The 57,671-nt window shown below is 61.9% G+C and carries 45 protein-coding genes (2 of these 45 cut by a window edge); 33 read left to right on the forward strand and 12 right to left on the reverse strand.

Annotated elements, in window-relative coordinates:
• The 11 genes from R1T44_RS06965 to R1T44_RS07015 all read left to right on the forward strand — a co-directional run.
• Positions 1-3,454: the 3' portion of a coiled-coil domain-containing protein gene (locus R1T44_RS06965; protein ID WP_317292806.1), read on the forward strand. Its footprint begins 350 nt before the window's first position; only the last 3,454 of its 3,804 coding nucleotides appear in the window; the start codon falls outside the window, past its left edge; it ends in the stop codon at positions 3,452-3,454.
• 46 nt (positions 3,455-3,500) lie between these two features.
• Positions 3,501-3,899 carry a hypothetical protein gene (locus tag R1T44_RS06970; RefSeq protein WP_317292807.1) on the forward strand — a complete coding sequence of 133 codons (399 nt, stop codon included), beginning with the start codon at positions 3,501-3,503 and terminating at the stop codon, positions 3,897-3,899.
• Positions 3,900-4,002: 103 nt separating this feature from the next.
• Complete coding sequence (locus R1T44_RS06975) at positions 4,003-5,199, forward strand: nucleoid-associated protein (protein WP_317292808.1); 1,197 nt, start codon at positions 4,003-4,005, stop codon at positions 5,197-5,199.
• 4 nt (positions 5,200-5,203) lie between these two features.
• Positions 5,204-6,454, forward strand: a complete 1,251-nt coding sequence (locus R1T44_RS06980) for a hypothetical protein (protein WP_317292809.1) — start codon at positions 5,204-5,206, stop codon at positions 6,452-6,454.
• 72 nt (positions 6,455-6,526) lie between these two features.
• Positions 6,527-9,904, forward strand: coding sequence for a hypothetical protein (locus R1T44_RS06985; protein ID WP_317292810.1), 3,378 nt, complete (start codon positions 6,527-6,529; stop codon positions 9,902-9,904).
• An 86-nt stretch (positions 9,905-9,990) separates the two neighbouring features.
• Positions 9,991-11,166, forward strand: coding sequence for a hypothetical protein (locus R1T44_RS06990; protein WP_317292811.1), 1,176 nt, complete (start codon positions 9,991-9,993; stop codon positions 11,164-11,166).
• On the forward strand, positions 11,166-11,660 hold the full coding sequence (locus tag R1T44_RS06995; protein WP_317292812.1) for a hypothetical protein: 495 nt from the start codon (positions 11,166-11,168) through the stop codon (positions 11,658-11,660). The genes R1T44_RS06990 and R1T44_RS06995 overlap by 1 nt, the downstream gene beginning before the upstream one ends.
• 45 nt (positions 11,661-11,705) lie before the next feature.
• Positions 11,706-12,404: a carboxypeptidase-like regulatory domain-containing protein gene (locus tag R1T44_RS07000; RefSeq protein ID WP_317292813.1), complete on the forward strand. Its 699-nt coding sequence runs from the start codon at positions 11,706-11,708 to the stop codon at positions 12,402-12,404.
• Positions 12,401-12,802: a hypothetical protein gene (locus R1T44_RS07005; RefSeq protein WP_317292814.1), complete on the forward strand. Its 402-nt coding sequence runs from the start codon at positions 12,401-12,403 to the stop codon at positions 12,800-12,802. The genes R1T44_RS07000 and R1T44_RS07005 overlap by 4 nt, the downstream gene beginning before the upstream one ends.
• A gap of 8 nt (positions 12,803-12,810) precedes the next feature.
• A complete protein-coding gene (locus tag R1T44_RS07010; protein WP_317292815.1) occupies positions 12,811-14,895 on the forward strand; it encodes a hypothetical protein in 2,085 nt (694 codons plus the stop codon).
• A 42-nt stretch (positions 14,896-14,937) separates the two neighbouring features.
• Positions 14,938-15,159, forward strand: a complete 222-nt coding sequence (locus tag R1T44_RS07015) for a hypothetical protein (protein WP_317292816.1) — start codon at positions 14,938-14,940, stop codon at positions 15,157-15,159.
• Positions 15,160-15,173: 14 nt separating this feature from the next.
• On the opposite strand, the gene R1T44_RS07020 is transcribed toward R1T44_RS07015, so the two are convergent.
• On the reverse strand, positions 15,174-16,358 hold the full coding sequence (locus R1T44_RS07020) for an EAL domain-containing protein (RefSeq protein WP_317292817.1): 1,185 nt from the start codon (positions 16,356-16,358) through the stop codon (positions 15,174-15,176).
• 1,155 nt (positions 16,359-17,513) lie between these two features.
• Positions 17,514-18,683: a glycosyltransferase gene (locus R1T44_RS07025; protein WP_107335246.1), complete on the reverse strand. Its 1,170-nt coding sequence runs from the start codon at positions 18,681-18,683 to the stop codon at positions 17,514-17,516.
• Positions 18,684-18,995: 312 nt separating this feature from the next.
• On the opposite strand from R1T44_RS07025, the gene R1T44_RS07030 reads away from it, so the two are divergent.
• Complete coding sequence (locus R1T44_RS07030; protein WP_225347765.1) at positions 18,996-19,937, forward strand: methyltransferase domain-containing protein; 942 nt, start codon at positions 18,996-18,998, stop codon at positions 19,935-19,937.
• 81 nt (positions 19,938-20,018) lie between these two features.
• The gene (locus R1T44_RS07035; RefSeq protein WP_153635339.1) at positions 20,019-21,074 is read left to right on the forward strand and encodes a methyltransferase; all 1,056 of its coding nucleotides are present in this window, start codon (positions 20,019-20,021) and stop codon (positions 21,072-21,074) included.
• 45 nt (positions 21,075-21,119) lie between these two features.
• Here R1T44_RS07035 and R1T44_RS07040 read toward each other — a convergent pair whose 3' ends face one another.
• Positions 21,120-21,659: a GreA/GreB family elongation factor gene (locus R1T44_RS07040; protein ID WP_153635340.1), complete on the reverse strand. Its 540-nt coding sequence runs from the start codon at positions 21,657-21,659 to the stop codon at positions 21,120-21,122.
• A 196-nt stretch (positions 21,660-21,855) separates the two neighbouring features.
• Here R1T44_RS07040 and R1T44_RS07045 point away from each other — a divergent pair, with 196 nt between their 5' ends.
• The 6 genes from R1T44_RS07045 to cysN all read left to right on the forward strand — a co-directional run bounded on the left by R1T44_RS07045 (position 21,856) and on the right by cysN (position 28,005).
• Positions 21,856-22,539 (forward strand): tetratricopeptide repeat protein, encoded by a 684-nt coding sequence (locus R1T44_RS07045; protein WP_153635341.1) that lies wholly within the window; start codon positions 21,856-21,858, stop codon positions 22,537-22,539.
• Positions 22,540-22,896: 357 nt separating this feature from the next.
• Positions 22,897-23,535 carry an NUDIX domain-containing protein gene (locus R1T44_RS07050; protein WP_043337028.1) on the forward strand — a complete coding sequence of 213 codons (639 nt, stop codon included), beginning with the start codon at positions 22,897-22,899 and terminating at the stop codon, positions 23,533-23,535.
• A gap of 325 nt (positions 23,536-23,860) precedes the next feature.
• Positions 23,861-24,307 carry a DUF1249 domain-containing protein gene (locus R1T44_RS07055; protein WP_043337025.1) on the forward strand — a complete coding sequence of 149 codons (447 nt, stop codon included), beginning with the start codon at positions 23,861-23,863 and terminating at the stop codon, positions 24,305-24,307.
• Between the two features lie 120 nt (positions 24,308-24,427).
• Positions 24,428-25,174, forward strand: coding sequence for a metallophosphoesterase (locus R1T44_RS07060; RefSeq protein WP_192838500.1), 747 nt, complete (start codon positions 24,428-24,430; stop codon positions 25,172-25,174).
• Positions 25,175-25,483: 309 nt separating this feature from the next.
• Positions 25,484-26,395, forward strand: coding sequence for a sulfate adenylyltransferase subunit CysD (gene cysD / locus R1T44_RS07065; protein ID WP_054557074.1), 912 nt, complete (start codon positions 25,484-25,486; stop codon positions 26,393-26,395).
• Between the two features lie 158 nt (positions 26,396-26,553).
• Positions 26,554-28,005, forward strand: coding sequence for a sulfate adenylyltransferase subunit CysN (gene cysN / locus R1T44_RS07070; RefSeq protein WP_153635343.1), 1,452 nt, complete (start codon positions 26,554-26,556; stop codon positions 28,003-28,005).
• Between the two features lie 165 nt (positions 28,006-28,170).
• On the opposite strand, the gene R1T44_RS07075 is transcribed toward cysN, so the two are convergent.
• On the reverse strand, positions 28,171-29,388 hold the full coding sequence (locus R1T44_RS07075; protein WP_153635344.1) for a globin domain-containing protein: 1,218 nt from the start codon (positions 29,386-29,388) through the stop codon (positions 28,171-28,173).
• 193 nt (positions 29,389-29,581) lie between these two features.
• Between R1T44_RS07075 and norR the strand changes: the two genes are divergently transcribed.
• Positions 29,582-31,345 carry a nitric oxide reductase transcriptional regulator NorR gene (norR, locus tag R1T44_RS07080; protein ID WP_172978628.1) on the forward strand — a complete coding sequence of 588 codons (1,764 nt, stop codon included), beginning with the start codon at positions 29,582-29,584 and terminating at the stop codon, positions 31,343-31,345.
• A gap of 183 nt (positions 31,346-31,528) precedes the next feature.
• Here norR and cmoB read toward each other — a convergent pair whose 3' ends face one another.
• Complete coding sequence (cmoB, locus tag R1T44_RS07085; protein ID WP_153635346.1) at positions 31,529-32,557, reverse strand: tRNA 5-methoxyuridine(34)/uridine 5-oxyacetic acid(34) synthase CmoB; 1,029 nt, start codon at positions 32,555-32,557, stop codon at positions 31,529-31,531.
• A 31-nt stretch (positions 32,558-32,588) separates the two neighbouring features.
• Positions 32,589-33,335, reverse strand: a complete 747-nt coding sequence (gene cmoA / locus R1T44_RS07090) for a carboxy-S-adenosyl-L-methionine synthase CmoA (protein ID WP_043335167.1) — start codon at positions 33,333-33,335, stop codon at positions 32,589-32,591.
• 204 nt (positions 33,336-33,539) lie between these two features.
• Here cmoA and pgi point away from each other — a divergent pair, with 204 nt between their 5' ends.
• The 6 genes from pgi (at position 33,540) to R1T44_RS07120 (ending at position 42,585) form a co-directional block, all read left to right on the forward strand.
• The gene (pgi, locus tag R1T44_RS07095; protein WP_153635347.1) at positions 33,540-35,243 is read left to right on the forward strand and encodes a glucose-6-phosphate isomerase; all 1,704 of its coding nucleotides are present in this window, start codon (positions 33,540-33,542) and stop codon (positions 35,241-35,243) included.
• A 269-nt stretch (positions 35,244-35,512) separates the two neighbouring features.
• A complete protein-coding gene (locus R1T44_RS07100; RefSeq protein ID WP_242007750.1) occupies positions 35,513-36,265 on the forward strand; it encodes a YqiA/YcfP family alpha/beta fold hydrolase in 753 nt (250 codons plus the stop codon).
• Positions 36,266-36,479: 214 nt separating this feature from the next.
• The gene (gene parE, locus R1T44_RS07105; RefSeq protein WP_043335172.1) at positions 36,480-38,360 is read left to right on the forward strand and encodes a DNA topoisomerase IV subunit B; all 1,881 of its coding nucleotides are present in this window, start codon (positions 36,480-36,482) and stop codon (positions 38,358-38,360) included.
• 142 nt (positions 38,361-38,502) lie between these two features.
• Positions 38,503-40,779, forward strand: a complete 2,277-nt coding sequence (gene parC / locus R1T44_RS07110) for a DNA topoisomerase IV subunit A (RefSeq protein WP_317292818.1) — start codon at positions 38,503-38,505, stop codon at positions 40,777-40,779.
• A 106-nt stretch (positions 40,780-40,885) separates the two neighbouring features.
• Positions 40,886-42,097: a phosphoserine phosphatase SerB gene (gene serB, locus R1T44_RS07115; protein WP_153635349.1), complete on the forward strand. Its 1,212-nt coding sequence runs from the start codon at positions 40,886-40,888 to the stop codon at positions 42,095-42,097.
• Between the two features lie 239 nt (positions 42,098-42,336).
• On the forward strand, positions 42,337-42,585 hold the full coding sequence (locus R1T44_RS07120) for a TIGR02647 family protein (RefSeq protein WP_043335179.1): 249 nt from the start codon (positions 42,337-42,339) through the stop codon (positions 42,583-42,585).
• 109 nt (positions 42,586-42,694) lie between these two features.
• Here R1T44_RS07120 and R1T44_RS07125 read toward each other — a convergent pair whose 3' ends face one another.
• Positions 42,695-43,054 (reverse strand): 5-carboxymethyl-2-hydroxymuconate Delta-isomerase, encoded by a 360-nt coding sequence (locus tag R1T44_RS07125; protein WP_043335180.1) that lies wholly within the window; start codon positions 43,052-43,054, stop codon positions 42,695-42,697.
• Positions 43,055-43,179: 125 nt separating this feature from the next.
• Positions 43,180-44,415, reverse strand: coding sequence for an EF-P beta-lysylation protein EpmB (epmB, locus tag R1T44_RS07130; RefSeq protein ID WP_153635350.1), 1,236 nt, complete (start codon positions 44,413-44,415; stop codon positions 43,180-43,182).
• A 91-nt stretch (positions 44,416-44,506) separates the two neighbouring features.
• Here epmB and efp point away from each other — a divergent pair, with 91 nt between their 5' ends.
• On the forward strand, positions 44,507-45,073 hold the full coding sequence (efp, locus tag R1T44_RS07135; protein ID WP_043335182.1) for an elongation factor P: 567 nt from the start codon (positions 44,507-44,509) through the stop codon (positions 45,071-45,073).
• Between the two features lie 226 nt (positions 45,074-45,299).
• Positions 45,300-46,400, forward strand: a complete 1,101-nt coding sequence (locus tag R1T44_RS07140) for an EF-P lysine aminoacylase GenX (RefSeq protein WP_153636800.1) — start codon at positions 45,300-45,302, stop codon at positions 46,398-46,400.
• Between the two features lie 487 nt (positions 46,401-46,887).
• On the opposite strand, the gene asd is transcribed toward R1T44_RS07140, so the two are convergent.
• Positions 46,888-47,805: an archaetidylserine decarboxylase gene (gene asd / locus R1T44_RS07145; RefSeq protein WP_153635351.1), complete on the reverse strand. Its 918-nt coding sequence runs from the start codon at positions 47,803-47,805 to the stop codon at positions 46,888-46,890.
• Between the two features lie 252 nt (positions 47,806-48,057).
• Positions 48,058-48,921 carry a sulfurtransferase gene (locus tag R1T44_RS07150; RefSeq protein ID WP_153635352.1) on the reverse strand — a complete coding sequence of 288 codons (864 nt, stop codon included), beginning with the start codon at positions 48,919-48,921 and terminating at the stop codon, positions 48,058-48,060.
• Between the two features lie 616 nt (positions 48,922-49,537).
• On the opposite strand from R1T44_RS07150, the gene R1T44_RS07155 reads away from it, so the two are divergent.
• The gene (locus R1T44_RS07155) at positions 49,538-50,872 is read left to right on the forward strand and encodes an NCS2 family permease (RefSeq protein WP_153635353.1); all 1,335 of its coding nucleotides are present in this window, start codon (positions 49,538-49,540) and stop codon (positions 50,870-50,872) included.
• 129 nt (positions 50,873-51,001) lie between these two features.
• On the opposite strand, the gene rsgA is transcribed toward R1T44_RS07155, so the two are convergent.
• On the reverse strand, positions 51,002-52,012 hold the full coding sequence (gene rsgA / locus R1T44_RS07160; RefSeq protein WP_153635354.1) for a small ribosomal subunit biogenesis GTPase RsgA: 1,011 nt from the start codon (positions 52,010-52,012) through the stop codon (positions 51,002-51,004).
• 183 nt (positions 52,013-52,195) lie between these two features.
• Here rsgA and orn point away from each other — a divergent pair, with 183 nt between their 5' ends.
• Positions 52,196-52,768, forward strand: coding sequence for an oligoribonuclease (gene orn / locus R1T44_RS07165; RefSeq protein ID WP_107335235.1), 573 nt, complete (start codon positions 52,196-52,198; stop codon positions 52,766-52,768).
• Positions 52,769-52,813: 45 nt separating this feature from the next.
• Here the strand turns inward: orn and queG are convergent, their stop codons facing one another.
• The gene (queG, locus tag R1T44_RS07170) at positions 52,814-53,884 is read right to left on the reverse strand and encodes a tRNA epoxyqueuosine(34) reductase QueG (protein WP_317292930.1); all 1,071 of its coding nucleotides are present in this window, start codon (positions 53,882-53,884) and stop codon (positions 52,814-52,816) included.
• A gap of 307 nt (positions 53,885-54,191) precedes the next feature.
• Here queG and R1T44_RS07175 point away from each other — a divergent pair, with 307 nt between their 5' ends.
• The 3 genes from R1T44_RS07175 to R1T44_RS07185 form a co-directional block, all read left to right on the forward strand.
• Positions 54,192-55,997 carry an NAD(P)H-hydrate dehydratase gene (locus R1T44_RS07175; protein ID WP_317292819.1) on the forward strand — a complete coding sequence of 602 codons (1,806 nt, stop codon included), beginning with the start codon at positions 54,192-54,194 and terminating at the stop codon, positions 55,995-55,997.
• Positions 55,978-56,463 (forward strand): tRNA (adenosine(37)-N6)-threonylcarbamoyltransferase complex ATPase subunit type 1 TsaE, encoded by a 486-nt coding sequence (gene tsaE / locus R1T44_RS07180; protein ID WP_043335197.1) that lies wholly within the window; start codon positions 55,978-55,980, stop codon positions 56,461-56,463. The genes R1T44_RS07175 and tsaE overlap by 20 nt, the downstream gene beginning before the upstream one ends.
• A gap of 121 nt (positions 56,464-56,584) precedes the next feature.
• Positions 56,585-57,671: the 5' portion of an N-acetylmuramoyl-L-alanine amidase gene (locus R1T44_RS07185; protein ID WP_043335201.1), read on the forward strand. The gene runs 368 nt beyond the window's last position; the window shows 1,087 of its 1,455 coding nt (coding positions 1-1,087); its start codon is at positions 56,585-56,587; its stop codon lies beyond the right edge, outside the window.

Below are 57,671 nucleotides of genomic sequence, written 5' to 3' on the forward strand. Positions count from 1 at the left end.
GCATGTCGCCCAGGCCCAGACGCTGACCCAGCTGCAGACCAGCTACAAGGGCGCCCAGACCGCCACCACTGCCGCCCGTCAGGCATGGCGTGATGCCGCACAGCGTGTGCGTGACCTCAAGTCCGAGATCGGCCGGAGCGCCAACGCCACCGACGAGCAGCGCCAGGCATTGTCGCGGGCCAGTGGTGCCGTGGAGCAGGCGAAGGATGCCTACGATGCCCAGGCACAAAGCCTCAGCAGTCTGCGTGATGAGCTGCAGCAGCAGCGTGAAGCGACGGATGAGGCCAAGGAGGAGTGGCAGAGCGCCAGCGCCAGTGCGGCCCAGCTGACGGCCGAGCTCAAGCCGGTCGAGCGTGAACTGAAGCAGCAGGAAAAGGCCCTCAACAAGGCCCGCGCGGCAGCCGACAAGGCGACCGCCGGTCATGAGGCTCAGGCCCAGAAGCTCACGCGCCTGCAGCAGGATGCCCACGCCGCGGGTGTGGACATCGACAACCTGGCCGATGAAGAACAGCGCCTGGCCCGCCAATCCCGCGAGCTGGAAGACGACGTGACCTCGCTGGCATCCGGCTTACGTGAGACCGCCGCGGCCGCCCGCGAATCCGGTGAGGCAGCCGAGCGCAGCGAAAGCCGCTTCAAGAAAGCGGGTGCCTCACTCAAACAGTGGGCTGCCGGTGCTGCCGCCGCCACGGTGGCAGGGGCAGGGCTGGCCGTCGGCTGGGCCACGCGCTACACCGCTCAGCAGGCTGAGATGGCCCAGCAGCTGGATATCACGTCGCGCTCGCTGGGTATCTCCACTCAGGCGCTGCAGGGCTATCAGTACGCCTTTCAGCGTGCCGGTATCGATGCCGACAAGACTGCCAATATCTTCAAGGACACGGCCGACAAGATCGGTGACGCCTACCAGAACGGCGGCGGTGAGGCGCAGGACGCCCTCGATGCTCTGGGCATCAAGGCCGAGGAGCTGATCGAGCTGGCGCCAGACGAGATGATGTTGCGCCTGGCCGATGCCATGAAGGATCTGCCCCAGGCAGCTCAGGTCAACCTGCTGGAATCGCTGGCAGACGATGCCACACGCCTGCAGCCACTGCTTGCCAATAATGCCGCTGAACTCCGAGCCCTGATGGAAGAGGCCAGCGAGGTGGGGCTGATCATGTCCCCCGAGCAGATCGCTAATCTGCAAGCGACCGATGACGCCATCACCCGCCTGCAAGGCCGGCTACAAGGGTTGAGCAATCGCCTGATGGGCGAGCTGTCACCGGCGGTCAATCAGGTGTCCGCTGACTTCGAGAAGGCTCTGGCGGAAAACCCCGGGCTGCTGGACGACCTCGCCACGGCCATCGGGGGTGTGATTCGCACCGGCGGTGAGTGGGCTCGGAGCTTCATAGAGCATCGCGATCAGATTGGCGGTGCCATGCAGTCGGTCGTCGATACCGGCCAGTTTATGGGCAATTCTCTGCTGGCCGTATTCCGGTTGGTGCAGTCAGCGGCCGCCGGATTGACGGCCGGCATCGCAAGCGTCAGCACCGGTGTGCTGCAGCTCAACGCCAAGTCGCTCGAGTTGCTGAACAAGGTTGGCGCTGCTACCGATGAAGAAGTCGCCAGGGCGCAGGCCAAGGCCAAGGCGGCAGAACAGACGCTCTATGACCTCAACAAGGATGCCGCGCGTTACTTCAAACAGGCTGCCGAGGCAGGGAAGGACGCGGCCAACGCCTTCGACAACAGCGATACGGCCGCGCAGAAAGCCGCCAAGTCTGCTGCCAAGCAGGCCGCTGCCTCTGAGGCTGCGGCCATTGCCGCCAAGAAGCAGGCCGAGGAGGAAGAGAAGGCCGCCAAGCAGGCAGCGGATGCGGCCGCCAAACGCCAGAAGGCACTGGAAAACGCCGCCACTTCTCTCGGTACCTCGCTGGGCGAGCTGTCCAGTGGTATTGCAGACAGCGAGCAGGAAGCCCTCGATGCCTTCGCCACGCTGGCGGCCAGTGGTGAATTGAGTGCGGCGCAGCTGGCGACGGCCTTCGAGAAGGCGCAGGACAAGATCAAATCTGACAAGGGGATCGCCGCCCTCAAGGATCAGGTCGATGGGCTGGTGAATGACGGCGTGACCGGCGCGGATGCCCTCGCGACCAAGTGGAAGTCTGCTGGTGCCCGCCTGGCCAAGGACATGGGCACCACCCTGGAAGAGATTCGCACCGGTGTGACCGAGGCGGAACGCTCAGCCATTGATGCCTTCACCAAGATCGCCTCTACCGGCGAGCTGTCCGCCAAGGAGCTGAGCCGTGCCTATGTCGGCGCCAAGGAGCAGATCAGCTCGAAGGAAGGCATCAAGGCCTTCGGCGCGGTTCTCGATGGGCTGGTCAAGGATGGCGTGACCGGGGCTCGCACGCTCAAGGCGCAGTGGATCGAGGCGCAGGAAGCCACGGCCAAGGCAGCCCGGGACACGGGAGACAAAGCGCAGCAGGCCTCTGCCGACACGGCCAAGACGGTGGAGGCCTCTGTCACGCGCAGTGCCCAGACCATTGCCCAGCTGATGAGCAATGCCCTGCACGAGACGGAAGAGCAGATGCGGTCACTCAGTGACGCCGCCTATCAGGCCTTCGCGACTGACTGGGGCATCGACACCCAGGCCGAAGGCATCGAGGGCATGCAGGACCGCATTGCCGAGTTGGATCATGAAATCGGTGATCTTCGCGACAACCTCGCCACCCGTCTCGACTCCACCGGCTTCACGGCCTGGATGACGGACCTCGCCACCACGTCACGTCAGACCGAGATCACCTTCCTCGAGCAGAAGATCGCCGTGGAATCGCTGATCGACCAGATCGAGGCAGGGCGGGCGCCAGCCAGCGCACTCTCGCAGGACATGGATGATCTCTCACGCCGCTTCGACCTGCTCGATGAGTCGGACCTCTCCGGCCTCGAAAGCTCCATTCAGTCGGTGCGCAGTCAGGTTGAGTCGCTGTCAGACAGCGTGAGTGACACCTTGGCCAGTCTGCGCTCGGAGCTCGCCAGCCTCCAGGGCGATAGCGCCCAGGTGGAGGCACTGCGCTATCAGCAGCAACAGACCGAGCTTCAGGAGGCACTTAACGCCGCCCGGGCATTGGGCGATGCTCAGACTATCAGCGCGGCGCAGGAGTCGCTGCGTCTGGCGGAACGCGCCCACGACCTGCGCCTTGAGGATATCCGCGCCCAGTCCGAGCAGGAGAAGCAGCAGGCTTTGGCTGATGAGGCTGAGCGTCAGCGCAACGTGCAGGAGGCCGAAGTCATCCAGCGCGAGAACAACCGTGACGCCCAGAACCGTACTAGCCAGCTCACCCAGTCGGTGCAGGCCCAGCGCCGCGTGGCGGTAGACCTCAACATCGGTAACGAGACCGTAACCCTCAACGGGGTGGACGAGCGCGAGGCCGATGCCTTCCTTGATCGATTGACCCAAGCCTCACGCACGACGGCCCGCCGCTGATGGCGGGCGCTTCATTTCCATCGCGAGAAAGTCACGAGAACACACCATGGCGATCACCCTTGAGGGCATTGTGCTGCCCGATGACATACAGTGGACCGATGAGCTGGTGTCCCACAGCGTCGGCCAGGTGCAGACGCCCACGCTGACCGGGGCACTCATCATCGAGGAATCCGCGCAGGCGGCAGGGCGGCCCATCACCCTCGCCAGCGGCAACGGGGCTTGGGTAACCCGCGCCACCGCGTTGGCCCTCACTGAGTTGGCGGCCACGCCGCGGCCTGACGGTACGCCCATGACGCTCACCTGGGGTGATGGGCGTACCTTCGAATGCGTGTTCGACCACGCCATTGGTGAGGCGGTTACGGCCACCGAGGTCTATCGCCTCGCTGCTGGCGGCCAGGGCGCAGACCACCCCTATACAATAGTTCTACGTATGATTGCGAGATAAATTTCGCTTAGCTGAAGACGATAGATAAAAAATACGATATTATTCTCATGTTTAGCTGCCACTTATAATCCTCACTATAACTTATTGAAGTCATGGATGATTAATGGATACTTTATCTACAGCACATAGTGATAACTTTGTAGTTGACGAGAGTAATAGCGTTGAAGGCGTTGAAGGCGTTGAAGGCGTTGAAGGCGTTGAAGGCGTTGAAGGCGTTGAAGGCGTTGAAGGCGTTGAAGAAGATGATGGATATAAGCCTCTCACTAAACTTAATAATATAATTACTCACCAGTTGTATAAAGAACAATACAAGATCGGTGGTGCTAAAGCTAAGTTGAAAGACGCAGCCATACCCTACAGTACGCTAGCTCAAAAGCTTGTGGATCAATTATTTGGTGTGTATTCGTCTAAGGCTATCAAATCCTATGGGGAATTTAACGACGATCTTGTTAATTCACCCTCACAGGTGTTAATACGTGATTTTTACTCTGCTGAAAAAGAGAGTAAAGATTTCGTGTCTTTTAGTAAAGACTTGGTGGGTATATTAGTTCATCGTGCTGGGCAGTCGTCGGGTGCTACTGGCGGACATGTATTCATAGCTGATTTTTCATCTGGTGATGATGAATATCTGTTAGTAGCTGTTATTAATGATGAATATGCGATTGCTCTCGAGGAAAAAGAAGACGTTTCTAACGACCTTAAAGAGGTTGAGTATTTAAATTTAAAAGGACTACGTTTTGCTGGACAGGTTCATGTTTCCTCGTGGCAGTCTGGTGAAGATAGATATATTAGCTTCCTCAATGGCGCTGGGGATGTGTCTAGTTATTTCAAAGAGTTCTTGGCTTGCTCAGGGACTACATCTAACCTTAAAGAAACACAGGCTTTTTGTGAGATAGTTGAAAACTTCGCAAAGAATGTATTAGTTGATGGGAATAAATTAGACGATAATGGACGCAACAGCTTCATCGTTTTAGTAGAAGATTTTTGTAGAGAGAAAGCCAAAGCTAAACAAGAGCTACGATTTCAAGAGCTTGCGAATGCTGTTTGGCCTAAGAACCCTGATGAGTTTTTAAGTGTAATTGCTGCGTCGGCAGATAAAGTTTCTGATGGATTCGTTCCAGTAACGAAAGGGTTAAATAGTTTAGTTAAATTCCAAGGAAAGACTAAGCACTGGAACCTTGTCTTTGATAGAGCTGCTATAATCTCGGGTCAAGTAGATCTAATGGATGATGATAGTATAAGAATTAGAGACGTTCCTAGTGAGCTCTTGAAAAAATTAAAAGATGAGAAAACTGAGTAGGACCATGATACCACTTGTGTTTAGCCATCTTGTTACTATCTATAAGCATGTTGGCTTTAGCTCACTTGACGAGCTAAGCCTGCAGCGGATAGATATTACTATCTCGTCTCAAGAGCTCTTAGATGCATTGTTAATAGCTTTGGATGATAGTAATATATCAAAATCAGGAGTTTCAATTCGTAGGGGAGATCCCGAGTGTTTGTCTTTGGGAGACAAGGTTGTTATAAGTCTTAGTCAACCAATGAAAAAATTGGGCTTATTGCTTGATTCGGCTGATGACCTTTTAAAAACTGCCATCGAGAAGGAACCAAATAACTACTATTTGGCTTCTGAGCAGTATTGGTCTGGTGATAGTGTTGCTCCTGATTCAGTAGCGAAATATCGACAACTAATCGAATTTGTTGGCCTTCTCAGAGACCTTGGGGACTACTATGATCGTGACAGCAAGGTAGTAGTATTCCATCAAGGAGGGGGTATAAAGATCCCGCTTCTACTAGACAGTATTTATGACCATGGAGATGTTAGGGGAGTAGAGTTTTATAGAGATTTTATAAAAGATGATGTACATGGCCAGCAAAAAGTAGAAATTTTACAAACTGCCATTGTCGAGTTGTTAAGGGGCGTAGGAAAAGAAAATAGGTTGCGGTATTTAATACAGAATGCGCCATTAATTGAGCAAAGCTCAAAAGATAGCTATAAGCTGTTTTGTTCAAACTTCTCTTACTCGAAGATTAAGGGTGAGGTTTTAGAGCTGAAGTTAGATTTTTCGAAAAAGATTCACGATGTATTTGCTAGTATTCAGAATCAGGTGTTGAGTATACCTGTGGCAACTATTGTTGTAGCCACACAGATGAAGCCTATCTCTGAAAATGAGTACCAATCATTTATTAATTTCGGCATATTGTTTGGCTGTTATGTGTTTTTTTGCTTGATAGTGGTGCTTCTTCATAATCAGTGGTGTTCATTGAAGGTAATACAAGGTGAAGTCGATAGGCAAGTTGAAAAAATAATGTCAGAACATGCGGCTGTTGCCACAATCTTTGAACAAGATTATAATTTTTTAAAAAAGCGGGTAAGTAAGCAAAAATATGTTCTCATAGGTGTAGGATGTTTGGTATCTTTGGGATTGATCTTAGCCAATATGTTGTATTTTACTATTGAATTCCCTGCGGTTGAGAAGCCAGTAGGAGGAATTTTCTCTATAATTAGTACATATATCTCAGGAGCTAAGATTTTACTTTATCAAATTGATTAATGGTATTTTATTGTGGTGAATTTTAGCCCAGCCATATTCTATGGCTGGGCTTTTTAATATGGAGCCAGCCCAATGGCCGACGAAACAATCCATAGCGGCGACATCCGCATCCTGCAGTCTGAGCGCATGACCGATAACGCCGATGGCGGTGGCCGGCTGACTGGCCGCCCCGTGACCGATGGCGCGAGCAATGACATCTTTGACGACATCTCTGATCTTGATCGCGCGGCGGGGCGCACCTCGCTGCGCAAAGTCGGGGCCGGCGTACTGACCGACAACACCGCCCAATATTTCGGCGCGCACGCGATCATTGACCAGGTGCCGGCTGATCCTAATGTCAGCGTGGTGATGTTCGATACCGGCTCGCCATCTGATGAGCGTGCCGAATCCCGCGATTATGTCGAGAGCTATGTGACCGCCGGCGCGACCTCGCGCATGACGCTGCTGGGCGATCAGCTGGCCGGCCAGCGCAGCATCATCACGTTTCAGATGCCAGAGGCCACGCTGCCCGATCTGGGCGATGTGCTGGCGCTGATGACCGAGCAGGGCGATGCCGCCGGCGAGGTCCAATATGTGCGTATCTCTGAGATCGACCACGAGATCAGAACGTTTGAGTATGAGAACGGCAGCAACGTGCAGACGTTCGAGCGCCGCGTGCTGACGCTGGGGCTATCCACTGCGCTGCGCCAGCGCGTCTATGGCGTGCAGCCCAAGCCTGGCACCCTCAACCCTGACACCGTGGTGCGTGAGGGGCAGAGCACTGATGCCGCCCGTTACTATGGCGTCAGCACCCTGACCCAGCCGGCCACCTTCGGGGCCAATAGCGTCACCGTGGCCAGCACCTATGCGCCGCTTGTGCCGGCCACCACCACCGAGCAGGCGGTGACCGATGTGCAGGTGGGCGGCACGGCCACCATCAGCGTCAGCAGCGGTGGCTCGACCTTCGAGGTGGCGCAGATCGCCAGCACCACCCAGATCGCTATCGAGCTGAATAACCGTGGCTTCACCTATGTCAGCCGCCTGGACCCATTGCCGGCACCTGGCAGCGTGGTGATCGCTTATCGCTCGCTGGGCAAGTGGTATGAGCTGCGCGACGATGACGCCAATGGCGATCTGAGCGGCAGCGGGGCGGGGCGCGTGGACTACGCCACCGGATCTGTCAGCGTGACGCTGGGCGGCCTGCCGGATGTCGGCAGTTCGGTGCTGTTCAGCTGGGGCACGCCGGCCCACTATGAGGACCGCGCCGGCCAGGCCACTATCGACAAACCCTGGATGACGTTCGTGCTGGACCATGCCGGCGTGATGCCTGGCAGCGTTACCGTGCGCTGGATCTCTGGCGGCAGCGAGAAGACGGCCACCGATGATGGCCTGGGCAGCCTCAGCGGTGCAGCCACCGGCCGCGTGGTCTATGGCTATGCCGACGGCAGTGGCGCGCCCCAGCCTGGCGAGGCGTATGTCGAGTTCAATGGCGACGCCTTCCCAGATGCCAGCACCCAGGTCGAGATCGAATATGACTACGGGGCACCGAAAACCGAGCAATTCCTGCCGTCTGCCAACGGGGCCGGCCTGGTCAGCCTCAGCATCAGCGATGCGCCGGTGCGTCCTGGTAGCGTCGCCATCACCTGGTCGGTGGTGCGCACCTGGTCGAGCAGCGAGAGCGAGTCGCGCAGCAGCCCGCGCACCGGCACCTGGGAGACTGTCGAGCAGAATGGCGGCGAGGCAGATGTCACCTACACCATCACCGATGATGGCCGTGGCGGCTTCAATGGTGGATGGGAGGGCAGCATCGACTATGCCACCGGCGCGGTGACCTTCGAGGTCGAGAAGATCCGCGAGGTCAGCGAGTGGGATGATGGCGATGCCACGCACCGCGAGTGGGGCAGCAAAGAGAAGCGCGACGTTTTCGAGAATGGCTCGAGCGTCTGGCTGACCAGTCAGCTGGACAGCGCCGCCCCGACTACCCACACCATCACCCAGGATCTCGCCCCGCTCGATGTCGAGCTGATGCCCCTGCTGCAAGATAGCGTCGTGCCAGGCACCCTCAGTTTCATCTTCCGAGGTGATACATTCATCGACCGCCAGGGCAGTCTCTATCGCAGCGTGACCAGCAACGGGGCCGGCGTTCTCGCGGGCACCATCGACTATGGCAGCGGCGATGCTCGCATCACTGACTGGCCAACAGGTACCAGCGCCACCATCACCGTGCAGACACTCGTGTCTACCTTCGGCACCTGGACGCTGGATGAAGCCTTCTTCCGCACGCCCGGCTCGCCGCTGCAGGTGGGTGGTCTACTGATTCAGGCCACCACGCTCGACGGTCGCTCGATCACCGGCCAGGCGGCACTCTCTGGCGAGATCGAGGGTGACGAGATGGCAGGCAGCGTGAGCTTCGAGACGGGGGTGGTGCGCGTTATGTTCGGCAAGCAGGTGGCCGATGCCAGCCTGACAGCCGCCGAGAAGTCAGAAAGCTGGTATGACGCCGCTGCGGTGGATGATGACGGCATGATCTGGCGACCGACACAGATCATCCCCAGCACGGCCCGCTTCAATGCAGTGGTGTTGACTACTCTGCCGCTCGAGGCTGAGTTGATCGGTATCGACCCCGTGCGCCTGCCCAGCGATGGCCGCGTGCCCATCTATCGTGCCGGCGGCGTGGTGGTGGTGCACCACACTGGCCGAGCGCCATTCCCCTTGGGGCTAGCGGATGGCACCGCGCTGGATGTGGGCCGCTCGCGGCTGGCGAGCCTGGTGGTGGAGGACGCCGCCGGCGAGGAGGTGCCGGCTACCCAGTACAGTGCAGATCTCGATGCCGGCACCGTGCAGCTCGCCGCGCCTGACACGGCCACCCATCCCGAACCTTGGTACGCCCTGCACCGTGTCGAGGACATGCTGCTGGTAGGAGATGTGGACCTCTCAGGCGTGCTGACGCTCAAGGGCAATCTGAGCCACGACTACCCGTCAGATGACACTCTGGTCAGCGCCGCGATGGTGGCCGGTGATCTGAAGGCGCGCGTCACCAATTTCTTCGACCTTGCCAGCTGGGACCGGGACTGGAGCAAGGATGACAACGACGGCGCAGACGGCACCCTAGCCGAGTACAACACCACCACCTATCCGCCCATCATCACCAACCGCGGGGCCATCACCGAGGACTGGGCGCTGATCTTCACCAGCGCCAGCAACTTCCGCATCATCGGCCGCACTGTGGGCGAGATCGGCGTGGGCAGTATCAATGAAGACACTGCCCCCACCAACCCCAATCACGGCGTGCCCTACTGGTCCCTCAAAGCAGGAGGATTCGGGGCTGGCTGGGTGAATGGTAACGTGATCCGCTTCTCGACCATCGGCGCATCCTTCCCGATGTGGCTGGCGCGCGTGATCCTGCAGGGGCCGGCCAGCGGCCAGCAAGATTCTTTCCGACTGCAGATCCGTGGCAACGCCAACGCCTGATCGTAGACGGCAGGCGCAACCCTATATCCCTATCCCTCAACCGCCCAGCTACTCGCTGGGCGGCTTTGTTTCTGGAGACATACAAGATGGCCGATTATCCGGTGAAGTGGTTCAGCAATGACATGGGTGGCGCGCCGGTGCTGGGGGATACCTCAGCCGGTGATTTCATCGCGCTGCTCAAGGCGTGCTTAATCACGGGCTTCAATGTGACGCCGGTGGCAAGCGCCACCTATGAGGCCGAGAGCGGCGAGGTGTTGATCACGCTGACCACTGGGCACGGCTTCAAAGCCTGGCAGGTGATCGAGATCAGCGGGGCAGACCAGGAGGGCTATAACGGCCAGCACCGCGTGACCAGCACCGGCAGCGATTGGGTGCGCTATGTGCCCGATGCCGCGCCCAGCGTGTCACCAGCCACCGGCAGCACTATCGAGATCAAGGCGGCTCCGGTGGGCGGCTGGCAGGTGGTGGCAGAGGATGCCGAGAATCATCGCATTGCATTGACGCGCACCGATCCTGCTGCCACTGCCATGACCTTTGTTATCGAGAACAACGGCAATGAGGGGGATTATCCGTCAGGGGGTGAGATGGTGGCGCGCGTTCGGGTCTGTGATGGCTTTACTGATCTTGATACATATGAACAGGCATTAGAAGAGTTCTGGCCAGCTAGCCACCGAGAATCAGTAGGGCCGATGTGGATGCTGATAGCTGACCCCTTTCTGATGTTCTGGACCCCTCGCTATGGAGCAGAGGATAAAAGCGGGACCGTTCTTATGGGGGATATTGATAGCGTTCGTCCTGCCGATGCCTATCACTGCGTACTCACCGGAATTAAAAGCGGTAGCCTGGCGGAGTGGGATCGTACATCAGAACAATACTACCCTGAGATAGCTGATTTTGAGGGTGAGTCAGACCATCAGGGGATCGCGCGCTCGCATTATCAATTGCCTGGGGCTGCCCAATGGAAATTGGCGGGATTGTCTACTGGGTTTGGCCAGCTATTTGATTACCCCAGTCCGCAAACCAATGGGTTTTATGTTTCTACTGGGCGTCTGATGGTGGTGGAGGACAGCGGCCTGAGAGGCTTTATGCCTGGCTTGCTGCAGCCTCTACAGACATCATCCGCTTACGCAAAGGCGGTCATAGATAACCTGCCCAGCCTTGAGGGGGTGCCCGTTTTATTCTGGCTGTCAGCATCCTCTAAGCTCACAAGTCAGTCAGAGATTCTCCTCGCGTGGCGTCTTGATACGTGGAGGGTCGCGTAATGAGCGTAGAAACAGTTGTATTCACGGAAGACCACCCCTCGCTACAAGGGGAATGGGTATATGATAGCGCTTCTGGGGGGTTGCGTAGCAATGTTATAACGCATTCCCAAAATACCACGCTCATCATCGACCCTTTCAAGGGAGAGGCTGCTGGCTCTAGTGCCGTGAAGGTGACTCTGCAAGCCCGCGTTAGCTCTGAGCCAAATTACGATAAGCTAAGGGTGACCGTCAAAGGTGCTTCGGAGATTTATTCTGGCGAAGTGGATTGGTTTGATATTAATGAGGTGCTGGCATCAGGCGAAGTTATTACGCTTGAATACTTCAAGGATACCAGCGGAGATAGGGGTGAAGACGCGGCCTTTATTCGACGGCTTGAATTCGCATACGGCACAGAAGTTGCCAACGCTGTTACCTCTGATAATCTTGAGGGCGACTGGAGTTACGACCCAAACAACGTAGCATTCAAAAGCAAGGATATAGGAGATAACGAATAATCTATTGCGCTATTGGACATAGCTAGCTTTGGCATAGATGATATGGTGCTGGCTATTCTTGAGGTCAGGGCCAGCATGGAGAAAAACGCTGATAAATTGATTATAAGTCATAATGGATCTGACCGAGTAGTAACGGGGGATAGCGGGTGGGTGAAAGTGCCAGTCAACATTCCTGATGATGGAATAATTAGACTGAGTTTTATAAAGGATGCCTCCGTTTCTACCTATGAAGATGCAGCCTATATTAAAACAGTTTATGTCGTAGATGGCGGTGAGGAAGTTGTTCCTGTAGGGCTGTTTTCACTAAATCTCGGGGTGTCCGATCTCGGGTATTATCCTTACGCTTCCCCAAGAATTCCAAACCCATCGGCAATAAAAGCTGACGGGCGCAGCTTGGTGGCGTCAACTGTTGATCTTGTGACTGGCATTGGTGTTATAGATCAGATCGACGGCAGTGGTGCCAATGGCACGCCGACTGGCGGCGTCTCAGATCCCGCGCGCATGGGCGTCATTGCCGGCACCGTGCTGGACATCCAGGCCCAGCCCGTCAGCCGGCGGGTGCGGGTGCATGAGCGCGCCACTGGCCGCATTGTGCGCGAGACGTGGAGCGATGCCGATGGCAAATACCGCTTTACGGACCTCGACCCGCGCCGCGCGTTCTACGTGATGGCCTTCGATCACACCCTGCAGCAAAACGCTGTCGTGTCAGACAATGTGCATTCTGAGGTGGAGGACAGCCCGTGATCAGCTTCTCGACAAGCGTGAAAAATGCACGCCTGGCGGCCATCGCCGGTGCGATTGATGCCGGCGATTCGCCGGCGTCATTCGTCGTGTACTCCGGCACCCGCCCATCACCTGGTGCTGCCGTCACCGATCAGGTGGCGCTGGCCACGCTGGAGGTACCCCAGCCATTCGCCGCCGATCTCTCTGGTGGCGTCCTGACGGGGGCAGCCTTCGAGGAAGTGATGGCCGATGCTGATGGCGAGGCCACCTGGGCGCGCCTGGTCGATGGCGAGGGTGCCTGGGTGATGGATCTGGATGTTGGCATCGAGGGATCAGGCGCTGACGTGACCATCAGCTCAACGACGATTTATCGAGGGATACTGACGCGGATCAGCCGCATGGTATTCGCTGAGGGCTAGGGGGCACCGTGAGAGAGATCAGGCTGCAGTTTGTCCAGGGGCTTGCACCCTGGAATGCGCGAGCGCTCGAGCTGCGCCTGGGGGGCGATCCTGGTTTGCTGCTGCTGTTCGCCGGTGACTATACGCCGCCGGCGGGTGGCAATGTCGTGCTTGGCTTTGGTGGTGCCACTGAGGCGGTGGAGCTGCCGCGCGAGCTGGTGCTCGATGCTCAGCTGATGCCGCCATCAGTCGATGCTCGACTCGCCCAGGGCGGTGCCATCGAGATCGCGGCCAGCCTGGTGATGCCAGTGGCCACCGTGCGTGCGCAGCTCGAGCTGATCCAGTCGCTCAGTCTGGAGGTGATCACGCCGCCGGTGTCGGCAGAGATCCGCGTCGAGCATGGTGTCAGCCTTTCGCTGGTGGCCACGCTGGGTGCGCCGGCGGTGGTCGATGTCGCACTGACCCGCGAGATCAATGTCTTTCGTGGGCCATCAGATAGTGCCGGTGCCCGTTTCGAGAACGCGGTCCCGCTCGAGGCCCAGGGCAGCACCCGCTGGGAGCAGCCGGCTCGCCCCTATGGAGCCACTGCGTCAGCCTTCGAGCAGGGCGCGACGCTTGCGGCCAGCCAGGGTGGCCAGTGGTCGGCACGGCCCCGCACCGATGCCATCAGTGGCTCGCGGTGGGAGCAGGCCGAGCGCATCCTGGGCACCCTCAGTGGCAGCCGGTGGCTGCAGCTGCCGCGTGTCCGCCGCGCATCTCGGCCGGTATGGGAGCAGGGGCAGGGCATCGCCGCTGCTCGCTCGAGCGGCTATCAGCACCCGCCGCGCAATGATGCCCGCCGGCGCTCGCGCTATGAGGAGGCCCGCACCCTCGAGCCGGTGACGATGGATGTGCCCTATCAGCAGGGGCGCACCACCGGCGACGATTGGCGCGTGCCCTGGGAGCAGGCCCGCCGGCCACCGCCTGGCATCGACTTGCCGCCAGATCCGCCTGAGCCGCCGGTGCTCGAGCCGGTGGAGGGCAGCACCACCCTGCAATTCTGCCACGCCATGCCGAGCGCCCCGTGGGTGCTGCAGTTCGGTCTGACGTGTGAGATACCCACCCCGACCATTCCCGTCAAAAGGCTCTATATCGTGCAAAACTCCGCGCGCCTGGTGCGCCTCTCCGATGGCCTGGAGCTGCCGGCCACCCAGATGACGCTCAGCATCGACGCTGATAGCTGGGCATGGTCATTCTCTGCCGGCCTGGCAGGGCGTGATGCTCAAGCGCTGGTGACTGGCACCGATGGCCAGCCGGTGGAGGTGATGGCCGAGATCAATGGCGAGCAGTGGCGGTGCCTGGTGGATGGCTGGCGACGCTCTGAGAGCTGGCAGAGCCATAGCGTGACCATCAGCGGCCGCTCGCTCGCGGCGTACCTGGGTGCGCCCTACGCCACCGCGCGCAGCTACACCGAGGACAGCCAGGCCACTGCCTCGCAGCTCGCCCGTGCTGAGCTGCCAGAGGGCTGGTCACTGGATTGGCGCATGACTGACTGGGTGGTGCCCGCCGGCGCGTGGAGCTATGACAGCCTCGCGCCCATCGACGCCATCTCGCGGATCGCCCAGGCGGCCGGCGGCTATGTGCAGGCCCACCAGCAGGATCAGACCATCATCGTCGCGCCGCGCTTCGAGGCAGCGCCCTGGCGCTGGGCTGAGAGCGAGGTCGATCTGGCGGTGCCGCGTGACATCATCACCCAGCTGGGCAGCGATCAGCAGCCAGGTGATGCCCGCAATGCCGTTTGGTTGCATGGCGACACCGGTGGCATCCAGGCCCAGATCATCCGGCAGGGCACCGCAGGCGATCAGCTGGCACCCACCGTGGTGGATGCCCTGATCACCGATCAGGCACCGGCCCAGTCGCGCGGGATCGCTGAGCTGGCCGCTACCCTACGCCAGAGCACCGAGAGTCTGCAGATGCCCCTGGCGGCCTCTCTGGGCGGCCTGCTGCTGCCTGGCATGATGATCGAGTGCGATGGCTGGCGTGGTGTCTCGCGTGGCGTGAGCGTCAGCGCCAGCCTGCAGGGGCGTGCCCTGAGCGTGCGCCAGTCTATCGAGCTGCAGAGATTCCATCTGTGATGGCGTCGTGTGGTATCAGTTCAAACAAAGGAGGGGGATAGCATGGCCAATCCATATCGCCGCCTGCTGGCGTTGCTGCCGACCACGCCGCGCCAGGTAGGCGAGGTGATCAGCGTCAGCGGCTCGCGCGTTCGCGTGGATCTGGTAGGGGGTGGGGTGCGCACCTGCCAGGGCGATGCCCAAGCAGGTGACATGGTCTACGTGGAGGCCGGAAGAGTAATAGCGCAGGCCCCAAGATTACTCATAAAAACGATCGAGGTTTGAGGGTACATTGGATGTTAGTTGAAAGCCTTCTTTGTGATAGTTTCAAAGGGCTGCGGCCTTCCTATATAATAACCTTGCATTTTCGTTACACCCATATTTAGTAGCGTCCTCATTTCTTCCTCGGTTTCTACTCCTTCAGCAAATACTTCCGCTCCTATCTCATGCGCAAATGTGACTAAAGCACTTGCTAGGGCGCGTCGTTTTTGATCTTTATGGATATCTCTAATCAAAGAGATGTCGAGCTTTATTTTGTCAGTGTCAATTTCAAGGATATGCTTGAGTGAAGCATATCCAGCGCCAGTGTCATCTATAGCAATCCTAGCTCCTTTTCTGCGCAGAGTTAGAAGGGATCGATTGAATTCGGCATAATCTTTTATTTTTTCATGCTCAGTTATTTCTATAATGACTCTGGATAAATCGAAATTCTTGATTGTGCTTAAGGTTTTTGTGTTACAAATTGAGTTGGGAGAAAGGTTTATAGATAAATACTGATCCAGTGGAATTGAGGGAAGGTAATCAATTGCTTTCAAGAAAGAAGCAATCTCCAACTCAATATCTAAATTGCACTCTCTTGCCTGCTCAAACCAGTCGTGAGTAGACAGTTCTTCTGTATTATTAAATCTTGATAAGCATTCATAGCCAATAATCTTATCAAACTTTACGTCGTATATAGGTTGGAAAACGATATTTATCGTATCATCTTCGATAGCTTTTTTTATTCGAACTCGATTTGTATCAATTTCTTCCCATAAACTTTCTTCTTGTTCAAGCAATAGCCCTGCCATGTCTGCCAGTGACTTTAGTGTTTTATAATCTAAGTTTTCTCTTACTAGCAGAGGGCTTTTATTGAAGCAATATAATATGCCGTGAATGTGGCCATTTGCGCTTGAGATTGGTATTCCTATGTGTGATCTGAAGTCTAAGGCGCTATTATTCGTGCTTCCTTGATCGACATTTTTATGTGCATTGCCGAGCTTGCCTTGATAATGGAAAGCTTTGAAAGATTTGTCGTAGATGTAGCTTGTCCGAAGTTGATCTGCTTTTGTCTTAATAGGGTATGCGCTTGAAATTTCATTAGCTTTCTTGCGCGTGTTAAAAAGCTCAAGGACACATGCATCCATGCCAAGTGACTTTCTAGCAATAGACGTGATTACTTTGAGAGTGTCTTTTGCCTTGGGGTCTATGTAATGATTATCCATAATGCCTCACATAGCTACTATATTCTGATCTAGTAAATGGTTATTAGAATGATTCAAATAAGTTCATTCACATATGTTTTTAGTAGCATACGGCATAATCTAATGCTGCTTTTATATTGATATTCTAAACTAACGTAGGGGGTGCTTTGGCGTCATGCCAGTCGAGATATTGTGTAGTCGAACAGGTTAGGAGCGAAACATGACCTTAGTTTAATAGTCATTGGGGTACTGCATTTCTAAATGTATGTTATGTATATGCTAAGGATATTATGGTTACATATTGCTTCCTAAAGTTTGTTGACTAATAGTTGGGTATGCTGTACGGAAGCTTTGGCGGCTTCGCTCTGTCGAAAGCCATAGAAATACTTGTCTATTTTCAACTTCCCAATAGCGAATTCATATTGCCAGATATAGCCAATTCCCAATTGGGTGCTCAGTGCTCGTTATGATGGCGTGCTTTAGAAAATGGAAGCGCTAAGAGGAGGGTATCGACGCTTGGTTGCTATCAACCAAGCTGCGCTATGTAGGTGAGGTGATCAGTGTCGGCGACTCCCCTCTTAGATATCATCGGCGATGGAGCTGTACCTGCCAGGGCGCCGTCCAAGTGGGAAGCCTGCAGGTCTATGAAGAGGGGGCAAATCATCAGTGAGGCGCTGTGTTTGCCGATGGTGATGATCGAGGTGGGACTATCGTTGTGTCCAGAGCTCAATGCGCCGATCTGCTCTCGGTGTCGTATGGGGAATTTCAACCCAGTATCAATTTCTGTGTATGGTGCTGTGTATGGTGGGATGGGTAATCATGCATATAGCCCTCAATGGCGGGCTTGTACGACTCCTGCAGGGGGCGCCAGCAATCCCACCTTCTGGACGCCGTCGTCTGTCCTGCCTTCTGCGTCATCGCCTTATCGTCTTCTCTGCACCGTTCGTTGCGTGCTCGGCCCTTGCTCTGTGAGCAGCGCCCGTCCTGGCTTCAGGCCCGGAGTAAGAATTGCCGCACTTGATCTTCCTATCCGATTACTCGTTCAACAATGTCCTGGCTCTTGGTCTGGACATCGCATCGTCTTGCCAGCCAATCGTCCTGCCAGTTCAGCGTCGCGGGAAGGCGCAAGAACAAGCCCTGCAAGAGAGTCTCTCGATAAACGCAGGGCTTTGGGTGTCAGCGGGAGTCTGATGTCACGGCATCAGTGGGCAGGGACAGAAACTCCTGCATGATGCGGGTATCGCGGAAGCGTTCGATCAGCTCCGGATCCGAGTCGAGTGCCGGCGGGTTGGCGAGACCTTCACGAATCTTGGCTGCCAGCGCCTCGATGGAGTCTTCGGAGATCAGGCGCGCCTGATCATGGATCAAGACATTGCGAATGCCGCCGGGGACATCCGGTGCCACGCACGGCGTGCCACAGCACATGCTCTCCACCAGCACGATGCCGAAGGCCTCACTGCGTGAACTGAGCACGAACAGACGGGCGTGCTTCATCCACGGGTAGGGGTTCAGGCGGCTGCCGATCAGGTGGACCCTGTCGCCGACGCCCAGCTCGCGGATCAGTGCTTCGGTGGCTTCCCGCTTGGGGCCATCGCCGACGATGACGAGGTCTTCCTCGATGCCTGAGGCGAGGTATGCCTTGATCAGCACATCCTGACGCTTGACGTCCGAGAGACGACACACCTGCACCACGTAAGGGCGGGAGGGCAGTTCCACCTCTTCCTCTGCCATGGCGGCGATGGCATCCAGATCACAGACATTGCCGATGGTCGCGAGTCTCGCCGCCTTGATCCCGTGATGGTCCAGCAGGCTTTCCAGTTGCTGGCGCACATTGTCGGTGTTGCACACGACCTGTTTGCCGCTATACAGGCGGCTCAACAGGAAACGTTGCCGCCAGCCCTCTTTCAGGTCGCCGGGCCATGACACCGCCACCTGCCACAGGCGAGGGTCCCGCCACGACCAGAAGGTCTCGAAGGCGCCCTGGCCGCGCGTGATGACCCGATCGATCGGGCCGTGTTCCTTCTCCAGGCGCGCGATGAAACGGCGCAGATAGTGGCCGCCGTAATAGCCTCGCCAGACGTATCCTGAGCCCTTGATCCACGGAGCCAGCAGCAGGCGGGTGAACAGGTCGTAGAACAGGCCGATGCCCGTCTTGCGAAATGCCTTGTCGAAGTCGACCTGATGAAGGTGCACGCCGGCATCCGGGACGAGTTCCAGTTCGCCTTTCAGTACCAGTACATGGACCTCATGCCCTTCGCGGTGCAAGACATTGGCGAGATTGACGGTATTGCGTTGGATGCCGCCGATGTTGAGCTTGCGGACGATTAGCAGGACGCGTTGTTTCATGGCTGAGGTCTATGTCGGAAGTGGAGTCGATGTGCACAAGTCAGTCACGTTGAAGCCTTGGCTGCTCAAGTCGATCAAGTGTCGGTCTTTCTCTGCCCCATGACCTCTTTCCTCGCCATGTGCCGTTCCTTGGCCCCTCGATGCAGGCGCCATTCTACGCCGATCCATTTGGCGGAGGAAATGCGTGGCGGCGGGCCGTCAGCGGCATCAGTGGGCGGTTCATCCGCACCGAGAAGTGCCTTTGGCGAGTGAGTGAGGCATTATCTGCACCATCGCTTCGTCAGTTCTTTCTCCTTCGCCAAGATATTCTCCATGCCTGAGCCGAAAACCTCGTCCCGCGCTGGCGCCTCTCGCGTTCGCCGTGCCACCGCTGATCGTCATTTCGACGGTCTGGCCGACAAGTTCGAACGTGGTTTCTACACCACGGAGCGCGGCCGTGTTCGTCTTGCGCTGACCCAGCGTCTGATGGATGAGAGTTTCTCGCACCTGCCGCCTTCCCCGGTACTGGAAATCGGTGCGGGGCTCGGGCAGACCGCTCACTGGTGGCTCACGCGTGGGCACCACCTCACGCTGGTCGAACCCTCTGGCGAGATGCGTGAGCGCGCGAAACGCTTCCTGAGCACTGCCGCGCCGCAAGGCCAGGGGCTGTCCGCTGGTTCGACGGCTGATCCATCCCGGGCGGCTCAGGCGGCGTCAGATCCGCAAGTGCCTGGTCACGCCGACGCGCTGTCGAATGATGAGCCGTTCGCTGGGCGACTGATCTGGGAGGGGCGTGATCTGCAGGGCTTCGCTGCTGAGACGGACAAACAGTGGCCGGTGGTGGTGTGCCATGCCGTGCTGGAGTGGCTGGTCGATCCCCGGGAGGGGTTTGCATTGCTCGCGAAGTTGCTGGCGCCCGGCGGCGTCATGTCGCTGAGTGTCTTCAATCGCGATGCGCTGGCGTTTTCCAATGTCAGCAAGGGCAATTTCGACAAGGTACTGGAAGGGCGCCTGGCAGGCTGGGGTACCGGCAAGCGCTTGACGCCCATCTCACCGCTACGCGATGGCGAGATACGTCAGTGGGCCGCGGAGGCGGGGCTTGAGGTGCGTGAGCTGACCGGGCTGCGCGTCTTCCACGACTATCTGCGTTCACGCGACCCGCTGAGCGAGGCTGACATGCAGAAATTGCTGGCGCTCGAGTGTCAGCACTGGCGCACGACCCCCTTCGTCTATCTGGGCCGCTATCTGCACTATGAGCTGGTGCGCCCGGCCTGAGGCGGTACCCGCACAACCGCATTGTTTCGATATCCGGCGCCCTCGCCGTTGTCCATATCTTCTTACCCTGTTGGAGTCTTCATGTCTGCTCAAACCCCCGCCTGTCAGCTACTAGAGCGTCAGGACAGTGATTTTCGTGATTGGCTGTGGGTCGCTGCGCCGCGTGATGACTGGTGGCTGTCATCGGACCGCCAGCGGCGTGTCTGGGGGCATGACACCGGTATCGTGAATGCCGCGCGGGAAGCAGGGCACCGGGTCAGCCATGCGGTGTTCTTCGCCGATGCGCGAGCTGATGACACCATCGCGCAAGCCGCGGGCGCCATCGTGTTCTGGCCCAAGGCGCACGCGCTGGGCGAGTGGTGGCTGGTGGCGCTATGCCAGGTGTTGCCGGCCGGTACGCCGATCAAGGTGGTGGGCGAGGTCAACGGTGGCATCAAGCGCGCTGAGCGCATCCTCAAGGCGCTGGGGATGACGGCGCGCAAGGACGATACCGCGCGCCGTTGCCAGCTGTGGTCATCCGCCACGCGTGAGTTGACGGCCGAACAGGCCGCCAGCAGTGAATCGCCACTGGCAGTGGCTGGACAATGGACAGAAGGCTGGGGCGAATTCGAGGCGCTGGAGATGCGACTGACCAGCCATCCGGGACTGTATGGCAATGCCAAGCTGGACCCGGGTACCGCGCTGCTGCTGGAGAACCTGCCGACCCGTGGCTACAAGCGTGCGCTGGATATCGGGGCGGGTGATGGCATCATCAGCTGCTGGCTGGCGCGTCACGGTGCGCGCGTGATGGCAGGCGACGTCAGTGCCTTCGCGGTGGAGGCGACCCGTCGCAGTCTGGCGCTCAACGGGCTTGAGGCGGACGTACGCCTGAGTGATGTCTTCGCGGCGTTCGAGGGGGAGCGGTTCGAGGCCATCGTGGCCAATCCGCCGTTCCATCATGAGCGCGATATCGATTACGGACCGGCGGCGCGCCTGATCAGCCAGGCACCGGATCACCTGATGCCCGGCGGCACCCTGACGCTGGTCGCCAATGCCTTCCTGCCGTATCCCGGTCTGCTGCAGGCGGCCTTCGGCGAGTTTGAAGTGCTCGCGGAAACGCGCCAGTTCAAGGTCTATCGTGCACGCAAGGCGCGCTGATTCCCTGCGACCTGAGCCTCTGCGGCCTGATGCCCAGCTCGCCGCTTATGCCTCCGGCGACTGATAGCGGATGGCCGTGATGATGTAGGTCGTCTCGCCACCCGGTGCGGCTACGCTCACCTCGTCATCCAGCCCCTTGCCCAGCAATGCCTGGGCAAGGGGCGCATCGACGCTGATCCAGCGGCGCGGATTGTCGGTCTCATCAGGGCCGACGATGCGAATCTCCATCTCCTCTCCCTGCTCGTCCTCCAGCGTCACGAAGGCCGCGAAATAGACGCGCTCCAGATCCGCGGGCAAGCGATCGACGACTGTCAGCTCATCCAGGCGTTTCTCCAGATAGGCGATCCTGGCGATGGTCTGATTGAGCGCCTTCTTGTTGTAGGTGTAATCCGCATTCTCGCTGCGATCCCCCATGGCGGCGGCCTCGCCCGTCTTGCGCGAAAGCTCTGGGCGCCTCACACGCCTCAGGTGGTCGGCCAAGCCCTTCATCTTCGCGAGGCCCTGCGGGGTAATCACGTTGCTCTTCTTTTCCTGGCGCGGGTCCGTCTTGGGGTCGCGCCAGCGTGTCATGTTGCGACCTTGCATGGTCTGCTCCGCTGATTCTGTGGGTAAGGCTCAAGGCGTCGTGTGTGATGTTCGCTAGCGTTGAGACCTGCGACCAAGGGTGATTGGCGGCCGATTCAAACGTTCGTTACAGTCAGTGTGTGCTCGCCGGAGCACTTGCGCGTCACCCATGCCGAATCTGCCAACAATAACGAAAATCAGGGAGCTGTCCATGCCCATGCTGCCATCTTCACACCCGTCTTGCCGTGTCATATCCCGTTGCTGTCGCGTATTGCTCTCCGGGGGCATGGCGCTGGGCATCACGCTGGCCGGCATGACCGGAGTCCATGCTGCCCCGGGCGATGATGACGTCTTCCCGCTCTCCAAGCGCTGGGCGCAGATCAATTATCAGGTCTCCGGTGATGCTCAGGAAAAGGGCATGGAGGCCCTGGGCAAGGAGGTACGCGCGCTGGCGGATCAGTATCCGGACAATGCCCATGTGCTGACCTGGGAAGGCATCATTCTGGCTTCATGGGCCAAGGCGCGCGGTGGCCTTGGAGCACTGGATCTGGCCAAGGAAGCCAAGGCCACGCTCGAGAAGGCGATCACGCTCGACCCCGAGGGCGACAACGCCTCTGCCTATGTGACGCTTGGCGCGCTCTATGACAAGGCGCCCGGCTGGCCGGTGGGCTTCGGGGATGATGAGAAGGCGGGAGAAGTGCTGCGCAAGGGGCTTGAGGTCAACCCGACGGGCATGGATACCAATTATTATTACGCCGATTATCTGGCCTCCGAAGGCCGTGATGAGGAAGCGCTCAAGCATGCGCGTCTCGCACAGGACGGGCCGCCGCGTCCCAACCGTGAGCTGGCCGATCAGGAATTGCAGAAAGAGATCGCCGCGCTGATCAAGCGCCTGCAGTGAGTCTCTGGCATCCGTATCACTTGCATGGCTGTTGGAGGCGGAGACTGGCTGGAGCGACCATCAGTGAGCCCCGCAAGTGAACGGCAGCGCTGGCGTCAGGCGCTGTTCTAACAGCCTCGAATGAATTCCCGATTCCCTGAATGACTGAGTCCTTGAGCCCCACGGCCCGAGCGGAGATCCCGCTCGGGCCGTGTCGTTTATCGCTCTGCGGGTGATAAGTCGCCCAGGTGTCTTCAGGCGGCGCCTTGAATGGCGCTGATGGCTGACTCGGTACGGCGCGGCGAGCAAGTTTGCAGGTGACGGGCTGGCCAGTCTCGCGGCAGGACAGGATAATGTCTGCTCAGCCAAGGAGGATGCATGAGCGAGCAACAAGAGCACGTCGCAGGGCAACAGGCCTTCGCACATGATGATGTCGAACTGGTCGAGGCCAGGGTGTTGCAGGACGGCTTCTTTCGCCTCGAGCAGCGCGAATTCCGCCACCAGCGTTTCAACGGTGGCTGGAGCGATGTGATCCATCGCGAGGTGCATGTCCGTCACGATGCGGTAGGCGTATTGCCCTACGACCCGGTCAACGACCGTGTGGTCTTCGTCGAACAGATTCGTGCCGGCATGCTGGAAGACGCACGCACGCCCTGGAGCCTGGAGCCGATTGCAGGGCTGGTGGACAAGGACGAACAGGCCCATGAGGTCGCGCGCCGTGAGGCGATCGAGGAGGCCGGGTGTGAGCTGACCGACCTGATCGAACTGTACCGCTACTATCCGAGCCCCGGCGCCTGTACCGAGGAGGTCACGCTGTTCATCGGTCTGTGTGACAGCAGTGGGCTGGGTGGCGTGCATGGTCTGGCCGAGGAGAATGAAGACATCCGTGTGCATGTGCTCGATTTCCAGGCGGCCCTCACGCTGCTGGAACAAGGGCGGTTGGGCAACGCGATGGCCATCATGGCCATGCAATGGCTGCTGCGTGAGCGTGCCTCGTTGCGCGTCATGCATGCCTGAGGCAGTGAAGGCGAAGCTTGGCAATCCCCCGTGTCTCACGCAGGCTTCCTCAACCTGCGCGTCAGAGCTGCTATTCTAGAGGCTTGCTGAAAACCGGCAGCCAGCAACGATCACTGTCTGCGTCCGTATCAGTCTCGGTTTTCGTCTCAGCTTCAGTCCCGAGAGCTGGACTCGAGAGTCGATAGCCGAGAGCTTATCGCCGACAGCCTGAGCGCTGGCGCAGCGCTTGATTTATCACACGTCGCCCGCATCTTGCCACGCACGATAGCGGGCGTGCTTTGACAGACAACATGCCAATGTTCTGAGATTCGCAAGGAGATCGCCCATGCAGGTCAAGAAAGCCTATGTGGCTGACCTAAAAGCACTCCATGCCGAGTGCGGGTCCAATTATCTGCGCCTCACGCGCATCCTCGGCAAGGCCGAGGCCGGTGACAGCTTCGCCTTCCCGCTGGCGGGCAATCAGGGCCACTTCGGCACGCTGCTGCTCGAGGTGGTCGAATGCGCGCCCTATACCACCATGGTCACGGTCGCCCAGACCGGCGTGCTGGACCACATCATCGATTCGCCGCGCATGAGCGTGCATCTGTACCACGACGTGCGCATGGCGGAGGTCACCGACTTTCAGCGCCAGCGTCACTTCTCAGGGCGCAATCGTTACCCGAATCCGCGCATGCACCAGCCGGACGAAAAGCTTCAGCTCAATCGCTTTCTCGGCGAATGGCTGACCCATGCCCGCGCCTTCGGGCAGGCGGATGTGCCGGAGTTGCCGTGACGTTTGGGGCTGGCATGGCGCACAGGCGCTGACACCCGATGGATTTCCCGTCTTGATTGACAGAACCGCGATGGCCCGGCCGTCGCGGTTCTGTTCATTTCCCTGCTGCTCGAGAGACCGATGCGACTGATTCAGATAAGTGATTGCCATCTGCGCGCCGACCCTGATGCGCGTTCACGGCTGGGCTTCCCCTGGCGTCAGCTGGAGGCGGTGATGGCGCATGCCTCGCGCCTGCGCCCCGATATCCTGCTGGTGACCGGTGATGTCAGCCAGGATGAGAGCCCTGCCTCCTATCGCATGGCGGCAGAGCTGTTCGATGGCCTTGGCTGCCCCTGGTTCTGGTTCGCGGGCAACCACGATCACCCTGAATTCATGCAGGAGCTGCGTCCCTTTCATCACGAGCTGGATCTGGGCGACTGGCGACTGCTGTGTCTGGATTCGCGCGTCACCGGGCAGGCCGGGGGGGAGCTTGGCGAGGAGCAATTGAGCGAGCTTGCGCAGTCACTGGCGCTGTCCGTCGAGCTGGACCCACGTCCGATCCTGCTGGCCATGCATCATCATCCGCTGCCGATCGGCTCGGACTGGATGGATGCGCTAGGCCTTGCCGACCGCGATGCGCTGTGGGAAACGTTGCGCCCGTACCCGCAGGTGCGGGCCGTACTGTGTGGGCATATCCATCAGGCCTTCACGCAACTCATGCCGTGTGGGCAGGGCAGTGTGGCCGTCTATGGCGTTCCCTCCACCTCCGATCAGTTCGCTCCGCTCAGCCATGATTTCGCCGTGGATGAGGCGGCGCGCCCCGGCCTGCGCGTGGTGGATCTCGATGGCGAGCATCTCGAGACCTGGGTGGAGCGGGTCACGCTCTAGCCAGTCTCGCAAGGAAGGGCGGGCAAGCTCGCCCCATGCGCTGCCACAGCGTCAGCATGAATGATCTGGGCGTCAGCATGAATGCCCTCGGTGTCATCAGCGGGGTGCAAGGCCCACAGGTATCAGGTATGCCTTTTTGGTCTTAAAAGATAGTTTCTGATTCTTTGACGTTATCAAGGCGGGGCGAGTACCGTGTAACCATTCGGCGTGCTCCCTCGGGGCATCCATCTGTCGCTGACAGAGCGCGCCACTGACTTCACGGGCCGCCTCTCGGGGCGTGTCCCAACGCTCACGAGGTTGCCGCACGCAATGCTTACCCCCGAACGTCAGACCCACCTCAAGCAGCTTGAGGCCGAATCCATTCACATCATCCGTGAAGTGGCAGCGGAATTTGCCAATCCGGTCATGCTGTACTCCATTGGCAAGGATTCCGCCGTCATGCTGCACCTGGCGCGCAAGGCCTTTGCGCCGGGCGTCCCGCCGTTCCCGCTGATGCACGTCAACACCACCTGGAAGTTCCAGGAAATGATCAAGTTCCGCGACGAGATGGCCGCGGAAGTCGGCATGGAGTTGATCGAGCACATCAACCAGGAAGGCGTCGAGGCGGGCATCAACCCGTTCGATCACGGCAGTGCCAAGTACACCGACATCATGAAGACCGCCGGTCTCAAGCAGGCACTCGACAAGCACGGCTTCGATGCCGCCTTCGGTGGTGCACGTCGTGATGAGGAAGCCTCGCGCGCCAAGGAGCGTGTCTACTCCTTCCGTGATCAGTACCATCGCTGGGACCCCAAGAATCAGCGTCCGGAGCTGTGGAACATCTACAACTCCAAGATCAACAAGGGTGAGTCCATCCGCGTCTTCCCGCTCTCCAACTGGACCGAGCTGGACATCTGGCAGTACATCTATCTCGAATCCATCAAGATCGTGCCGCTGTACTACTCCGCCGTGCGTCCGGTGGTGAAGCGTGACGGCCTCGACATCATGGTCGACGACGACCGTCTGCCGCTCAAGGAGGGCGAAGTGCCGGAAATGAAGTCCGTGCGCTTCCGTACCCTGGGCTGCTACCCGCTGACCGGCGCCGTGGAATCCACCGCCGCGACCCTGCCGGAAATCATCCAGGAAATGCTGCTGACGCGTACCAGCGAGCGCTCCGGGCGTGCGATCGATCACGACCAGGCAGGCTCGATGGAGAAGAAGAAGCGCGAAGGTTATTTCTAAGGTCGCCTCAGCACATTGCCTGCAGGCGCCGCCACGCGGCGCTTGATGACCCGAACGAACAATTCGCCTGATGAGTCGGCTCGCAGCCTCATGAGACACTGGTTCGCGACACTGGCTCGCCACCTCATCAGGCCCATGACAGCGGCAAGGAGAAGAGTGTGTCCCACGCGTCAGACAAGATTTCCGCGGATATCGAAGCCTACCTGCAAGAACACGAGCGCAAGGACCTGCTGCGCTTCATCACCTGCGGTAGCGTCGATGATGGCAAGTCGACCCTGATCGGTCGTCTGCTGTTCGATTCCAAGCTGATCTATGAAGATCAGCTGGCCTCCATCACCCAGGCCTCCAAGACCAGCGGCACCACCGGTGACGAGGTCGATCTGGCCCTGCTGGTCGATGGCCTGCAGTCCGAGCGTGAGCAGGGCATCACCATCGATGTCGCCTATCGCTTCTTCTCGACCGACAAGCGCAAGTTCATCATCGCCGACACGCCGGGGCACGAGCAGTACACCCGCAACATGGCCACTGGCGCCTCGTCCGCGAGCCTGGCGATCATCCTGATCGACGCGCGCTACGGCGTGCAGACCCAGACTCGTCGTCACAGCTTCATCGCCGACCTGCTGGGCATCCAGCACCTGGTGATCGCGGTCAACAAGATGGACCTGGTCGATTACTCCGAGACGCGCTTCAACGAGATCGTCGCCGAGTACCAGGAATTCGCCAACAAGCTGAACGCGCCGGACATCCGCTTCGTGCCGATGTCCGCGCTCAAGGGCGACAACGTCGTCAATCGCAGCCCGTCACTGGACTGGTACACCGTCGATGGCGAAGCGGGCCCGTCACTGCTGGAGGTGCTGGAAACCGTCGAACTGACCCACGACCAGAACCTCAGCGATCTGCGCTTCCCGGTGCAGTACGTCAATCGTCCCAACCTCGATTTCCGCGGTTACTGCGGCACCCTGGCGGCCGGTGTCGTGCGTCCGGGAGACAGCGTCAAGGTGCTGCCGTCCGGCAAGGCCTCGACCATCGAGCGCATCGTCACCTTCGATGGTGATCTCGAGATCGCCTACCCGGGTCAGGCCATTACCCTGACGCTCGACGATGAGATCGACATCTCGCGTGGCGACTGGCTGGTGGCGGCGGATGCCGAACTGCCGCTCTCCAATGCACTGGAAGCGGATGTCGTCTGGATGCACGAGAAGCCGCTGCAGCCGGGCCGTCAGTACGATATCAAGCTGGCGACCCGTGACCTGACCGGTCAGGTCAGCGCCATCGATTACCTCTACGACGTCAACACGCTGGAGCATCACGAGGGCGACAGCCTGGCGCTGAACGCCATCGGTCGCGTCCAGCTCGAGCTGACCCAGGCGGTGCCGGTAGACGACTACCGCTCAAGCCCGGGGACCGGCAGCTTCATCGTCATCGATCGTCTGAGCAACGTGACCGTCGGCGCGGGCATGATTCGCGGCGTGGGTCGCGCCGGCACCCAGGCCACCACCCAGCAGACCGACTGGGCCGCGTTTGAAGCCGACCTCAATGCGCTGGTGCGCAAGCACTTCCCGCACTGGGAAGCGCGAGATGTGCGCGAGCTGCTCGGCCGCACCAACTGATTCCGTCCTGTAGCGACAGCAGCATGGAAGTCAGCGGAATACCAACAACAACGCTGGACACGCAATAACAACACGGCCTGCTGGAATGAAGCCGGAGAACGCAAAAGCCCCCATGGCCGCAAGGCGATGGGGGCTTTTTGCATGGTGCGGCTCACACCTGGCGCATCAGGCGACAGCAGTGTCGATGGCGAGCGGGGTGGAGGGGCCGAAATGCTCGTGGTGACATTGGCTGAGCGGTACGCCGATACGGCTGAGGTGCTGGATCATGCTCTGCATGAAGCCATGCGGGCCGATCACGAAGGCCTGCAGCGACTCGGCGCTGGCACCGGTCGCGGCGATCTGCTGCGCCAGCCAGTCGCGCTCGATGATGCCCAATTGCGCATGGGGCGGCAGCGTCTCGGCCTGTTCGTAGCAGACCTGATAATGCAGCTGCGTTGGATACTGCGCGACCAGCGCCTTGAGGGTGGCGTCGAAGGCATGCACCTCGGGATTGCGCGCCGCATGCAGGTAGATCACCTGGCGGCCCGCCGCCAGCGCCGCCGTCAGCAGCGACAGCATCGGCGTCTGGCCGACACCCGCCGACAGCAACAGCACCGGGGCATCGGCGCTCTGCGGGGCAGCATGCTCGAAGGTCAGCTCGCCGGCCGGTGGCAGCAGTTCGATCTCGTCACCTGTCTTCAGCGCATGCAGGTACTGGCTGGACTGGCCGTGGGCCTCACGCTTGACCGAGATACGGCAGAAGCGCTCGTCCGGCGCGTGGGACAGGCTGTAATGGCGATGGATCACGCCCTGGGGTGTCGCCAGGCGCATGCCGATGTACTGGCCCGGCAGGAAGGAGAACATCGGGCCTTCCACCGGCGCCAGGTACAGCGAGCGAATCTCGCGGCTCTCGTCCTGTGTGCGCACGATGCGGAAGCGGCGCAGCCCCTGCCAGCCGCCGCGGGTAGCGGCGAAGCTGTCGTAGCGGCCCTGCTCGGCGGCGATCAGCACAGCGGCCAGTTCCCCATAGAGGGCGCCCCAGGCATCGGCGATCTCCGGCGTGACGGCGTCCCCCAGCACCTCGCCGATGGCGGTCATTAGGCACTCGCCGACGATGGGATAGTGTTCCGGCAGGATATTGAGCGAGACATGCTTGCTGACCACGGGCGCCAGCAGGCGGTCCACCGCCTCACGCGAGTGGCGTGCGCCGACATAGGCGAGTACGGCGCCGGCCAGCGCACGGGCCTGGCCGCCGCTGGCCTGGTGGGTCTGGTTGAACAGCGGCTTCACCTCGGGATAGCGCTCGAACATCAGCGGATAGAAGCGCGCCGTGATGGCATTGAGATGCTCGGCGACGACGGGAGCGGTGGCGGCGATCAGGTCTTCCTGGGCGTTGGTCAGCATGACGATACCTCTGATTGATGTCCCTCCCTCTATGGCAAGGGGCGTGCCAACTCTCGAGGCCAGTCGTCATGCACTCTGCAGGTCTATGATGTCAAAATGACATGGTCATGTGGCGTGTTCTAATGACATCAAGCGTGTCATGATGACATCAATCTTCAGCCCTCTCACTCCCGATATCCGCAAGGATGACCGCATGCCCGATGCCCTCTTGCCCCTGAACGATACGCCGGTCGCGGCCGTGAATGCCTGGCTCGCCGCCTGGTTGTCCCGCGAGGAGGGCGGCGAGCGGCGCGCGCTGCCATGGACGCGTCTGCTGGCCGCGATCATGCAGCAGCTGCCCGGTGAGGCGGCGACCCTGATGCGCTACCTGCCCGAGCGTGACGAGCTGTTGCCACTGGCCACCTACGGCCTGCCTGCCGAGGTGCGCGGGCGACGCTTCGCGCTGGCGGAGCACCCGCGGCTCAAGGCGATCGCCGAGCACACGGGAGTACATCGTTTCGCGTTGGACAGCGACCTGCCGGACCCCTTCGATGGCCTGCTGGGGGACGTGCATGGGCCGGATCTGTTGGTGCATGACTGTGCCGGTATCGCGCTGCGCGAGGGCGATACCCTGCTGGGAGTGATGACCTTCGATGCGCTGACGCCGGGAGTGTTGGCCCCGCTGGAATCGTTGTGCGCCTCTGCGAGTACGGACGAGCTGGCACTTCCGCTTCAGGAGTTGCAGGCCTGGTTGTCACTCCCCGCACACTGTCTGTCGCTGTCACTGCGACAGGAGTGGGCTGCGGGGGCCACGGAAGGCAGGTCAGGGCTTTCGGCACCGATGGTGGTCTCACCGACAGGCATGGCGTCACAGAGTGCCATGGCCTGCCCGCAGCGGGGCCCGGCGATGGCCAGGCTCGAGGCGCAGCTGGAGGCGGTCGCCGATACCGAGATGACGGTGCTGGTGCAGGGCGAGACCGGCGTGGGCAAGGAGGGCGTGGTCCAGCGCCTGCACGACGCTTCCCGGCGGGCTGCGCGGCCGCTGGTGCGCATCAACTGCGCCGCCTTGTCGCCGGATCTGGTCGAAAGCGCGCTGTTCGGGCATCGGCGTGGCGCCTTCTCGGGGGCGACCCACGACCATCGTGGTCACTTCGTGATGGCGGATGGCGGCACCCTGCTGCTGGATGAGATCGGCGAGCTGCCGCTGTCGCTGCAGCCCAAGCTGCTTCGGGTCTTGCAGGAGGGCGAGCTGCAGCCGCTGGGCAGCGATCGCGTGGTCAAAGTCGATGTGCGCGTCATCGCGGCCACCAATCGCGATCTCGAGGCGGAGGTCGCCGCCGGGCATTTCCGTGAAGACCTCTATCACCGCCTGAGCGTCTATCCGCTCAGGGTGCCGCCGCTGCGTGAGCGCGGACGTGCGGACCTGCTGGCGTTGGCCGGCACCTTTCTTGAGCACAACCGTACGCGCCTCGGGCTGGGCAATCTGCGCCTGACGCCGGCGGCGGAGCGCCTGCTGTGCGACTACCCCTGGCCCGGCAACGTGCGTGAACTGGAGCACTGCCTGAGCCGCGCCGCCCTGCATGCCCGGCTCGCGCATGGCGCCCACCCGACTCGCCTGCGCGCCGATGGGCGCCAGCTGGTGGTGATCACGCCGGAGCTGCTGGGGCTGGAGGTCAATACCGAGATGTCACTTGAACGGGCCACCGGCGTGGCGCAGGAGATTCAGGGTGCGCAGGTGGGGAGGGTGGATCAGACAGGCAGAGCGAGTCAGACCGGAGGAGCAAGTTCTGCACCGCGCACCGCCTGGCAGGACGGCGATGAGACGCTGGGACTGCGCGATGCCACCGAGGCGTTTCAGCGTGAACACATCTCGCGGGTCTGGCAGGCAAGTGATCGCAACTGGGCGGAGGCAGCGCGCAGACTCAAGATCGATCGCGGCAACCTGTACCGGCAGGCGCAGCGTCTGGGAATTGTCTGAGGCGAGTTGTAGTGCCTGAGACGAGAGGCAGTGTCTGAGACGAGAGGCAGTGTCTGAGAAGAGAAAAGAAGACGGCGATGCTCATGAAGCATCGCCGTTCTTGTATTTCTGCTGCCGTCGGCCCTAGCGCGACGAGAAGTCCGTGTCTCTAACGCGCGTTCAGGTGCCTGCTCAGACGCCAGGTCAGGCGCGAGTGGCGATCAGCACCGCACGCCGCGGCGCCGGGTGGCCTTCGCGGGTCAGGCTCGGGTCAGCGGGGTCGAGGAAGTCGCTCAGCGAGTGGTAGGTCATCCAGTCGGTGGCACGCTGCTCGTCCAGGGTGGTCACAGCTTCATCGACGATGCGCACGTCCTTGAAACCGGCGCGCTCGCACCAGTGGGCCAGCGCCTGCGAGGAGGGCAGGAAGTAGACATTGGGCATCGCGGCGTAGCGCTCGCCGGGCATCAGCACCGTCGTCACGTCACCTTCCACCACCAGGGTTTCCAGCACCAGCTCGCCGCCGGGACGCAGGGTGTCACGCAGCTGGAAGAGGTGGTCCATCGGGGAGGGGCGATGATAGAGCACGCCCATCGAGAATACGCTATCGAAGGCGCCCATCTTCGCTGGCACATCCTCGATGCCCACCGGCAGGAAGTGCAGGTTGCGGCCCCGGGGGTGATCCGCGCCGATGAAGTGACGCACGGCATGGAACTGGCAGTAGAAGCGCGGTGAAGGGTCGATCACCAGCGTGAAGGCCGCGCCTGCACCAACCATGCGCCAGCCGTGGTAGCCATTGCCGCCGCCGACATCCAGCACGCGGCGATGGGTGAGGTCCGACAGGTGCGGCGCGAGACGCTGCCACTTCCAGTCGGAGTGCCATTCAGTGTCGATATGGATCTCGTCGAGCTGATAGGGGCCCTTGCGCCACGGCATCATCGCACGCAGCAGGTTCTCGCTCTGGCGCAGCTGTCCGCTAGTCAGGCCAGTCGGAAAGCGTGCGCCGACCCGGTCGGCATCCAGCTGTACATCGCGATCGTCGGGCAGGGCGGGCAGCTTTTCCAGCGCGCCATGCCAGGCCTTGAGGTCGGCGTGACGCTTGCGGTCCAGGCCATTGGCCAGTTGCTCGGGCAGGGCGCCCAGCCAGCGGGCGAAGCCGTCGCCGACGGCGCCTGGCTCACAGGCAAGCTCGGTGAAGGCGCGGTAAAGGTCGCGGTCATACGGGGAAATGCTCATGCGCTGGGTCGGGTCCGTGCAGGCGTAGCGGTCATTCGGCGGCTTTGAAGGCGACCATCGATGCGAAATTCAGGTATTGCAGCCAGGTGTGGCTGCGCTGGAAGCCGGCGCGCGCCAGGCGCTCGTGATGCGTGTTCAGGCTGTCGGGCTTCATCACGTCCTCGAGGGCCTCACGTTTCTGGGAGATTTCCAGATCGGAGTAGCCGTTGGCGCGCTTGAAGTCATGATACCGTTCGATCAGCCAGGCATTCTCGACCGGATCATCGCTGATGATCTTCTCGGAGAGGATCAGCACGCCGCCGGGTTCCAGCGCCGCGAACAGCTTGTCGATCACGGCGTCGCGGTCTTCCGGCGGCAGGAACTGCAACGTCAGATTGACCACGATCATGCCGGCCGGCTGATAGTCGAGAGTGCGAATATCAGCTTCGGTGACGTTGATGCGGTGGTCGGGGAAGGCCTCGGCGAGTTCGCGGCTGGCGCGCTCGACCATCGGTCTGGACAGATCGACGGCCTCGATCTCGATATCCTCGGCGGCCATCTCGCGGGCCAGCGCCATGCTGGCAGCACCCAGTGAGCAGCCCAGATCATAGACCCGCGCGCCGGGGCGCAGGTGGGCGCGGGCCATCAGGCCCAGCATGGCGATGATCTGACCGTAACCCGGCACCGAGCGGCGCAGCATGTCCGGAAAGCAGCTGACGACCTGCTCGTCGAAGGAGAAGCTGGCGACACGGTCAAGGGGTGTCGTAAATATCGCGTCACGGTAAGATGCATCACTCATGGATCAAGGCTTCATCGGGCAGTGGGCCAGGGCGACATGCCTGTGGCCGAGGACCGGCCGGGCAGAGCGCCCCGTCGGGCCCGCCATTCTACGCATTCGGCGCCCGTGACGCACCCGTCACGGCCGGCGGGTGATGCCTCCATCAATCGATTTCAGGCCGGGCCGTGCAGGGCCGGTCATTACACTTCAAGGAGAGAGGTGGCCATGTCCACTCAATCAGCGGCACGTTCTGCGCGTCGTAATACCCAGGCCTGGCAGGCTCTCGCGCGCCATCATCAAGAGCAGATGGCCGATGTGCATCTGAAGGACCTGTTCGCCGAGGATGCGGCGCAAGGGCGTGACCGAGTGGCGACCTTCACGCGCTCAGCCGCGGGACTGCGTCTGGATCTCTCCAAGCAGCGCCTCACGGGCGAGACCCTGGAGCTGCTGCTGGATCTGGCGCGCGAAACCGGCGTCGAGCAGGGCATCAAGCGCCTACTTGCCGGTGAACATGTCAATCGCTCCGAAGACCGTCCGGCGCTGCACGCCGCGCTGCGTCTGCCGCGCTCCGCCAGCCTCGAGGTGGACGGCGAGGATATCGTGCCGGCCATCCACGAGAGCCTCGAGCACCTGGCCGAGATGGTCGACACCTTCCACAGCGGCCAGTGGCGCGGCGCCACCGGCAAGCCGATCACCGACGTGGTCAACCTCGGTGTCGGTGGCTCGGACCTGGGCCCGCTGATGGTCTCCAGCGCCTTGAGCGATTGCCGTCCCAAGGACATCCACGAGATCGGCGTGCACTTCGCCTCGACCATGGATGGCTCCCAGCTGGCGGATTATCTGGAATCCTTCAGCCCGGAAACCACGCTGTTCATCCTGTCCTCCAAGTCATTCTCGACCATCGACACGCTGTCCAATGCCCGCACCGCGCGCGACTGGCTGAAATCACGCCTCGACCCGGAAGGGCGCCTGGAAGCGCTGATCAATCGTCAGCACTTTATCGGCGCTTCCGCCAAGCCGGAAAAGATGACCGAGTGGGGCATCGCGCCGGAACATCAGCTGCTGTTCTGGGATTGGGTCGGCGGCCGCTATTCGCTGTGGGGCACCATCGGTCTGCCCATCGCGCTCAATGTCGGCATGGACAACTTCCGTCGCCTGCTGGCCGGGGCGCATGAGCTGGATGAGCACTTCCGCACCGCGCCGCTGGAAGACAACCTGCCGGTGCTGCTGGCGCTGGCCGGGATCTGGAACAACAACTTCCTCGATATCCGCGCCCACTCCATCCTGCCCTACGATGGTCGCCTGGAATACTTCGCAAGCTACCTCGAGCAGCTGGAGATGGAATCCAACGGCAAGTCAGTGACCAACGATGGCGAGATGATCGACTACTCGACCTGTCCGGTGCTGTGGGGCCAGCTGGGGCCGAACGCTCAGCACGCCTTCTATCAGCTGCTGCACCAGGGCACCCAGGCGGTCGAGTGTGACTTCATCGCGCCGATGTGCCGTTATGACCATGTCGAGGATGCCGAGACGCGCGCCCACCTCAAGGCACAGCACCGCCTGACGCTGGCCAACTGCTTCGCCCAGTCACGTGTGCTGATGCTGGGCGATGACGCCATCCCCGGTGATGAGGCGCAGCCGAACCACAAGCGCTACCGTGGCAATCAGCCGTCGACCACGCTGCTGCTGGAGACGCTGACACCGGAAACGCTGGGTGCGTTGATTGCGCTCTACGAGCAGAAGGTCTTCGTTCAGGCCACCATCTGGGATATCAACCCGTTCGATCAGTGGGGCGTGGAGCTGGGCAAGCAGATCGCCACCGCCACCGAAGCGACCATGACCACCGGCGAAGGTTTCGACACGCTGGACGCCTCCAGCCGTGCGCTGATCGAAGCGGTGTGGGCAGCCCAGGATCAGGACCCGCGCTGAGCCCTCGGCGGATGTGAGTGAGAGTGAGAGTGCGTGAGTGAGGGCATGCTGATATGCCATGCAAGACGAGCGGCGGCGGCAGTCGTCGTTCTCTGTTGATTTATACAGTATTCTCGCTATCCTATAAGCGAATCAATCGTTTACACTAGACAGCACGACGCGGACCGTCGAAATCCCTGCTTCCAGCATATGAACGCTCGAGAGATGCCCAGCCATCTTGAGGCGTGGGAGGGGAGGTTTCGCGGTCTGACGTGTTGTCGGGAGTGCTGATGGCCAATTCCCCCTTACCGTCAGATACGGCAGCGATGCACGCCGCCGCGCCCGTCAAGGGTCTGCTGTATCTGCACGGCTTCAATTCGGCCAGTTGTTCGCCCAAGGCACGCTTGATGCAGCGCGCGGCAGAGCAGTTCGGCCTGCCGTGCGTGATGCCGGACATCCCCCCGGAGCCCGGTGCGGGTCAGGCGGCGGTCAACGCGGCCTATCTCACGTTGTGTGAGCGCCTGGCGCTGGACCCCGCAGACCCTGCCTGTGATGACGCCATCATGGTGATCGGCAGCTCCATGGGCGGCTTTCTGGCCACCTGGCTGGTCGCGCGTGAGGCCGCACGCCTCGAGGGGCCGGCAGGTCCTTCTCAGAGCGTCTGGCGTCAGGGGCCGCGCAGTGTGCTGATCAATCCGGCCGTGCGTCCCGCGCGACTGGTCAGCGAATGGCTCGGTTCGGTGCATGCCAATCCCTATACCGGCGTGACGTTCACCGTCACCGAGGAGTTCGGGCCCGGACTGCTCGCATTGGAAGCGGAGCCGGTCACGGCGCAGCGCACCCTGGTGCTGTTGGCGACGGCCGATGAGACATTGGATGTCAATGATGCCGCAGGGCTCTATCAGGGAAGTCGCTTGATCATCACGCCGGGTGGCGATCACGGCTTTGCGCAGCTGGCGGAATACCTGCCGGCGATCATGGCGCATGGCGGGCACCGGCTGGCCCCCGCCACCGCAGCGGCGATGCATGTCGCGCCGGACTAGCAGGTCATGCGCGTGGTGCTTTCTGCTACGACACACCACGACCTGGCTGGGCACGGCACCTCTTGGCACGACATGGATTGGCACGACTTGGCAGGGCGTTCGATGCTGAACGCCAGGCGCCGGTCTCTCATTTTTCAGGAATCCGTTGTCCGTCTCGCGCACGTGAAATGGCGAGTCGGATGGCGGACGTCAACACCAAGGACACAAGGCTGCGATGAGTCAGTACAGCGCCAGTTCCATTGAGGTCCTCTCCGGCCTCGAACCGGTCCGCAAGCGGCCCGGCATGTATACCGACACTTCTCGGCCCAACCATCTGGCGCAGGAAGTCATCGACAACTCCGTCGATGAGGCGCTGGCGGGGCACGCGAAGGAAATCCGCGTGCGCCTGCTCGAGAATGGCGGTATCGAGGTCGGCGATGACGGTCGTGGCATGCCCACCGACATCCACCCCGAGCATGGCGTGACCGGCATCGAGCTGATCCTCACCAAGCTGCACGCGGGGGGCAAGTTCTCCCAGGACAGCTATCGCTTCTCCGGCGGCCTGCACGGCGTGGGCGTCTCGGTGGTCAATGCGCTGTCGACGCGTCTGGAAGTGGAAGTGTGCCGCGATGGCCTGCGTCAGCGCATCGCCTTCGAGAATGGCGAGAAGGCCGAGGAGCTGACCCAGATCGGCACCGTCGGCAAGCGCAATACCGGCACTCTGGTGCGCTTCTGGCCGGACGAGAGCTACTTCGACAGCCCGCGCCTGGCGATGCCGCGCCTGCGCCACCTGCTGCGTGCCAAGGCCGTGCTGTGTCCGGGCCTCAAGGTCGTGCTCATCGAGACCGATGGCAGCGAGACGACCTGGCATTACGAGGATGGCCTGCGCGATTACCTGCTCGGCGCCACCGATGGCTTCGAGCGCCTGCCGGAATCGCCGTTCGTCGGCCATTTCGAGGACGAGGAGCACGGGGTCGACTGGGCGATCCAGTGGCTGCCGGAAGGCGGCGAGCTGGTGCAGGAACCCTACGTCAACCTGATCCCCACGCCGCTGGGCGGCACCCACGTCAATGGCTTGCGCTCCGGTCTGCTCGAGGCACTCAAGGAATTCTGCGACTACCGCAGCCTGCTGCCGCGTGGCGTCAAGCTGAGCGCGGATGACCTGTGGGAGCGCGCCGCCTTCGTGCTGTCGGTGAAGATGCTCGATCCGCAGTTCGCCGGCCAGACCAAGGAGCGCCTGTCCTCGCGCAGCGTCGCCGCCTTCGTCTCCGGCGTGGTCAAGGACGCCTTCTCGCTGTGGCTCAACCACCATGTCGATCAGGCCGAAGCGCTGGCGGAACTGGTGATCTCGGCGGCCCAGCGCCGTCTGAAGAGCGCCAAGAAGGTCGCGCGCAAGAAGGTCACCTCCGGGCCTGCGCTGCCGGGCAAGCTCTCGGACTGCTCAAGCTCCGACCCTGCCGACAGCGAGCTGTTTCTGGTCGAGGGTGACTCCGCCGGCGGCAGCGCCAAGCAGGGCCGCAACCGCGAGACCCAGGCGATCCTGCCGCTGCGTGGCAAGATCCTCAATACCTGGGAAGTCGAGTCGCATGACATCTACTCCTCCCAGGAAGTCCACGACATCGCGGTCGCCATCGGCCTGGATCCGGGCTCGGATGACCTCACCAAGCTGCGCTATCACAAGGTCTGCATCCTGGCGGATGCCGACTCCGATGGTCTGCACATCGCCACGCTGCTGTGCGCGCTGTTCGTGCGTCACTTCCCGGCGCTGGTGGATGCCGGGCGCGTCTTCGTCGCCATGCCGCCGCTGTACCGCATCGACCTGGGCAAGGAAGTACATTACGCCCTGGACGAGAGCGAGAAGGCGCACATCCTCAAGCAGCTCGAGAGCAAGCGTGGCACGCCCAATGTGCAGCGCTTCAAGGGTCTGGGTGAGATGAATCCGCTGCAGCTGCGGGAAACGACCATGGCACCGGACACCCGACGTCTGGTGCAGCTGACGCGCAGTGCGGATGACGGCACCCACGAGATGCTCGACATGCTGCTGGCCAAGAAGCGCGCCAGTGATCGCAAGAGCTGGCTCGAGGACTACGGCAACATGGCCGATATCGAGGTCTGATCATCGGTTGAGCTTCGAGCGCAGCTGAACTTCGAAAGCAGCTGAACTTCGAAAGCCAGACAAGCTGCGCGACAGCATTCTTTCGGGAGCGCCACAGTCAGGCGCTCCCCGGTTTTACGCTCGTAATCAAGGTCAAGCGCCCATGAGCATGGATATCCAGGTCGCGGAGGGTGACGTCGAACGTCTGGCCCTGCGCGACTACACCGAAAAGGCGTACCTCGACTACTCGATGTACGTGATTCTCGACCGCGCCTTGCCGCATGTCGGCGATGGCATGAAGCCGGTGCAGCGCCGCATCGTCTACGCCATGCGCGAACTGTCCCTGACGGCCAACGCCAAGTACAAGAAGTCGGCGCGTACCGTCGGCGACGTGCTGGGCAAGTTCCACCCCCACGGCGACAGCGCCTGTTACGAGGCGATGGTGCTGATGGCGCAGCCGTTCAGCTATCGCTATCCACTGGTGGATGGCCAGGGCAACTGGGGTAGCCAGGATGACCCCAAGTCCTTCGCGGCCATGCGTTACACCGAATCGCGGCTGTCGAAGTACTCCGAGGTGCTGCTGTCCGAGCTCTCCCAGGGCACCGTCGACTGGGTGCCCAACTTCGATGGCACCATGAACGAGCCCAAGGTGCTGCCGGCGCGTCTGCCCAATGTGCTGCTTAACGGCACCACCGGTATCGCGGTGGGCATGGCGACCGACATCCCGCCGCACAACGTGCATGAAGTCGTGGCCGCCACGCGCCATCTGCTGCGTCATCCGGACTCCGACAGCGATCAGCTGATGGAGTACCTGCCGGCACCGGACCTCCCCACCGAGGCGGAGATCATCACGCCGCGCACCGACCTCGCCAAGCTCTACCGCACCGGTCGTGGCAGCGTGAAGATGCGCGCCCGCTACGTGCTGGAAGAGGGCGATATCGTGATCACGGCGCTGCCGTATCAGGTCTCCGGCGCCAAGGTGATCGAGCAGATCGCCGCCCAGATGCAGGCCAAGAAGTTGCCGATGGTCGCGGACCTGCGTGATGAGTCCGACCACGAGAACCCGACGCGCCTGCTGATTCAGCCGCGCTCCAATCGTGTCGATATCGAAGGCCTGATGGCGCACCTGTTCGCCACCACGGACCTCGAGAAGAACGCGCGCGTCAACATGAACGTCATCGATCTCAAGGGGCGCCCGCGGGTGATGGCGCTGCACGAGATGCTGGCCGAGTGGCTGCGCTATCGTCGTGCCACCGTGCGTCGCCGCCTCGAGCATCGTCTGGCCAAGGTCGAGGACCGTCTGCATATCCTCGAGGGTCTGCTGACGGCTTACCTGAATCTCGACGAGGTGATTCGCATCATTCGCGAGGAGGAAGACCCCAAGGCCAGCCTGATCGAGACCTTCCAGCTCTCCGAGCGTCAGGCCGAGGCGATCCTCGAGCTGCGTCTGCGTCACCTGGCGCGTCTTGAAGAGATGAAGCTGCGTGGCGAGCAGGACGAGCTCAAGCGCGAGCGCAAGCACCTCAAGCATCTGCTGGGCAATGACGAGGCACTGACGGACCTGATCGACAGTGAGCTTGAGCAGGCCGCCACCGACTTCGGCGATCCACGCCGCTCGCCGCTGGTCGAGCGCGGCGAAGCCAAGGCGCTGTCGGAAGTCGAGCTGATGGGCGCCGACCCGATCACCGTCGCGCTGTCCGAGAAGGGCTGGATCCGTGCCGCCAAGGGGCATGATATCGACCCCGAAGGCCTGTCCTACAAGGCCGGCGACCGCTTCCATCTGGCGGCGCGCGGCAAGACCAATCAGCCGCTGGTGCTGCTGGATGACACCGGGCGTGCCTACACCCTGGCCGCGCACAATCTGCCCAGTGCACGCGGGCAGGGTGAACCGATCACCGGGCGCATGAATCCGGCGGCGGGGGCGGCGATGGTCGGGCTGCTGCTCGATGCGCCTTCCGCGCGCTATCTGCTGGCCTCCGATGGCGGCTATGGCTTCGTGACCACGCTCGAACAGCTGACCGGCAAGAACAAGTCCGGCAAGGCGGCGCTGACCCTGCCGCGCGGCTGTGCGGTGCTGCCACCGGTCGAGGTGCCGACAGTGCCGGAGGCTGCCGATGGCACGCCCGCGGCCCTGGAAGTGGCGGTGGTCTCCAACGAAGGGCGCCTGCTGGTCTTCCCGCTCTCCGAGCTGCCCGAGATGTCCAAGGGCAAGGGCAACAAGATGCTGTCGATTCCTGGCGAACGCGCCGCCAACCGCGAGGAGCTCGTGCGCTCGCTGGTGGTCTTGCCCGCCGGCGCGACCCTGGTGGTGCATGCCGGCAAGCGCAAGACCCTGCTCAAGGGGGCGGATCTCGATTATTATCGTGGCGAGCGTGGCCGCCGCGGCAGCAAGCTGCCCAAGGGCTTCCAGAAGGTCGACCGTCTGGCCGTCGATAGTTGAATCCGGGCCGGATGGCCTGGCTTGTTAGCTGAGGTGCGTCGGCGTTGACGCCGACATGCCCCGTGGGCGACACCTTGATGATTCATTGCTCAGGAATGATTTTCCAATGACACAACGTATCTTGATCCGTGCCACCGGTACGGCTCGTCCAGGACAGCTGGCAGGGCTTGGTCAGGCGCTGGCGCGCAGCGGCGCACGACTGCTGGACATCAATCAGAGCGTGACCTTCGGGCTGGTGTCGCTGGAAGCGCTGGTGGCTCTCGGCGCGGAGTCCGATCTGGAGGCCGCGCTGGCCGCCGCCGGTGAACAGCTGGGGCTGGATGTGCAGGCCGTGCAGGTCGGTGCTGAGGAATATGCGCGCTGGAGCCATCAGGCGGAGCGCCCGCGCTGGATTCTGACGCTGCTGGCGCCGTGTCTGCCGGCCGGCATTCTGGCCGAGGTCGGTGGCCTGACAGCCGAATTCGGCATCACCGTCGAGCTGATGCATCGTCTGTCGGGGCGTGAGCCGCTGGATGGCGAGTCACCGGCCGAAGGCGCCTGTGTCGAGTGCTGGCTGCGCCTGCCGGAGAGTGACACCGACATCAATGCCCTGCGCGAGAAGGCGCTGGCGCTGGGCGCGCTGCACGGTGTCGATATCGCGATCCAGGAAGACGATATCTGGCGTCGTCATCGTCGCCTGATCTGCTTCGACATGGATTCGACGCTGATCCAGACCGAGGTGATCGACGAGCTGGCGCGCCGTCACGGTGTCGGCGAGGAAGTCTCGGAAGTCACCGAGCGTGCCATGCGGGGCGAGCTGGACTTCAAGGAAAGCTTCCGCGAACGCATGAGCAAGCTGGAAGGCCTGGATGAGTCGGTGCTGGCCGATATCGCCGCCAATCTGCCGCTGATGGATGGGGTCGAGCGCCTGATGGCCAACCTCAAGGCGCTGGGCTATCGCACCGCGATCCTGTCCGGCGGCTTCACCTACTTCGCGCGTCATCTTCAGCAGCTGCTGGGTTTCGATGAGATCCACGCCAATGAGCTGGTGATCGTCAATGGCAAGGTCACCGGTGAAGTGCGCGAGCCGATCGTCGATGCCGAGCGCAAGGCGCTGCTGCTGCGCGAGATCGCCGAGCGTCATGGCCTGCATATGGAGCAGACCATCGCCGTCGGTGACGGTGCCAATGACCTCAAGATGCTGGCCGAGGCGGGGCTGGGCATCGCCTTCCGCGCCAAGCCGCTGGTGCGTGAACAGGCGCGCCAGTCGATCTCGACCCTGGGCCTGGATGCCGTGCTCTACCTGATGGGCTATCGCCAGCAGGATCTCGAGCACTGATCCGTGATTCAGCCGCTGAACGCCTGCGCTGAGTGACAAGCCAGTGTGTGAGTGACAACGCCCCCATCGCCGCCGCGATGGGGGCGTTGTCGTCTGGTCATCAGGTCGCAGAATAGTCCCAAAGCAGCAATGCGCTTTCGGGTGTAAGGGCTAGACTGGAGGGGAAGCGCCGACGACTCGTCGCTCGTCAGTTGACGCCATACTGAAACGCCACTCGCCACGCCGTCAGGAGTTTGCCCATGCCGTCACCCTATGACGATGAACTGCACCTGCTGTGCCTTTTTCCGCATGATGCCGCCCTCAAGGGTTTGAAGATTCGCCACGATGCCAGTCCCGACATGGTGGCCGCCGCCGAGCGTCTGCATGCCAAGGGGTTGACCACGCTGCCGGATGGCGGCTATCTGACGTCGGTGGGCCGTGAGGCCGCCGAGCACGCCCATCGTCTCAATGACCTGCTTCACGTCCCGATGGCCATGACGGGCACCTGAGTTCGCCTGTTGGCTGAATCGCTGATCATGAGAAGGAAAAACGCCCCGTGGCTTTCGGCCACGGGGCGTTTTCGTCTGCGGCCTCAGGGGCGGTGAGTCACTTTTGCGCTCAGGCCTTGTGCTTGCGATAGGTCGCGCGGGTGATCTCGACGATCTCCACGCTGACTTCGCGGGCCGCCTCGCAGTGAGGCTTGAGGGCCTCCATCAGGATATCCGCCAGGCGCGACTTGTCGTCATCGCTGCGGCCTTCCAGCTGGTGGCAGTGCAGGTTGACGAAGCCGTGCTTGTGCGCCAGCGGTGCCTGATTGCCGGCCAGACGCCAGTGGCGCCAGCTTTCCGCGCGCACCTTGATGTCGGTTTCCTTGAACAGGCCACTTTGCATGGCAGCGGCATGCAGGTCATCCATGATCGCGTCCATGTCGAGGCTGGGGGCCAGACTGTCGGCATAATCAATGACGAGATGAGGCATGTGGTGGGCTCCTTGAGCATGGCCACGCCTCTCGGGGCGTGTGCCGATGATGAAATTGGCCAGCGATAGTAGCAAATTTTGCGCAGCACGCCGCCTGTTGTTGCCTCACGCTGCCAGTGCGCCATTCACGCGCTGGCGATGATACCCGTCAGGTTGAGCGAAGATGGCTCTCGCTCGTCACCCGCAGGGGAAGACGCCGAAGGGCCAGTGGTGGCGGCGTCGACTCCCGGATGTGTCTTGGACACTGTGGGCTTGGACAGAGGGGGCTTGGACAGAGGGGGCTTGGAAAGAGGTGTCTTGGAGCGTCGGCCGGGCACTTCACGTACCAGGCGCGGCATCAGGAAGCCGGGCAGATGCTCAAGCAGCGCTTCCATCAGGTTGCAGGCCTCTTCATCACTGACCGCGAAGTGGGCGGCACCCTGTACGGGGTCGAAGGCATGCAGGTAGTAGGGCAGTACGCCGCACTCGAAGAGTCGCTCGGCGAGGGCTGTCTGCACTTCCACGCTGTCATTGACGCCGCGCAGGATGACGCCCTGATTGAGCAGGGTGACGCCGGCGCTCTTGAGGCGAGTCATGGCGGCAGCGACGGCGTCGTCCAGCTCGTTGGCATGGTTGGTGTGAATGACCAGCACCTTCTGCAGACGCGTGGCACCCAGCCAGCCGAGCAGCTCGTCATTGACGCGGTCCGGAATCACCACTGGCAGGCGCGTGTGGATGCGCAGGCGCTTGAGGTGCGGAATCTCACCCAGCGACTCCACCAGCCACGCCAGGCGCTTGTCGGGCGAGACCAGCGGGTCGCCGCCGGACAGGATCACCTCGTGGATGCGCTCGTCAGCGCGCAGGTAGTCGAGGATATCCTGCCACTGCGCGCGGCTGGGCTGATGGTCGTCATAGGGGAAGTGACGGCGGAAGCAGTAGCGGCAGTTGATCGCGCAGCCGCCGCTGGCCATCAGCAGCACCCGATTGGTGTACTTGTGGATCAGCCCCGGCAGCGGCGTATGCTCGGCCTCTTCCAGCGGGTCGGTGACGTAGCCGTCGAGCACGTCGGTCTCGGCGTCCAGCGGCAGTACCTGGCGCAGCAGTGGGTCGTCGGGATCATTGGCGCGGATGCGGCTGGCATAGGCCTCGGGCACGCGGATCGCGAACAGCTCATGGCCGTCGCGGGCGCCCGGCAGCCACTCGCGCGCGAGCCCCAGGCGCTCCAGCAGAGCCTGTGGAGAGCGGATCACGTCGCGTAGCTGTGCACGCCAGTCATTCGGGGCAGACGGGGCTTCAGCGGCAGTTGAGAAGGCCTCTGAGGCACGACTTTCGTGGCTGGTGTGCGGGATGGTATGCAAGGATGCAGGGGTTCGGGTTATCATGCGCATCACTTCTAGTCATGATTGCAGCCAATTGACTGCAATCTGGAATTCATGGCGGGCAAGACCCGTTAACGAGTCGAGAGCGAGCAAGATGGCCAACTATTCTACCAACGAATTCAAGTCCGGTCTGAAAGTGATGCTGGACAATGATCCCTGTGCCATCGTCGATAACGAACTGGTCAAGCCGGGCAAGGGTCAGGCCTTCAACCGCGTCAAGCTGCGCAACCTGAAGACCGGTCGTGTATGGGAGCGTACTTTCAAGTCCGGCGAGAGCATCGAAGCCGCCGATGTCATGGAAGTCGACATGGAATACCTCTACACCGACGGTGAGATGTGGCACTTCATGCGTACCGATGGCTCCTTCGAGCAGTACGCTGTCGATGGCAAGGCGCTGGGCGACACGGTCAAGTGGCTGAAAGAGCAGGTCGTCTACACCATCACGCTGTGGAACGACAACGCGATCGCCGTCACCGCGCCGAACTTCATCGAGCTGGAAGTCGTCGAGACGGACCCGGGCCTCAAGGGCGACACCGCCAACGGTGGCTCCAAGCCGGCAACCCTGTCTTCCGGTGCAGTGGTGCGTGTGCCGCTGTTCATCAACCAGGGCGAAGTCCTCAAGGTTGATACCCGCAGCGCCGAGTACGTGTCTCGCGCCTGAGCCCTTTCGCTCACGTCGTGAACACCCTGATGCCTCGCCTCGTGCGGGGCATCATCGTTTGTGCTGGCCACTCATGCTGGTCATTCGTGCAGGGCGATCGTGTCGATCAGCCCTCCCGGTTGGCCAATGTCTCCCGCTGATCCCTTCCTCGAGCCTGTCCATGTCTGATGCCGATTCTTCCGCCGCTGCTTCACCTCTCTCAGCCGCTGCCGCGCCCGGCGCCGCCCTGGCAGAGGACTGGGCGCCCACTGCCACGCGCGAGCGGCTCGTCCAGCGCGCGCGTCTGATCAGTGAGGTGCGCACCTTCTTCGCCGAGCGTGAGGTGCTGGAGGTGGAAACGCCGGTGCTGGGGCAGGCCGGGTCGACGGATGTCGGTCTCGCGTCATTGTCACTGACCGCGCAGTTGCCGGGCGAGCGTGAGCGCGTGCCGCTGTGGCTGCAGACATCGCCGGAATTTCACATGAAGCGTCTGCTGGCGGCCGGCAGCGGGCCGATCTTCCAGATCGCGCGTGCCTTCCGTGATGGCGAGGTCAGCCGCCGCCACAATCCCGAGTTCTGCATGCTGGAGTGGTATCGCCCCGGCATGTGTCTTGAGGCGCTGATGACGGAGACCTGCGAGCTGATCCGGCGCGTGATGGCGCTCGGGGCACAGCTGACCGGTAAGCCGTCGCTGCTCAGTGAGTCTCAAGACGCCCAGATTGGGCCTGCCATCACGCCTTACCGTGCGCTGTTTCGCCGTGTGCTGGCGCTGGACCCCTTCACGGCCTCGCTCGAGGAGCTGCGAGCCGCCTGTGCGCGAGAATGTGAGGTCGCGGCTGACGACTGGTCGCATGAGACCTGCCTGGATGCGCTGATGAGCCTGGTGATCGAGCCGACTCTTGGCTCAGGGTCACAGGGCGCGGAAGCACAGGGCGCAGGAGCGCAGGGGCGAGGGGCACAGGGGATAGAAGCGCAGGGAAAAGCTACCGTGGAGCTGGTCACCGAGTACCCGGCCGCGCAGGCAGCCTTGGCGCGCAAGCATCAGGACAGTGAGGGTGATTGGGTGGCGTCGCGCTTCGAGGCCTACGTGGCGGGCATCGAGCTGGCCAACGGCTATGACGAGCTGACTGATGCCAGCGAGCAGGCGGCGCGCTTTGCCGAAGACAATGCCGCGCGAGTCGCCCAGGGCCTGCCTGAGGTAGCGGCGGACCAGCGTCTGGTGGCGGCCTTGCAGGCGGGAATGCCAGCGGGGAGCGGGGTGGCGCTGGGGCTGGATCGTCTGATCATGCTGGCGCTGGGGGAGCGCGATATCTCGGCGGTCATCGCTTTCCCGGCATCACGTGCTTGAGAGCCGGCATGAGAGGCAGCTTTTGATGTGATTTGCGTGAATCCCAGCGTTTATTACCAACACGCTTGCCGAGCGTGCGTCGACTAGACTGGAGAAGTCAGCGTGGAGGGTTGGCGCTTGCCTGCGAAGCCCGCAGACAAGGTGATGGCAGGACCAGGGCAATGGTCGCAGCGGGTCTTCTTTTATCGGGCATGGTGAAAGAAGGCGACAGATGATGGCTCGAACCCTCGGAGCCTTCGAGGCATCATCCGGCAATCGCGTCGTTAGAGCGCGACGCCCGTCATGGAGGACTCTGATCTGTTTGGGCACTGAAGGTAGTGATCACCCCGATGGCAACGTTCATCGCGGGGCAAGGCAAGAAGGCGAGGGGCGCGGTCAGTCTCCTGTCGTTAAAAAGGGAAGCCAGGGGCTTCCCTTTTTTTATGCCAGGGTTTCATGTGCGGGCTTTATGCACGAGTGTCGTGCTCGCGCTGCGCCAGGCCTGACCTTATTTCTCGTCTGTGGTCGGCGTGTCCTGCGCCGTCTCTGTCGCATGCTCTTCTGGCTCGGTCGGGGCCGGTGCTGTCGCAGACGGGCGCATGCCGAGTGACTGACCCATGCTGACCTTCTGGCCCGGTGTCAGGGCGTCATCGAACTCGACGCTGTCCGGGAAGCACATCACCACGGTGGAGCCGAGCTGGAAGCGGCCCATCTCGGCGCCATGCGCCAGCTCGATGAGTTGATCGAAACGGGTCGTCTCGACATCACCGGAAAGCGGCGTGACCTGACCACTCCAGACGGTCTTAATCGCCGCGACGATCATCGCGCCCACCAGCACCATGGCCATCGGGCCGTGTTCGGTCTCGAAGATGCACACCAGTCGCTCGTTGCGCGCGAAGAGGCCCGGCACGTGCTTGGCGGTGGCTTCGTTGACCGAGAACAGGCGTCCCGGAACATAGGCCATCTCAACTAGGCGACCGGCCACCGGCATATGGACGCGATGGTAGTCCTTCGGTGACAGATAGACGGTGGCGAAGCGACCGTTGCGGAAGGGCGCGGCGCGCTCTTCACTGCCACCCAGCAACTGGGTCAGCGAGAATGCCTGACCCTTGGCCTGTACGAGAGTGCCGTGTTCGATGTTGCCGAACTGGGACAGTACGCCATCGGCCGGTGACACCAGGCCTTCGCCGATGGGGCGGGCATCCGCCTTCAGGGCGCGGGTGAAGAAGTCATTGAAGCAGGCGTAGGCACGCGGATTCTCCTCGAGCGCCTCGTTCATGTTGACGCCGTAGGCCTTGATGAAGCGCTCGATGAAGGTGTTCTTGACCCACGGATTGGTGCAGGCGGCGACACGGCCGATGAGGCGTGAGATCAGGTGCTGGGGCAGTGGGTACTGGCTCAGGGAAAACAGCTTGGCGCGATCCACGATGGCGATCCTTGCAGGCACTTTCAGGAATGAAAAGCCCGCTCCTCGAGAGGGCGGGCGTTGGCCGGCAACAGCGGCGGCCAGCAGTTGGGCTGCACCTTAGCCCATCGTCAATAACGGCTCAAGCCTGCGAATTGCCGCAGCCGTGGGCCTGGCGACAGTTGCCAGGCAGGCCATGCGTGTCATCCCGGCATGGCCTGCCTTGGCGTGCTGGCGCCGGACAGGGGCGTTCCAGTCTGCGATCAAGCGCCTTCAGCGTTCGATGGGCGTATCGTCACGGTTGCCCCATTCCTTCCAGGAGCCCGGATAGGCGCGCACATCGCTGAAGCCCAGCGCCTGACCCACCAGCCAGGTCAGACCGGAGCGGTGATGGCTCTGGCAGTGCGTCACGATGTGCTGTTCGGGGTTGAGGCCGCGAGCGCCCAGTTCCGTCACCAGCTCCGCATAGTCGCGGATGCGCAGGTTGCGCTCACGGTCCATGGCCTCGGTCCACTCGAAATGCACGGCGCCCGGGATATGGCCGAGGCGGGCGTTCTGGCCCTTCTCGCCACGATACTCTTCCGCGGAGCGCGCATCCCAGACCACGACGCTTTCCTGCGGGTCCTCGGTCGCCAGTCGATCGAGAATGTCTTCCCGCGTCGCCATCACGCTGGTGTCCATGTAGGCGGCGTGATACTCGCTGGGGCTCCAGTCGCTGGCGGTGTCACTCAGCGGCAGGCCATCGCCTTGCCATGCGTGCAGGCCACCATTGAGGTAGCTGTAGCGGGTATGACCGAGCAGCGCCAGGGTCCACAGCAGGCGTCCGGCCCAGCCGCCGCCTTCATCGTCATAGGCCACCACATGGCTGTCGCGGGTGATGCCAAGGGCTGACATCACGCCAGACAGTGCCTCGGGGCTCGGCACGCCGGGAATGTCGTCGTCATTGCTGCCGACCAGCTGCTTGAAGTCGAGCAGGCGAGCGCCGGGCACATGACGCGCATGGCTCTCGGCTTTCAGTGGCACGTCGACGATCACGATATCAGGATGGTCGAGCATCTCCGCGAGCTGCTGCGGTTCGACGATCAAGGGCAGCAGGTCGGCTTCCGAGGGGGAAGGGTGTGAAGAATCGTGAGACATGGCGTAATCCTTGCTTCTACGAAGAGAGTGATCTTTCCGGCATCATGGCACGTCGGCTGGCACTGTGGTCAAGTCACTGCGATCAAGAGATGCAATCAAGTGACTGCGGCGAGGCGAAGTGTCACCGCGCCAGATTCCTTGCCATCTTGTCCCCTGAAACGACATGTTTTCAGTATAATGCCGCGCGTCACATTCTGGGGCGAACGTGTGAATGCCCAGTACGGACGCATAACGGTACAGACGTGGACGACGCGTGTGCCAGCAGGGCACAGTGCGCGCCATGACCTGACCTTCTGGACAGCCTTCTGGACAGGCTTCTGATCAACTGGCGAGGCCAGCCAGCAGCCAGTAGATCCAGTAGGTCTTGTAGCCAGTAGGTCTTGTCGAAAGAAGCGCTTGTTTCAGTGCAGCGGGCCTGGGGCGAATGCCACATTCTGGCCCTCGGGAACCCCCTCTTCGCGGCCCCAGGCAATACACTGTCTGTCGCCAGTGGCGCTGCTGCACTCTTCGAGTGCGGTGCGGGCGCTCAACGTGTGTCATTTCGGTGCAGCATGTCGGCGTCTCGTCGACGCTGAGCTGCTACTCAATCGCTTCATCCTGAACGGGAGTCATCATCTTGCTCGAGCGCCTATTCTCACTGCGTGCCGAAGGCACCACGACGCGCACGGAAGTGCTGGCGGGCATCGCCACCTTCATGGCGTCGATGTACATCATCGTGGTCAATCCCGGCATCCTGTCAGCCGCCGGCGTGCCATTCAGTGCCGCCCTCACGGCGACCGTGCTGGTCAGCTTCTTCGGCAGCCTGATGATGGGCCTGTACGCGCGCAACCCGATCCTGGTCGCGCCGGGCATGGGCATCAATGCCCTGTTCGCCTACACCATGGTACTGGGCGGTGGCATGAGCTGGGAGGTCGCGCTGGGCTGCGTGTTCTGGGCCGGCGTCATCTTCGCGGTACTGGCCCTATTCAACGTGCGCCGCCTGGTGATCGATGCGATTCCCGCTCAGCTTCGCTACGCCATCGCCTGTGGTATCGGCCTGTTCATCACCTTGATCGGTCTGGTGAATGCCAAGCTGATCGTCTCCAACCCTGTCACCGTGGTCAGTGTCGCGCCGATGACGCCCTCACTGGTGGTCTTCCTGCTGGGGCTGGCGCTGACTGCCATCCTGGTCGCGAAGCGCATCCACGGCGCTCTGATCATCGGCATCATCGTCACGACCCTGATGGCGACCACCATCGGGCGTCTGTGGGGGGATGGCAGCGCCTACTTCCCGCCGGAGATCGCTCAGCCGACGCTGGTCAACTTCACCGGTATCTTCGCTGCGCCTGATTTCAGCGGCCTGCTGGCGCTGGACCTGCTCGGCTCGCTCAAGGTGGCCTATGCGCCATTCATCTTCGTCATCCTGTTCACGGTGTTCTTCGATGCGCTCTCGACCTTCATGGCAGTGGCCGAGGCGGGCAATCTGAAGGACGAGAATGGTGACCCGCGCAATATCCGTCGCTCGATGATGGTCGATGCCTTCTCGGCGCTGGTGTCCGCACCACTCGGCACCAGCCCGGCGAACGCCTACATTGAATCGGCGGCCGGTATCAGTCAGGGCGGACGCACCGGGCTGGTCGCGGTGGTGGTGGCGCTCTGCTTCCTGCCGTTCCTGTTCCTGGCGCCGCTGCTGTCGCTGGTGCCGTCCATCGCGACCGCTCCGGCGCTGATTCTGGTCGGCGTGTTCATGATGGAGCCGATCGGCAAGATCCACTGGCACCAGTTCGATGATGCGATTCCGGCCTTCATCGCCATGGTGATGATTCCGCTGACCTACTCCATCACCCACGGTATCGTGTTCGGTTTCCTGAGCTTCGTGGTCATCAAGCTCGGCGTCGGCAAGGCGCGCGAGATTCGCCCGACCATGTGGGTGCTGTTCGCGCTGTCACTGCTGCTGTTGCTGGAAGGCTAGGCTTCGAAAGCGGTGGTGATGTGTCTCGAGGCTGTGATGTAACTCGAGGGCCTCGAGCATGAAAAAGCCCCGCCAGGCAGTCACTGCCTGGCGGGGCTTTTTGTTGACGGCTTTTTTGATAGCGCCTGATCAGCTCTCGGTCAGCGAGAGCAGAATCTTCTTGTAGCTCTCGAAGCGCACGCGGCCGATCTCACCGTTGTCCACGGCCTGAAGCAGGGCGCAGCCCGGCTCCTTCTCATGCTTGCAGTCGCGGAAGCGGCAATAGCCGAGATAGTCGTGGAACTCGCGGAAGCCGTCGGTGACCTGCTCGGGAGTCAGGTGTACCAGGCCGAATTCGCGGATGCCGGGTGAGTCGATCAGGTCACCGCCATCCGGCATGTGATAGAGCCAGGCGGTGGTGGTGGTGTGCATGCCCTGGCGTGATTCGGCCGACAGCGGGCCGACACGAACCTCTTCCCTGGGCAGCAGCATGCCGATCAGGGACGACTTGCCGACGCCACTCTGGCCGACGAAGACCGAGGTGCGGTCGCTGAGCTGGGCCTTGAGGGCATCGAGCCCCGACTCGCCACGCGTGGTACAGGCGACGACTTCGTAGCCGAGCGCTTCATAGCGTGCCAGCAGGTCGCGTAGCTCACCGCCGCTTTCCGGCAGCAGGTCGACCTTGTTGAGCACCAGCACTGGCGTGATGCCGGTGGCTTCCGCGGCGATCAGATAGCGGTCGATCAGGTTGGGCTGCGGGGCGGGTTCGGCGGCGAACACGATCAGGATCTGGTCGATGTTGGCCGCCACCGGCTTGAGCACGCCGCGCATGTCGGGGCGTTCAAGCTCGGTGGTACGTGCGCCACGCGCGACGACGACGCCGCTGGCATCGCTGGCTTCGCGCCAGATGACCCGGTCACCGGTGACCAGCGTCTCGAGGTTGGCGCGCAGGTGGCAGCGGTGCAGGCTGCCGGATTCGCTTTCGACTTCCAGGCTGCGCCCGAAGTGGGCGATGACACGGCCATGCTGCTCCGGGCCATATTCGCCGGCGTCGAGCTTGTCACGGTCCTGCGCCTCGCGCTTCTCGGCGCGCTTGGTACGCTCGGCCTGCACCTTCTCGATTCGCCATTGCTGCTGGCGGCTTAGCTTGCGTTTACTCATGCTTGGCTGGTGACTCCGGTCGCCGTTCGTTCGCCAGGGATGGGAGAGTCTTCCCCCCTTTGCGGCGCGATTGTACCCTTTGCGCCCTCGGGTGTCGTGCGACGCCCCGGGATGGCGTGTGATACTGCTGTCATCGACTGGCGTCCCGCGCCATTCCATCATCTGCTCAGCAAGGAGTGACCCATGGCAAATCCCACCGCGCAGGCCGACCGCCTCATCTGGATCGACCTGGAAATGACCGGTCTCGACCCGGCGCGTGAGCGCATCATCGAGGTGGCCACGCTGGTCACCGACGGCGACCTCAACCTGATCGCCGAAGGCCCGGTGTTGGCCGTGCATCAGCCGGACAGCCTGCTGGAGGCGATGGATGAGTGGAATACGCGCACCCATGGTGAATCCGGGCTGGTGAAGCGCGTCAAGGAAAGTCAGATAGATACCGCCGAAGCCGAACGCCAGACCCTCGAGTTCCTGGCCCGGCACGTGGCGGCAGGCGCTTCGCCGATGTGTGGCAACAGCGTGCATCAGGACCGCCGCTTCCTGCAGCACGAGATGCCGTTGCTGGAAGAATTCTTCCACTATCGCAACATCGATGTCTCGACCCTGAAAGAGCTGGCCAAGCGCTGGAATCCGGCCGCGCTCGACGGCTTCAAGAAGCGTGCGACCCACCAGGCGATGGACGATATCCGTGAGTCACTGGCGGAGCTTGCACATTACCGCAAGACCTTCCTCAAGCTGACCCAGCAGGGCATCGTCTAAGTATCGCTCCTTAACTGAAAGCGATAGCCCTGGAGGCAACGCCTCTCAAAGCGCGGTGGCCAGGCGGGCGCCGCGCTTGATGGCCTGCTCCTTCAGCGCCCAGCGCACATGCTCGCGCAGTGGCTCGCTGGGGTAGGCCAGACGGGCGCGCAGCACATGCTCGACCTGCTCCGACCAGGGCGCGTTGCCCAGCCCGATGGCGATGTTGGAGAGCCACTTCTCGTAGCCGATGCGTCGAATCGGGCTGCCTTCCGTCTTGCTGAGAAATTCCTGCTCCCCCCAGCAGAACAGGCGGATCAGCTCGATGCGATCCAGATCATGACGCGGCGAGAAGTCAGTCTCCTGGGTCGCCTTGGCGAAGCGCGTGAAGGGGCAGAACAGCTGACAGTCATCGCAGCCGTAGATGCGGTTGCCCATCGGGCGGCGGAATTCCTCGGGGATGGCGCTATCGAGCTCGATGGTCAGGTACGAGATGCAGCGCCGCGCATCGACGACCTTGTCCTCGACGATGGCATCCGTCGGGCAGGCGACCTTGCAGGCGTTGCAGCTGCCGCAGTGTTCCTTTTCAAAGGGGGCGTCCACCGGCAGGGGCAGGTCGGTGTAGAGTTCGCCCAGGAAGAACAGGCAGCCGGCCTGCTGATTCATCAGCATGGCGTTCTTGCCGAACCAGCCGATGCCGGCCTTCTGTGCCAGGGCGCGCTCCATCACCGGGGCGGAGTCGACGAAGGCGCGATAGCCGAACTTGCCGACTTCCTTCTCGATCTGCTTGGCCAGATTGGCCAGTCGCTTGCGCATCAGCTTGTGGTAATCACGCCCCAGCGCGTAGCGTGACACATAGGCGCGTTCGGGTTGGCTGAGCACCTGAGTGGTCTCGACCTCAGGCGGCAGGTAATCGAGGCGCACGCTGATGACGCGCAGTGTCCCGGGCACCAGCTCCTCAGGACGAGTGCGCTTGGTGCCGTGCTTGGCCATGAAGTTCATCTCGCCGTGATGGCCGTTGGCCAGCCAGCGCTCCAGATAGGCCTCGTGGGCCGAGAGGTCGACATCGGTGATGCCGACCTGCTGAAAACCCAGCTCGCGCCCCCATGTCTTGATGCGCGTCGCCAGTGCCGCCATGGCCTGTTCATCGGCGGCGGGGCTCCCGGTGTCGGCAGGTGAAGCGGCGGCGGTGGATGAGTGCGGAGCAGACATGGGGGTTCCAGCGAGATCGAGGGCAGAGGCGCGCCACCTTAGCGCAACTTGCCGGTCAGCCCAAGCGTGCTGCCTGACGGCGTGAGCACGGCAGGTAAGGCGCAGTAGAAAGGAAGGCGGCATGCAGCGCCATGCCTCACGATAGGCAACGCACATCCAGGCAGGCAACGAGCGTCCAGACAGGCAACGAACATCCAGTCAGGCAATGGATATCCAGACAAGGAGTGTAGGCATGACAGCGCACGAATCGACCTCTGACCAGACCTGCCCCCCGGCATCTTCGGCGACCATGACGCTGTGGCGTTCGGTCAACTGTCTGTGGCCGTTGGCGGCGCTGCGTGATCTGGAGCATTGGATGCTCGCGGAGGAGACCGTCGCCGCTGACAGTGGCCAGAGCGAGGCGCCGGTGGAGAAGCGCCTGATGGGGCGCGCCGCGCAATCGGCGTTCGATCTGCTGCGTCAGCGTTGGCCGGAGGCGCGCAGGCTGTGCGTGCTGTGTGGCGGCGGCAACAATGGCGGTGATGGCTATCTGCTGGCGCGCCTGGCATTGCTGGCGGGCTTCGAGGTGCGAGTCATCGCCTTGACGCCGGAGGATGCCTTGACCGGTGATGCGCAGCTGGCCGCGATCGCGGCGCGCGAGGCTGGTGTCGAGACGCTGGCATGGCCGAAGGCCGATGAGGAGGCGGCGGATGCGCTGCTCAAGGGCTGGCCCTTGCTGGTGGATGCGCTGACCGGCATCGGCCTGCGCGATGCGCCGCGCGGCAGTGTGGTCGAAGCCATCGAGCGCATCAATCACGCTCATCAGCAGGGCGTGCATGTCATGGCGCTGGATGTGCCCTCAGGCTTGAACGCCGCGACAGGCGCGGTCGCGGGTGTCGCCGTGGAAGCGGATGTGACGCTGACGTTTCTGGTCGACAAGCCGGGCCTGCACACCGGACGCGCCGAGCTGCACGCCGGGCACGTCAGTCTGGCGCGCCTGGGCGCGGCGCGCGTGTTGCCGGAGGTGGTCGCGCAGTCGCGAACCGCGGCCTTGCTGGCAGAGGACGCCGTGCAGCGGCTGACACCGCGCTGGCTGGAGTCCGAGCTGGTGCCGCGCTCGCCGCTGGCCCACAAGGGCGATACCGGCAGTGTGCTGGTCTTCGGCGGCGGGCCGGGGCTGGGGGGCTCGGTATTGCTGGCCAGTGAGGCGGCGGCGCGGGCCGGCGCCGGCAAGGTCGCGCTGCTGACGGCGCCCGCGCATATCAGCGCCAGCCTGACGCGCTGCCCTGAGGTCATGGCGCGCGGTCTCAATAGTGGCCCTGAGGGCAGCAACCATGATGGCTTCGCCGTGCTGGAATCACAGCTGGCACAGGCCAGTGTGACGCTGGTCGGGCCGGGCATGGGCACCGAGAGTCTCGAGAGCATGCTGTGGGGCTGGGGCGGCATGTCGCGGGTGCTGGCGGCGGGGCAGCCGCTGGTCGTCGATGCCGATGGCCTGAGCCTGCTGGCCTGGCGCGCGAGCGAAGGCGACATCATCCGTCGCGACGACTGGGTGCTGACGCCGCATCCCGGCGAGGCCGCGCGTTTGCTCGATTGCAGTGTGGCGGACGTCGAACATGACCGGATCGCAGCCGCAAGAGCGCTTCAGCAGCGTTTCGGCGGCAGCGTGGTGCTCAAGGGCGCGGGCAGTCTGGTGGCGAGTCCTGCGGGGGGGCTCGAGGGGCCGGCGGTGGCGCTCTGCCCCTATGGCAATCCGGGCATGGCCAGTGGCGGCATGGGCGATGTGCTGGGTGGCATCATCGCGGGTCTGGCGGCGCAGGCGCTCAACGGCGGCTTCGATGCACGCCAGCCGCGTTCCTCCCAGGATGAGGCGGCGCAGGCCCGGCGAGTCACGCGCGCCATGGCGCAGGCGGCCAGGCTTGGGGTGCTGGTGCATGCCCTGGCGGCCGACCGGGCGGTACAGGAGCGTGGTGAACGTGGCCTGCTCGCGGGTGATCTGGCATCCTATATGCATTTATTGCTCAATCCACGGGCCCGAGATGCGCATACTTCTGTCTGATGAAAACGCCCAGGTTGCCTTCGGCACTCAATTGGGAAATATCCTTGCCGGCCGCGGGCTGGTGTTCCTTGAGGGTGAGCTGGGGGCGGGCAAGACGACCCTGACCCGCGGCGTGCTGCGCGCCTATGGTCACCAGGGTGCGGTCAAGAGCCCGACCTACACCCTGGTGGAGCCCTACGTGCTGCCACGGGCCGAGGGTGGCGAGTGGCACATCAACCACTTCGATCTCTACCGCCTCGCCGACCCTGAAGAGCTCGAGTTCATCGGGGGGCGCGATCTGCTCGCCGCCGACAGCCTGGCGCTGATCGAGTGGCCGAGCTGTGGTCAGGGCTTTCTGCCCACGCCGGATCTGCGCATCACGCTGTTCGTCGCCGACGAAGGACGCGAGGCCGAATTGACTGCCCTGACACCGCGAGGTGAGGGTTGGTTGGCAACACTGGCCGAGCGCCGAACCTCTCAGGCATGATGACGCCGTTCCGCTTGCGTTGTCTGGCGGCGCAGTGTCCGATCATTCGTTATCTTCATTCATGTTCTTTCTGTCTGGGTCATCCTGTCTGATGCCTGAAATAGCGTCCAAAATCCCCCGTATGCGTCTGGCGCGCAGCTTCCGTCGCTGGCTGGCGGGTGGCGTCGTCTGCTCGCTTGCCAGTCTGGTGCTGGCGCCGCAGGCGCTGGCCGCCAAGGTCGAGAACCTGCGCCTGTGGACCGCACCGGACCACACGCGGCTGGTGTTCGATCTCGACAGTGCCGCCAAGGCCAAGGTCTTCGGCCTCGACAATCCGCGCCGTCTGGTGATCGACCTTGCCGGCAGCGAAGTGGCCAGTGCCGCGGTCGAGCGCAAGTTCGCCGCGCTGAATCTCGAAGGCAGTGCCATCAAGTCGATCCGCAGCGGGCGTCAGGGGGATGCCCTGCGTGTGGTGCTCGACCTGACGCGCCCGGTCAATCCCAAGGACTTCACGCTGGCGCCGAATGCCAAGTACGGCAATCGCCTGGTGGTGGATCTCGAGTTCCCCGGCGAGTCGGCGGTCGAGAACCCCATCGACCCCATCGAGGCCCGTATCCGCGAGCAGGAACAGGCCGCGGCCAAGCGCAAGCTGAAGGGCGAGCCGGCGGAACCTGTGGTCAATACGCAGGCGGCGGCACATCCCAAGCGTGACATCATCATCGCGATCGACCCTGGCCACGGCGGGGAAGACCCGGGCGCCAGCGGCCCCAGCGGGACTCGTGAGAAGGATGTGGTGCTCAAGATCGGCAAGCGCCTCAAGCGCATGTTCGATGCCCAGCCCGGCTTCAAGGCCATCCTGACCCGCAACAGCGATTACTACATTCCGCTGCGCAAGCGCACCGAGATCGCGCGTGAGCAGAAGGCGGACTTCTTCGTCTCGATTCACGCCGATGCCTTCAACAGCCCGCGCCCGCACGGCAGCTCGGTCTTTGCGCTCTCAAGCCGCGGGGCGACGTCCGAGACCGCACGCTGGCTGGCCGCCACTGAAAACCGTGCTGACCTGATCGGGGGCGTGGATGGCAATCTCAGCCTGAATGACAAGGATGAGATGCTGCGTGGCGTCTTGCTCGACCTGACCATGACCGCAACGCTCAATGACTCGCTGGCGGCGGGTAGCGGCGTGCTGGCCAACCTCGGACGCATGAATTCCCTGCACAAGCGACAGGTGG

Source organism: Cobetia amphilecti (genome assembly GCF_032923285.1).
Taxonomy (GTDB): Bacteria; Pseudomonadota; Gammaproteobacteria; order Pseudomonadales; family Halomonadaceae; genus Cobetia; species Cobetia amphilecti.

Bases quoted from the DNA above. Each gene is read 5' to 3' on its own strand.
- R1T44_RS06970 (WP_317292807.1), top strand. From the start codon at position 3,501: ATGGCGATCACCCTTGAGGGCATTGTGCTGCCCGATGACATACAGTGG.
- R1T44_RS06975 (WP_317292808.1), top strand. From the start codon at position 4,003: ATGGATACTTTATCTACAGCACATAGTGATAACTTTGTAGTTGACGAG.
- R1T44_RS06980 (WP_317292809.1), top strand. From the start codon at position 5,204: ATGATACCACTTGTGTTTAGCCATCTTGTTACTATCTATAAGCATGTT.
- R1T44_RS06985 (WP_317292810.1), top strand. From the start codon at position 6,527: ATGGCCGACGAAACAATCCATAGCGGCGACATCCGCATCCTGCAGTCT.
- R1T44_RS06990 (WP_317292811.1), top strand. From the start codon at position 9,991: ATGGCCGATTATCCGGTGAAGTGGTTCAGCAATGACATGGGTGGCGCG.
- R1T44_RS06995 (WP_317292812.1), top strand. From the start codon at position 11,166: ATGAGCGTAGAAACAGTTGTATTCACGGAAGACCACCCCTCGCTACAA.
- R1T44_RS07015 (WP_317292816.1), top strand. From the start codon at position 14,938: ATGGCCAATCCATATCGCCGCCTGCTGGCGTTGCTGCCGACCACGCCG.
- R1T44_RS07020 (WP_317292817.1), bottom strand. From the start codon at position 16,358: ATGGATAATCATTACATAGACCCCAAGGCAAAAGACACTCTCAAAGTA.
- R1T44_RS07025 (WP_107335246.1), bottom strand. From the start codon at position 18,683: ATGAAACAACGCGTCCTGCTAATCGTCCGCAAGCTCAACATCGGCGGC.
- R1T44_RS07030 (WP_225347765.1), top strand. From the start codon at position 18,996: ATGCCTGAGCCGAAAACCTCGTCCCGCGCTGGCGCCTCTCGCGTTCGC.
- R1T44_RS07035 (WP_153635339.1), top strand. From the start codon at position 20,019: ATGTCTGCTCAAACCCCCGCCTGTCAGCTACTAGAGCGTCAGGACAGT.
- R1T44_RS07040 (WP_153635340.1), bottom strand. From the start codon at position 21,659: ATGCAAGGTCGCAACATGACACGCTGGCGCGACCCCAAGACGGACCCG.
- R1T44_RS07045 (WP_153635341.1), top strand. From the start codon at position 21,856: ATGCTGCCATCTTCACACCCGTCTTGCCGTGTCATATCCCGTTGCTGT.
- R1T44_RS07050 (WP_043337028.1), top strand. From the start codon at position 22,897: ATGAGCGAGCAACAAGAGCACGTCGCAGGGCAACAGGCCTTCGCACAT.
- R1T44_RS07055 (WP_043337025.1), top strand. From the start codon at position 23,861: ATGCAGGTCAAGAAAGCCTATGTGGCTGACCTAAAAGCACTCCATGCC.
- R1T44_RS07060 (WP_192838500.1), top strand. From the start codon at position 24,428: ATGCGACTGATTCAGATAAGTGATTGCCATCTGCGCGCCGACCCTGAT.
- cysD (WP_054557074.1), top strand. From the start codon at position 25,484: ATGCTTACCCCCGAACGTCAGACCCACCTCAAGCAGCTTGAGGCCGAA.
- R1T44_RS07075 (WP_153635344.1), bottom strand. From the start codon at position 29,388: ATGCTGACCAACGCCCAGGAAGACCTGATCGCCGCCACCGCTCCCGTC.
- norR (WP_172978628.1), top strand. From the start codon at position 29,582: ATGCCCGATGCCCTCTTGCCCCTGAACGATACGCCGGTCGCGGCCGTG.
- cmoB (WP_153635346.1), bottom strand. From the start codon at position 32,557: ATGAGCATTTCCCCGTATGACCGCGACCTTTACCGCGCCTTCACCGAG.
- cmoA (WP_043335167.1), bottom strand. From the start codon at position 33,335: ATGAGTGATGCATCTTACCGTGACGCGATATTTACGACACCCCTTGAC.
- pgi (WP_153635347.1), top strand. From the start codon at position 33,540: ATGTCCACTCAATCAGCGGCACGTTCTGCGCGTCGTAATACCCAGGCC.
- R1T44_RS07100 (WP_242007750.1), top strand. From the start codon at position 35,513: ATGGCCAATTCCCCCTTACCGTCAGATACGGCAGCGATGCACGCCGCC.
- parE (WP_043335172.1), top strand. From the start codon at position 36,480: ATGAGTCAGTACAGCGCCAGTTCCATTGAGGTCCTCTCCGGCCTCGAA.
- parC (WP_317292818.1), top strand. From the start codon at position 38,503: ATGAGCATGGATATCCAGGTCGCGGAGGGTGACGTCGAACGTCTGGCC.
- serB (WP_153635349.1), top strand. From the start codon at position 40,886: ATGACACAACGTATCTTGATCCGTGCCACCGGTACGGCTCGTCCAGGA.
- R1T44_RS07120 (WP_043335179.1), top strand. From the start codon at position 42,337: ATGCCGTCACCCTATGACGATGAACTGCACCTGCTGTGCCTTTTTCCG.
- R1T44_RS07125 (WP_043335180.1), bottom strand. From the start codon at position 43,054: ATGCCTCATCTCGTCATTGATTATGCCGACAGTCTGGCCCCCAGCCTC.
- epmB (WP_153635350.1), bottom strand. From the start codon at position 44,415: ATGATAACCCGAACCCCTGCATCCTTGCATACCATCCCGCACACCAGC.
- efp (WP_043335182.1), top strand. From the start codon at position 44,507: ATGGCCAACTATTCTACCAACGAATTCAAGTCCGGTCTGAAAGTGATG.
- R1T44_RS07150 (WP_153635352.1), bottom strand. From the start codon at position 48,921: ATGTCTCACGATTCTTCACACCCTTCCCCCTCGGAAGCCGACCTGCTG.
- rsgA (WP_153635354.1), bottom strand. From the start codon at position 52,012: ATGAGTAAACGCAAGCTAAGCCGCCAGCAGCAATGGCGAATCGAGAAG.
- orn (WP_107335235.1), top strand. From the start codon at position 52,196: ATGGCAAATCCCACCGCGCAGGCCGACCGCCTCATCTGGATCGACCTG.
- queG (WP_317292930.1), bottom strand. From the start codon at position 53,884: ATGGCGGCACTGGCGACGCGCATCAAGACATGGGGGCGCGAGCTGGGT.
- R1T44_RS07175 (WP_317292819.1), top strand. From the start codon at position 54,192: ATGACAGCGCACGAATCGACCTCTGACCAGACCTGCCCCCCGGCATCT.
- tsaE (WP_043335197.1), top strand. From the start codon at position 55,978: ATGCGCATACTTCTGTCTGATGAAAACGCCCAGGTTGCCTTCGGCACT.